This is a genomic window from Solidesulfovibrio fructosivorans JJ] (assembly GCF_000179555.1).
Classification (GTDB): domain Bacteria; phylum Desulfobacterota; class Desulfovibrionia; order Desulfovibrionales; family Desulfovibrionaceae; genus Solidesulfovibrio; species Solidesulfovibrio fructosivorans.
This window is the reverse complement of the sequence record NZ_AECZ01000005.1, coordinates 1-57671: the sequence shown is the minus strand read 5'-3', so window position 1 is coordinate 57671 and position 57671 is coordinate 1. Positions and strand designations below refer to the sequence as shown.

46 protein-coding genes and 1 pseudogene are annotated in these 57671 nt (G+C 64.6%); 30 read left to right on the top strand and 17 right to left on the bottom strand.

Annotated features, from left to right (window positions below; translation table 11 throughout):
- Positions 1 to 629: 629 nt before the first annotated feature.
- Positions 630 to 1811: an iron-containing alcohol dehydrogenase gene (locus DESFRDRAFT_RS04880; protein WP_005991726.1), complete on the top strand. Its 1182-nt coding sequence runs from the start codon at positions 630 to 632 to the stop codon at positions 1809 to 1811.
- A 283-nt stretch (positions 1812 to 2094) separates the two neighbouring features.
- On the opposite strand, the gene DESFRDRAFT_RS04875 is transcribed toward DESFRDRAFT_RS04880, so the two are convergent.
- The 7 genes from DESFRDRAFT_RS04875 to DESFRDRAFT_RS04845 form a co-directional block, all read right to left on the bottom strand.
- Positions 2095 to 5241 carry an efflux RND transporter permease subunit gene (locus tag DESFRDRAFT_RS04875; protein ID WP_005991723.1) on the bottom strand — a complete coding sequence of 1049 codons (3147 nt, stop codon included), beginning with the start codon at positions 5239 to 5241 and terminating at the stop codon, positions 2095 to 2097.
- Complete coding sequence (locus tag DESFRDRAFT_RS04870) at positions 5241 to 6365, bottom strand: efflux RND transporter periplasmic adaptor subunit (protein WP_272913119.1); 1125 nt, start codon at positions 6363 to 6365, stop codon at positions 5241 to 5243. The genes DESFRDRAFT_RS04875 and DESFRDRAFT_RS04870 overlap by 1 nt, the downstream gene beginning before the upstream one ends.
- A 279-nt stretch (positions 6366 to 6644) precedes the next feature.
- A complete protein-coding gene (locus DESFRDRAFT_RS04865) occupies positions 6645 to 7256 on the bottom strand; it encodes a TetR/AcrR family transcriptional regulator (protein ID WP_005991715.1) in 612 nt (203 codons plus the stop codon).
- Between the two features lie 210 nt (positions 7257 to 7466).
- On the bottom strand, positions 7467 to 7826 hold the full coding sequence (locus tag DESFRDRAFT_RS04860; protein ID WP_005991714.1) for a translation initiation factor Sui1: 360 nt from the start codon (positions 7824 to 7826) through the stop codon (positions 7467 to 7469).
- A gap of 73 nt (positions 7827 to 7899) precedes the next feature.
- Positions 7900 to 8205, bottom strand: coding sequence for a YjhX family toxin (locus tag DESFRDRAFT_RS04855; protein ID WP_005991713.1), 306 nt, complete (start codon positions 8203 to 8205; stop codon positions 7900 to 7902).
- A 99-nt stretch (positions 8206 to 8304) separates the two neighbouring features.
- Positions 8305 to 8700 (bottom strand): hypothetical protein, encoded by a 396-nt coding sequence (locus DESFRDRAFT_RS20635; RefSeq protein ID WP_005991712.1) that lies wholly within the window; start codon positions 8698 to 8700, stop codon positions 8305 to 8307.
- Between the two features lie 54 nt (positions 8701 to 8754).
- On the bottom strand, positions 8755 to 9342 hold the full coding sequence (locus DESFRDRAFT_RS04845; RefSeq protein WP_005991711.1) for a hypothetical protein: 588 nt from the start codon (positions 9340 to 9342) through the stop codon (positions 8755 to 8757).
- Between the two features lie 371 nt (positions 9343 to 9713).
- Here DESFRDRAFT_RS04845 and DESFRDRAFT_RS04840 point away from each other — a divergent pair, with 371 nt between their 5' ends.
- The 7 genes and pseudogenes from DESFRDRAFT_RS04840 (at position 9714) to DESFRDRAFT_RS04815 (ending at position 16014) form a co-directional block, all read left to right on the top strand.
- On the top strand, positions 9714 to 10301 hold the full coding sequence (locus tag DESFRDRAFT_RS04840) for a (2Fe-2S)-binding protein (RefSeq protein ID WP_005991710.1): 588 nt from the start codon (positions 9714 to 9716) through the stop codon (positions 10299 to 10301).
- A 3-nt stretch (positions 10302 to 10304) separates the two neighbouring features.
- The gene (locus DESFRDRAFT_RS04835; protein WP_005991709.1) at positions 10305 to 12797 is read left to right on the top strand and encodes a xanthine dehydrogenase family protein molybdopterin-binding subunit; all 2493 of its coding nucleotides are present in this window, start codon (positions 10305 to 10307) and stop codon (positions 12795 to 12797) included.
- Between the two features lie 17 nt (positions 12798 to 12814).
- Positions 12815 to 13819 carry an FAD binding domain-containing protein gene (locus DESFRDRAFT_RS04830; RefSeq protein ID WP_005991708.1) on the top strand — a complete coding sequence of 335 codons (1005 nt, stop codon included), beginning with the start codon at positions 12815 to 12817 and terminating at the stop codon, positions 13817 to 13819.
- Complete coding sequence (locus tag DESFRDRAFT_RS04825) at positions 13816 to 14622, top strand: cytochrome b/b6 domain-containing protein (protein WP_005991706.1); 807 nt, start codon at positions 13816 to 13818, stop codon at positions 14620 to 14622. Before DESFRDRAFT_RS04830 ends, DESFRDRAFT_RS04825 begins: the two co-directional genes overlap by 4 nt.
- A 21-nt stretch (positions 14623 to 14643) precedes the next feature.
- Positions 14644 to 15090, top strand: coding sequence for a hypothetical protein (locus DESFRDRAFT_RS04820; RefSeq protein WP_005991704.1), 447 nt, complete (start codon positions 14644 to 14646; stop codon positions 15088 to 15090).
- Positions 15091 to 15307: 217 nt separating this feature from the next.
- Positions 15308 to 15712, top strand: a pseudogene (locus DESFRDRAFT_RS23225) (ethanolamine ammonia-lyase light chain EutC); the annotation flags it as partial.
- A gap of 59 nt (positions 15713 to 15771) precedes the next feature.
- On the top strand, positions 15772 to 16014 hold the full coding sequence (locus DESFRDRAFT_RS04815) for an ethanolamine ammonia-lyase reactivating factor EutA (RefSeq protein ID WP_005991702.1): 243 nt from the start codon (positions 15772 to 15774) through the stop codon (positions 16012 to 16014).
- 125 nt (positions 16015 to 16139) lie between these two features.
- On the opposite strand, the gene DESFRDRAFT_RS04810 is transcribed toward DESFRDRAFT_RS04815, so the two are convergent.
- Entirely contained in the window at positions 16140 to 16967 is an 828-nt protein-coding gene (locus DESFRDRAFT_RS04810; protein ID WP_005991700.1) for a hypothetical protein, read from the bottom strand.
- Between the two features lie 211 nt (positions 16968 to 17178).
- Between DESFRDRAFT_RS04810 and DESFRDRAFT_RS04805 the strand changes: the two genes are divergently transcribed.
- The 5 genes from DESFRDRAFT_RS04805 to DESFRDRAFT_RS04785 all read left to right on the top strand — a co-directional run bounded on the left by DESFRDRAFT_RS04805 (position 17179) and on the right by DESFRDRAFT_RS04785 (position 22048).
- Positions 17179 to 19296 (top strand): sensor histidine kinase, encoded by a 2118-nt coding sequence (locus DESFRDRAFT_RS04805; protein ID WP_005991698.1) that lies wholly within the window; start codon positions 17179 to 17181, stop codon positions 19294 to 19296.
- The gene (locus DESFRDRAFT_RS04800) at positions 19268 to 19924 is read left to right on the top strand and encodes a response regulator (protein WP_005991696.1); all 657 of its coding nucleotides are present in this window, start codon (positions 19268 to 19270) and stop codon (positions 19922 to 19924) included. Before DESFRDRAFT_RS04805 ends, DESFRDRAFT_RS04800 begins: the two co-directional genes overlap by 29 nt.
- Before the next feature lie 130 nt (positions 19925 to 20054).
- Positions 20055 to 20483, top strand: coding sequence for a TadE/TadG family type IV pilus assembly protein (locus tag DESFRDRAFT_RS04795; RefSeq protein WP_005991694.1), 429 nt, complete (start codon positions 20055 to 20057; stop codon positions 20481 to 20483).
- Positions 20480 to 20881, top strand: coding sequence for a TadE/TadG family type IV pilus assembly protein (locus DESFRDRAFT_RS04790; protein ID WP_005991679.1), 402 nt, complete (start codon positions 20480 to 20482; stop codon positions 20879 to 20881). Before DESFRDRAFT_RS04795 ends, DESFRDRAFT_RS04790 begins: the two co-directional genes overlap by 4 nt.
- A gap of 18 nt (positions 20882 to 20899) precedes the next feature.
- Positions 20900 to 22048 carry a pilus assembly protein TadG-related protein gene (locus tag DESFRDRAFT_RS04785; RefSeq protein WP_005991677.1) on the top strand — a complete coding sequence of 383 codons (1149 nt, stop codon included), beginning with the start codon at positions 20900 to 20902 and terminating at the stop codon, positions 22046 to 22048.
- Between the two features lie 172 nt (positions 22049 to 22220).
- Here the strand turns inward: DESFRDRAFT_RS04785 and DESFRDRAFT_RS04780 are convergent, their stop codons facing one another.
- From DESFRDRAFT_RS04780 to DESFRDRAFT_RS04765, 4 genes are all read right to left on the bottom strand, one after another.
- Positions 22221 to 24491: a methyl-accepting chemotaxis protein gene (locus DESFRDRAFT_RS04780; protein WP_043793879.1), complete on the bottom strand. Its 2271-nt coding sequence runs from the start codon at positions 24489 to 24491 to the stop codon at positions 22221 to 22223.
- 339 nt (positions 24492 to 24830) lie between these two features.
- Complete coding sequence (locus DESFRDRAFT_RS04775) at positions 24831 to 25412, bottom strand: class I SAM-dependent methyltransferase (protein WP_005991673.1); 582 nt, start codon at positions 25410 to 25412, stop codon at positions 24831 to 24833.
- 7 nt (positions 25413 to 25419) lie between these two features.
- Positions 25420 to 25911 carry a YchJ family protein gene (locus DESFRDRAFT_RS04770; protein ID WP_005991671.1) on the bottom strand — a complete coding sequence of 164 codons (492 nt, stop codon included), beginning with the start codon at positions 25909 to 25911 and terminating at the stop codon, positions 25420 to 25422.
- Positions 25912 to 26077: 166 nt separating this feature from the next.
- A complete protein-coding gene (locus DESFRDRAFT_RS04765) occupies positions 26078 to 26386 on the bottom strand; it encodes a Dabb family protein (protein WP_005991668.1) in 309 nt (102 codons plus the stop codon).
- Positions 26387 to 26965: 579 nt separating this feature from the next.
- Here DESFRDRAFT_RS04765 and DESFRDRAFT_RS04760 point away from each other — a divergent pair.
- The 14 genes from DESFRDRAFT_RS04760 to DESFRDRAFT_RS04695 all read left to right on the top strand — a co-directional run bounded on the left by DESFRDRAFT_RS04760 (position 26966) and on the right by DESFRDRAFT_RS04695 (position 44394).
- On the top strand, positions 26966 to 27472 hold the full coding sequence (locus tag DESFRDRAFT_RS04760) for an NADH-quinone oxidoreductase subunit NuoE family protein (RefSeq protein WP_005991666.1): 507 nt from the start codon (positions 26966 to 26968) through the stop codon (positions 27470 to 27472).
- Positions 27472 to 29370, top strand: a complete 1899-nt coding sequence (locus DESFRDRAFT_RS04755; RefSeq protein WP_005991664.1) for an NADH-ubiquinone oxidoreductase-F iron-sulfur binding region domain-containing protein — start codon at positions 27472 to 27474, stop codon at positions 29368 to 29370. The genes DESFRDRAFT_RS04760 and DESFRDRAFT_RS04755 overlap by 1 nt, the downstream gene beginning before the upstream one ends.
- Positions 29371 to 29372: 2 nt before the next feature.
- A complete protein-coding gene (locus DESFRDRAFT_RS04750) occupies positions 29373 to 31439 on the top strand; it encodes a [FeFe] hydrogenase, group A (protein ID WP_005991663.1) in 2067 nt (688 codons plus the stop codon).
- Between the two features lie 236 nt (positions 31440 to 31675).
- Positions 31676 to 32218, top strand: a complete 543-nt coding sequence (locus DESFRDRAFT_RS04745; RefSeq protein WP_005991661.1) for a DUF6790 family protein — start codon at positions 31676 to 31678, stop codon at positions 32216 to 32218.
- A gap of 85 nt (positions 32219 to 32303) precedes the next feature.
- Positions 32304 to 32762, top strand: coding sequence for a CreA family protein (locus DESFRDRAFT_RS04740; protein ID WP_005991659.1), 459 nt, complete (start codon positions 32304 to 32306; stop codon positions 32760 to 32762).
- Between the two features lie 12 nt (positions 32763 to 32774).
- On the top strand, positions 32775 to 35552 hold the full coding sequence (locus DESFRDRAFT_RS04735; RefSeq protein WP_005991657.1) for a PAS domain S-box protein: 2778 nt from the start codon (positions 32775 to 32777) through the stop codon (positions 35550 to 35552).
- A gap of 415 nt (positions 35553 to 35967) precedes the next feature.
- A complete protein-coding gene (locus DESFRDRAFT_RS04730; RefSeq protein ID WP_005991656.1) occupies positions 35968 to 36627 on the top strand; it encodes a hypothetical protein in 660 nt (219 codons plus the stop codon).
- 11 nt (positions 36628 to 36638) lie between these two features.
- Positions 36639 to 38471 carry a fumarate reductase flavoprotein subunit gene (locus DESFRDRAFT_RS04725; protein ID WP_005991654.1) on the top strand — a complete coding sequence of 611 codons (1833 nt, stop codon included), beginning with the start codon at positions 36639 to 36641 and terminating at the stop codon, positions 38469 to 38471.
- A gap of 95 nt (positions 38472 to 38566) precedes the next feature.
- Complete coding sequence (locus DESFRDRAFT_RS04720) at positions 38567 to 39322, top strand: fumarate reductase iron-sulfur subunit (RefSeq protein WP_005991652.1); 756 nt, start codon at positions 38567 to 38569, stop codon at positions 39320 to 39322.
- 1 nt (position 39323) lies between these two features.
- The gene (locus DESFRDRAFT_RS04715) at positions 39324 to 40163 is read left to right on the top strand and encodes a fumarate hydratase (RefSeq protein WP_005991651.1); all 840 of its coding nucleotides are present in this window, start codon (positions 39324 to 39326) and stop codon (positions 40161 to 40163) included.
- A complete protein-coding gene (locus tag DESFRDRAFT_RS04710) occupies positions 40163 to 40705 on the top strand; it encodes a Fe-S-containing hydro-lyase (RefSeq protein ID WP_005991649.1) in 543 nt (180 codons plus the stop codon). The genes DESFRDRAFT_RS04715 and DESFRDRAFT_RS04710 overlap by 1 nt, the downstream gene beginning before the upstream one ends.
- Before the next feature lie 31 nt (positions 40706 to 40736).
- Positions 40737 to 41591: a sulfide/dihydroorotate dehydrogenase-like FAD/NAD-binding protein gene (locus DESFRDRAFT_RS04705; protein ID WP_005991646.1), complete on the top strand. Its 855-nt coding sequence runs from the start codon at positions 40737 to 40739 to the stop codon at positions 41589 to 41591.
- Positions 41569 to 43047, top strand: a complete 1479-nt coding sequence (gene gltA, locus DESFRDRAFT_RS04700; RefSeq protein WP_005991644.1) for an NADPH-dependent glutamate synthase — start codon at positions 41569 to 41571, stop codon at positions 43045 to 43047. Before DESFRDRAFT_RS04705 ends, gltA begins: the two co-directional genes overlap by 23 nt.
- A gap of 27 nt (positions 43048 to 43074) precedes the next feature.
- A complete protein-coding gene (locus DESFRDRAFT_RS04695; RefSeq protein ID WP_005991642.1) occupies positions 43075 to 44394 on the top strand; it encodes a malic enzyme-like NAD(P)-binding protein in 1320 nt (439 codons plus the stop codon).
- A 195-nt stretch (positions 44395 to 44589) separates the two neighbouring features.
- Here the strand turns inward: DESFRDRAFT_RS04695 and DESFRDRAFT_RS04690 are convergent, their stop codons facing one another.
- Positions 44590 to 47709: a glycosyltransferase family 39 protein gene (locus DESFRDRAFT_RS04690; RefSeq protein ID WP_005991640.1), complete on the bottom strand. Its 3120-nt coding sequence runs from the start codon at positions 47707 to 47709 to the stop codon at positions 44590 to 44592.
- A gap of 408 nt (positions 47710 to 48117) precedes the next feature.
- Here DESFRDRAFT_RS04690 and DESFRDRAFT_RS04685 point away from each other — a divergent pair, with 408 nt between their 5' ends.
- Entirely contained in the window at positions 48118 to 49020 is a 903-nt protein-coding gene (locus DESFRDRAFT_RS04685; RefSeq protein WP_005991637.1) for a diguanylate cyclase, read from the top strand.
- A 66-nt stretch (positions 49021 to 49086) separates the two neighbouring features.
- Positions 49087 to 51873, top strand: coding sequence for a PAS domain-containing hybrid sensor histidine kinase/response regulator (locus tag DESFRDRAFT_RS20630; RefSeq protein WP_005991635.1), 2787 nt, complete (start codon positions 49087 to 49089; stop codon positions 51871 to 51873).
- 197 nt (positions 51874 to 52070) lie between these two features.
- Here the strand turns inward: DESFRDRAFT_RS20630 and DESFRDRAFT_RS04675 are convergent, their stop codons facing one another.
- The 4 genes from DESFRDRAFT_RS04675 to DESFRDRAFT_RS04660 form a co-directional block, all read right to left on the bottom strand.
- The gene (locus DESFRDRAFT_RS04675) at positions 52071 to 52355 is read right to left on the bottom strand and encodes a hypothetical protein (protein WP_005991632.1); all 285 of its coding nucleotides are present in this window, start codon (positions 52353 to 52355) and stop codon (positions 52071 to 52073) included.
- A 24-nt stretch (positions 52356 to 52379) separates the two neighbouring features.
- On the bottom strand, positions 52380 to 53276 hold the full coding sequence (locus DESFRDRAFT_RS04670) for a universal stress protein (RefSeq protein ID WP_005991629.1): 897 nt from the start codon (positions 53274 to 53276) through the stop codon (positions 52380 to 52382).
- A 4-nt stretch (positions 53277 to 53280) separates the two neighbouring features.
- The gene (locus DESFRDRAFT_RS04665) at positions 53281 to 54324 is read right to left on the bottom strand and encodes a sulfite exporter TauE/SafE family protein (protein WP_005991627.1); all 1044 of its coding nucleotides are present in this window, start codon (positions 54322 to 54324) and stop codon (positions 53281 to 53283) included.
- 87 nt (positions 54325 to 54411) lie between these two features.
- Positions 54412 to 55218, bottom strand: a complete 807-nt coding sequence (locus DESFRDRAFT_RS04660; RefSeq protein ID WP_005991625.1) for a universal stress protein — start codon at positions 55216 to 55218, stop codon at positions 54412 to 54414.
- A 351-nt stretch (positions 55219 to 55569) separates the two neighbouring features.
- On the opposite strand from DESFRDRAFT_RS04660, the gene DESFRDRAFT_RS04655 reads away from it, so the two are divergent.
- A complete protein-coding gene (locus tag DESFRDRAFT_RS04655) occupies positions 55570 to 57597 on the top strand; it encodes a S16 family serine protease (RefSeq protein WP_005991624.1) in 2028 nt (675 codons plus the stop codon).
- The last annotated feature ends 74 nt before the right edge of the window (positions 57598 to 57671 follow it).

Here is a 57671-nt window from a genome sequence, read left to right as displayed (position 1 = left end):
ACGGGATTGCTCCCCAGGCAAGAAGCAAAGGTGGGGCGAGCCCGCACCACAAAGAGTGTTCCCGGGCATGAGGCGTATGACCTGGGCCGGCGGGGGGCGAAGCGGCCGCGTGCGGCGCATATTTGAAGAATACGCCTTCGCGCCCGCTTCGCCCCCCGCCGGCCTTTCTACCTCCTCCTCGCCGGATCAACTCCAACACCTCTCCAGGCATCCAATCCTTTGATCAGCCCGTCCGGTGTCCAGCGCAAAGACATGTCAAGCTGACATGTCCAGTTTTCGAACATGACGCTACGCTCCGGAGCTCTCCATGAAAAGAGATCTAAGTGAAATATAAAGAAAAACCTGGAGCGCAGTCTTGCGACCGAAGCTGGTCCGCCTTTTGCTGTCAAAGCGTGACTGGAAGGAAGGATGTCGCGCACGCGCCTGACGCGGCTTTTCGCTGCGATGCACTCTCCGTTGCGACGTAAGCGGATGGGTAAACGCGAGCATCACAACTGAAAAGCGCCGGTGCCGCCGGAACGTGACAGCCGTATACAAACGCTTCGTCTCTGGGGAAAGGGGTCATCACGACGGAGACGAACGCGGCCTTGCAGCAACGAAACTGATAACCACCAACTTCGGAGGACGTCATGGCAGTTCAGGAACAAGTCTACGGTTTCTTCATCCCCAGCGTGACGTTGATCGGCATTGGCGCAGCCAAGCAGATTCCCGACAAGATCAAGGCCCTCGGCGGCAGTAAGCCGCTTCTGGTCACGGACAAGGGCGTCGTGGCCGCCGGCATCTGCAAGCAGGTGACCGACCTTCTCGACGCCGCGTCCATGCCCTACGTCATTTATGACGAGACCGTGCCCAACCCCACGGATAAAAACGTCGCCGACGGCGTCGACATCTACAAGAAAAACGGCTGCGACAGCCTCATCACCCTGGGCGGCGGCTCGTCCCACGACTGCGGCAAGGGCATTGGGCTTCTCATCTCCAACGGCGGCAAGATCCACGACTACGAGGGCATCGACAAGGCCACCAAGCCGCTGATGCCCTACCTGGCCGTCAACACCACCGCCGGCACGGGGTCGGAAATGACCCGGTTCGCGGTCATCACCGACACGTCGCGCCACGTGAAGATGGCCATCGCCGATTGGCGCATCACCGCCGGCATCGCCATCGACGACCCGGTGCTCATGGTGGGCATGCCCCCGGCCCTGACAGCCGCCACGGGCATGGACGCCCTGACCCACTCGGTGGAAGCCTATGTCTCCACCATCGCCAATCCCATGACCGACGCCTGCGCCGTGGAGTCGATCAAGCTGGTCTTCAAGTACCTGCGCAAGGCCGTGGCCAACGGCCAGGACCTGGAAGCCCGCGAAGGCATGTGCTTCGCCCAGTACCTCGGCGGCATGGCGTTTAACAACGCGAGCCTCGGCTACGTCCACGCCATGGCCCACCAGCTCGGCGGCTTCTACAACCTGCCCCACGGCGAATGCAACGCGCTGCTCCTGCCCCATGTGGAGCAGTTCAACCTGATCGCCAAGGTCGAGAAGTTCGCCGAGATGGCGCGCATCATGGGCGAGAACACCGACGGCATGTCCCCGCGCGACGCGGCCGAACTGTGCCTCAAGGCCATCCGCCAGCTGTCGACCGACGTCGGCATCCCGGCCACCCTGGTCGATCTCGGCAAGCGCTACGGCAAGGACGTCAAGGCCAGCGACATCCCGACCATGACCGCCAATGCCCAGAAGGACATCTGCAAGTTCACCAATCCGCGTTGCGCCACGGACAAGGACGTGGCCGCCATTTACACCGGCGCGCTGTAAAAGCCTCCTTTCCGGCGGATTCCGGCGGCCCAACGCCCGGAATCCGCCGGCCACCGCAATGGCCGGCTTTCCGGCCATGCTTTCGACAAAGGGTCCGTCAAAGCGGCAGGCAGCGGACCGCCATGGCGCCAACCAAGGGGAGATTCTTGCCAGAACCCGGACGGGCCCTTTGTCCGGAGCATGCCCCTCCCTCCCCCGCATACGCCCCATCCCCCGCCAAAACAAAAGGCCGGGAGGACCATGTCCTCCCGGCCTTTTCGCGACAGCCCGGCGGGCCTCGCGCCTAACTGGTTATCGACGTGGATTTCCTGCCCGCGAAGAGGTTGGAGATGACCACAAAGAACAGCGGGATAAAAACGAGGTCGATGAACGTGGCGGAAATCATGCCGCCGCACACCGCGGTGCCGATGGCGTTCATGGCCCCGGCTCCGGCCCCGTTGGCCAGCGCCAGGGGCAACACGCCGAAGAAGAAGGCCAGGGAGGTCATCATCACCGGGCGAAACCGCACCTTGACCGCGCCGAGTGTCGCCCGGACGAGCCCTTCGCCGTGCCCCATGCGTTCCTTGATGAACTGGATGATGAGGATGGCGTTCTTGGTGGACAGGCCCAGGGTGGTGAGAAAGCCGATCTGGAAATACACGTCGTTGGGGAGGCCCCGCATCGACGTGGCCACGATGGCGCCGAGGACGCCGAGCGGCAGCATGAGCATGTTGACGATGGGGATGGTCCAGCTCTCGTAGAGGGCGGCCACGCACAGGAAGATCACGAAGATGGAAAAGGCGTAGAGAATGGGGCCCTGGGCCGTGGCCATGCGTTCCTGATAGGACAGCCCGGTCCAGTCGAAACCGATGCCCTGGGGCAGCTTGGAGGCGAAGGACTCCATGAGGGCCATGGCCTCGCCGGTGCTGTGCCCGGGGGCGGGCTCGCCCCAGAGGTTGATGGACGGGAAGGCGTTGTAGCGTTCGAGCTTGGGCGAACCGATGGCCCAGCGGCCCTTGGCGAAGGCCGAGACCGGGACCATCTTGCCGGCGGTGTTGCGCACGTAGAGCTTGTTGAGGTCCCTGGGCAGCATGCGAAACGGCGCGTCGGCCTGGACGTAGACCTGCTTGACCCGGCCGCCCTGGATGAAGTTGTTGACGTAGGAGCTGCCGAAAGCCGCGGCGATGGTCGTGTGGATGGAGTCGATGGGCACGCCGAGCGCCCCGGCCTTGTCCCAATCCACGTCCAGGTAGTATTCCGGCACATCCTCCATGCCGTTCGGGCGCACGCGCACCAGACGCGGATCATGCCGGGCCATGCCCAGGAGCTGGTTGCGCGCGGCCATGAGCTTGTCGTGGCCGAGCCCCCCGCGATCCTGCAATTCGAAGTCGAAGCCGGTGGCCATGCCGAGTTCCACCACCGGCGGCGGCGGAAACGCAAAGACCTGGGCTCCCTTGATCTGGGAGAACTCCCGCATGGCCCGGGCGGCGATGGCCTTGACCTTGAGATTGTCCCCCGGCCGCTTGTCCCAATCCTTGAGCTTGACGAACCCCAGGGCCATGTTCTGGCCCTGGCCGCCGAAACTGACGCCCGAGATGTCCATGAAGGATTCCACGGCGTCCTTTTCCTTTTCCAGGAAATAGTTCCTGACCTTCTGCATGACGGCCTGGGTCTGCTCCAGGGTGCTGGTGCCCGGGGGCAGCGTGGCCTGGACGGTCAAAATGCCCTGGTCCTCGTCCGGAATGTACGAGGTGGGCATGCGGTGGAACAAATAGCCGACCAGGACCACGATGGCGCAGTAAAGGACGAGGTAGCGTGTGGCCTTGGCGAAGGAATGGCCCACCAGGCTGACATAGGCGGCCCGGACCTTGAAGAACACCGCGTCGAACCAGCGGAAAAAGGGTCGCAGGAAAAAGACCACGGTCTCCGACGATTCATGTCCCTTGGCCACGGGTTTGAGAAAGGTCGCGCAAAGGACCGGCGTCAGGATCAAGGCCACCAGCACCGACAGCAGCATGGAGGCGATGATGGTGATGGAGAACTGGCGGTAGAGCACGCCCGTGGAGCCCTGGAAAAAGGCCATGGGGCCAAAGACCGCCGAGAGCACCAGGCCGATGCCGATAAGCGCGCTGGTGATCTCGTCCATGGACTTGGCCGTGGCCTCCCGAGGGGAAATCCCCTCCTCGGACATGATGCGCTCCACGTTTTCCACGACCACGATGGCGTCGTCCACGAGCAGGCCGATGGCCAGGACCATGGCGAACATGGTCAGCATGTTGATGGAGTAGCCGCAGAAGTTGAGCACCGCGAAGGTGCCCATGAGCACCACCGGTACGGCGATGGTCGGGATGAGCGTGGCCCGGATGTTGCCCATGAAAAGGAACATGATCAGAAACACCAGCACCACGGCCTCGAACAGCGTCTTGACCACCTCGTGGATGGCCACTTTCGTGAACGGCGTGGTGTCGTAGGGATAGACCACCTTCATGCCGTGGGGGAAATAGCGGCTCATTTCCTCCATCTTGTCCTTGATGGCCTGGGCCGTGGACAAGGCGTTGGCCCCGGACGCCTGCCGGATGGCCATGGCGGCCGCGGGCCTGCCGTTGTGATAGGCCACCACGTCGGAGCGCTCGGAGCCCAGTTCCGTGCGGCCCACGTCCTTGATGCGCACCATGGAGCCGTCCTGGTTGATCCGCAGCGGAATGTCGGCGAACTGCTGGGGCGTCTGGAGCAGGTGCTGCACGATGATGGGGGAATTGAGGTGCTGGCCCGGCACGGCCGGCGCCCCGCCGAACTGGCCGGCGGAGACCTCGACGTTGTAGGCTTTGAGCGCCGAGATGACGTCCCCCATGGTCAGGTTGAAGCTGTGGAGCTTGTCCGGGTCGAGCCAGACGCGCATGGCGTACTGGGTGCCGAAGTTTTCCACCTCGCCGACCCCGGGCACCCGGGACAGCACCTTTTCCAGGGTGGACTGGGCGTAGTCGCGCAGGTCCTCGCCGCCCATGCTGCCGTCCTCGGAGATGAGCCCGACGACGATGAGGTAGTTGCGGGTGGATTTGCTGACCTTGACGCCCGACTGCTGCACCGTCTCGGGCAGGCTGGCCATGGCGAGCTGCAGCTTGTTTTGCACCTTGGACCAGGCGATGTCCGGGTCGGTGCCCGGGGTGAAGGTCATCTCCACCCGGGCCTCGCCCGAGGATGAACTGGAACCGGACAGGTACAACATGCCGTCGAGGCCGGTCATCTTCTGCTCGATGATCTGGGTGACGGTATTTTCCACCGTCTCGGCCGACGCGCCGGGATAATAGGCCGTGATCGAAATCGACGGCGGCGCGATGGGCGGATACTGGGCGATGGGCATGCTGTAGATGGAAAGCCCGCCCAGAGAGAGCAAAATGATGGCGATGACCCAGGCGAAAACGGGTCTATCCAGAAAGAATTTCGAGAGCATTACTTGCCCCCCGCATCCTTTTTCGCAGGTTTGGCGGCGGCCTTGGCCGCCGGGGAGTCCCCCTTGGGCTTCTGGTCAAGCGCCGTGGCATTGACCACGGTTCCCGGGCGCAGCATCTGCGCGCCCTCGACGATCACCCTGTCGCCCGGAGCCAGGCCCTTGGCCACGAGCCAGTCGCCGCCGATGGCCCGATCCAGGGTCAGCATGCGCAGTTCGACCTTGTTCTCCTTGTCGACGATCAGGGCATAGGGCTGGCCCTTGGGGTTCCGGGACACCCCCTGCTGGGGCACGAGAATGGCCTGGGGATTGACGCCTTCGGTGATCACCGCCCGCACGAACATGCCCGGCAGGATTTCGCCCTTGGGGTTGGGGAAGATCAGGCGCAGGATGACCGAGCCGGTGGTGGGATCGACCGTCACGTCGCTGAATTGCAGTGTGCCGTCCAAAGGATAGGGCGTCCCGTCCTCCAGGATGAGACGCACCTTCTTGTGGTCCTTCTCCTTCGGGTTGACGACCCCCTCCTTGAACAGGGCCTTCATGCGCAACATCTCGGCCGTGGATTGCGGGACATCCACGTAGATGGGGTCCAACTGCTGGATGGTGGCCAGGGCCGTAGCCTGGTAGGCCGTGACGATGGCCCCGTCGGTCACGCTCGACTTGCCGATGCGGCCGGAAATGGGCGCGGTGACCTTGGTGTAGCCCAGGTTGATGCGGGCCGTCTGCACCCGGGCTTCCAGGGAGGTGATGCTGGCCCTCACCTGGTCGAGCTTGGAGGCCGCGTCGTCGTAGTCCTGTTGGCTGAGCGCGCTGTGGGAAACCAGGGATTTGTAGCGCTCGGCCCGCAGCCTCGTCGTGGGCAGCTTGGCCTTGGCCTCGGCCAGGGCGGCCTGGGCGTTGTCGAGCTCGGCCTGGAAGGGGGCGGGGTCGATCTGGTAGAGGACCTGCCCTTCCTTGACGTTGCTGCCCTCCGTAAACAGGCGCTTTTCGATGAGCCCGTTCACGCGCGGCCGGATCTCGGCCACCCGGAAGGCGGAGGTGCGCCCCGACAGTTCCGTGGAAAGCGTCACCGCCTGCGTTTTCATCGTCACGGTGGACACGGCGCGCATGGGACGCTGCTGCGGCATTGCCGCCTTATCGTTGCTGCATCCGAAAAGCAGAAAAAAAGAAAGACAAGCCACGAGCACCATTGGGCATGCGGAAAAACGATCAGGGCGCTGCATCAGGAACCTCCGACTGCTGCTCCATCTATTAAGCTATAACGAAAATACCACTACCCATGGCCAGACGATCCGACCATACAGTCGAATACGCGGGGCTATCGTCTGGTCATGGCTCGCGAACACATCAGAATTATTAAAATATTAACTATATTTTTAAATAAATATCGCTCTACTTTCAAACGGCTACGCTAAAACTTCTTTCGCCAAGCAAGGCGCCTTGGCAAATCGCCGCACCTGGTCCATAAGATGCCGCGCCACTGCCACCGGCTCGAAATATTCCGGCTTCGCCCCCTGCAAATACACGGCGACGGTGGAATACTGGCAATATCCGATAATAGTGCTGGCCAAATAAATCGCCGCCAGTGTCGGATCAGGCGTGTCTATACATGCATCAATTATTTCTATGATCGTATTGAATGATTCTTGAAATATATTCTGCGTCAGGAACTTCAAACGATCTTTGTCGCCCGTCAGCAACTCCCTAAAAAAGAGCTTCGATACAACCTCATCATCGAAAAGCAACGTCACGAACCATGAGATGGCCCGTTCCAGGCGCTCTTCCGGACTCTCGCCGCTTGCCAGGGCGGCGGCCAGGGAATGGCTCCTGCCGTTGAACACAGCGGCCAGGGCGGACCGGATAAGTTCCTCTTTATCTTTGAAATAGTAATATAAATTTGCCTGCGTCATGCCGACCGCCGTGGCGATGCGGCGCATGGATACCGCGCTGTACCCCTCGAAAGCAAACAGCCGGGATGCGGCCTCCAGGATTTTCTCACGCATATTCGGAGCAGGCATGGCACCTCATGATGTGAACATGTGATTACTGAACGATCGTTTAAGAACCCTTTCCGGGGCTTTGTCAAGGGAGATTCGTCATCCACCGTGCCACGACGCAAGCAACGCCGCTTGGCCGGCAGGCAATGCCGGCCGCCCCGCTCTGCAACAACGCATAAAGAGGCGGGACAAGCGCCCGCCCCGTTGCCGCGCGCAACAGGCGCGCAACGCCTATCCGCCGGCAAGCTTCACGGTATAGCCGAGCTTTCGAAGCTCCAGGGCCAAGGCGTCGCGGTGATCACCCTGGATTTCGATGACGCCGTCCTTGACGGTCCCACCGGCCCCGCAACGTTGCTTGAGCTTTTTGGCCAGGTCTTCGAGCGCCTCCGGCGGCAGGGGAACGCCGGTCACGCAGGACACGCCCTTGCCTTTGCGGCCCTTGGTCTGGCGGGAGACGCGCACGATGCCGTCGCCCCGGGGCGCGCCTTGTTTCTTGGAGCAGGCGCACCGCGCCACGGGCCGGCCGCAGTCGGGACACATCTTGCCCGCGTCGGTGGAATAGACGAGGCTCGAATTTTTGCTGTTTTGCATGGCGAAAGACGCCTTCCAGGACATCGCCGGCCCAAACGGCGCGAAAACGGGGCGTTTGGGCCGGCGATCCCGTTTAACGGTTATCCGGCTGGGAGCGGACGGCGCGCAGCCCCGTCGAGCTGATCCGGTATGGCTTTCCGCCCTGGGAGGCGATGAGCCGCTTGCTCTTGAGTTTGGTGAAAACTGCCAAAGTGCAGTCGGAAAGCACGAGGCCGTCGCGGGTGTAGCATTCGACCGCCTCGATGCGGCCGACCGCGTCGCGGTAATGTACGATACGGCCGCCCTTGGCCAAAACGTGAAGGGTCCTCTGCTCAAGCTTGGAAATGTTCATGTCGGAGAAGCTCACTGCGATAATCCAATGCACAAAACCGGCGGGCATCGTCGATGCCGCCGTCCTTTCGCACAAGCTGACAACCAAAGGCCCGGATCAAACGGGGTTCGGTTATCGGATTATCGCAATCTCCAACATACGCCCTCATCAAGCCATCAGGCTTCCAGGATGCAGATGGCACCGGCTATCAAACAGACGATATGGGGTCAAGGCCTGCCGCCCGGACGGCGCGGCCCGCAAAGCGTCTCGTCCGGTGGCGCGGGAACACGCCCCCGCGCCGGGCTTCTGGATGCGAAACAGCACAAGGTTTTGCTTGTTGGACACCTTCACCTGCATGGTCTGTCCGGCCTTGGCCGTTATGGGATATACGTCCCGGTCCATCCCCTGGATCTCGCCTTTGAGGCTCGCGCTGTCCGCCCCGGGCGCGAATTTGATCTGGGGTTTGTCCGTGGGGGGAGAGGCGGTCGCGAGGCACAGAACCATGACGGCCGGCAGGGCGCATATCGCCAGGAGGCGGAACAGGCGGGAACGCTTGAATGCCATCGCTCCTTTTGTGATGAACGCATTGCGCTGGCGGGAGGGGCCGAGGCCAGCGTGTTATCGGGCCATTGATTCCGGATTCGCCACGAACGATTTCGCGATATCGCCGACGATCGGGTTGAACACGCCGCTTCGCGACGTGGCGTAGGTCATGACGAATGTCGCGGTGATCTGGCCGCTTTTGATCGTCTTTTGGTAAACGATGACATCCCCCTTCGTTCCGGAAACAACGAAGAACTTTTTCCCCAGGCGCTTGTACGTCACGTGGAGCCCTTCCTCCCGTTGCGCCCGCTCGAAAAGCGTTTTCATGGAGTCCGGTTCCAGGCTGTTCCACCGCGCCCAGCAGCGCAGTTCCGCCTGTCCGTCCGGGGCGCGAAAGACCTGCCCGTCGCCGGCGTCCGCCTCTCCCTGGCCGGTCAAGAGCTTCTTGGGCCAAGCGATCACGTATCCATACTTCTGGTTCGTATAGCAGCCGTACGTATCGGTCCGGCCGCAAACGGAAGCGACGCCTGCGCCGTCGCCCTGGCGCGCCTGCCTTGCCGGGACGCTCCGCGCGGCGACAAGCAGGGAGAGGCCCAGGACGGAAACCGTCAGGATCGGATGCAAGGAAAACAGATATGCCGCTCCCCGCCTGCTCTTTTTCACGGATTCCCCCTGTAAATCCCACGAATGCTCTTCGCCGTGAGGCAATCAAAAAAAACACCCAGGCAACCCGGGGTGGCTCAAGGCACGGCGGGCCTACTCGACAAGAATGAAAGAGGCTTTGTCGTTCCAACCGTCGCCGAGAGCTGTCCCCGCTGTGCCCGGCCTTGCTTTGAAAGAATCGTGCAAGTTTCCTGCAGGATCAGGCTACCCTTTTTTCCCAAAAATCACGTAAAAAGAAAGTAGGGTGATTTTACCCTGCCCCGCCCCAGGCGGGCGGCCCGATCCCCGCCTTGAAACAGCGATGGAACGCATAAATATTGCGCGAGGTTGCCATGTGCGATTGTGAAACCGGAAAGAGCAGGCCAGGGGGTATGACCCGACGCCAGTTCATCAAGAGCGTGATCGCCACGGGCGTCGTCTCCTTTTCCGGCCCCCTGTTCGCCCGGCCGGCCGGAGCCGGGCCCAAGGCCACGCCCGGCTCCGTGGAGCGCCTCATCACGTTGCGCGTCAACGGCCAAAAACGCCCGGTGGACGTCATGCCCCAGGAGACGCTGGCCCAGACGCTTCGCGACAAGCTCGGCCTGACCGGACTCAAGATCGGCTGCGACCGCGCCGAATGCGGGGCCTGCACCGTCCTGATCGACGACGTGCCCCGCTACTCCTGCTCGATCCTGACCCACAGCGTCCGGGGCAAGAACATCCTGACCATCGAGGGGCTGGCCCGCCCGGACGGCGGCCTGCATCCCCTGCAACAAGGGGCGCTCGATTCGCAGGCCTTCCAGTGCGGCTACTGCGCGCCCGGATTCGTCATGGCCACGCTCGGCTATCTCAAAACCAACCCCGCGCCCACGCGGCAGGAGCTGGCCCACGGCATTTCCGGCAACCTCTGCCGCTGCCAGGATTACGACAAGATCCTCACGGGCCTTCTGCGCGGGGCCGAATACATGAGGAAGGGGTAGGAAATGGCGACAAACGAGACCCTTTTCACGCCCAAGCTGACCGGACGGAATTACACCACGCCCGACCTGCGCGCCAAGCTGACGGGAACGGCCCGTTACGCCGACGACTTCCGGGCCGAGGGCATGCTCGTGTGCAAGCTGCTCACAAGCCCCATGCCCCACGCCAAGGTCAAACGCCTGGACACCAAAGCCGCCCTGGCCATCCCCGGAGTGAGGGCCATCCTCACCGCCGACGATCTGCCGCCCCCGGCCGACAGCGTGACCGACCGGGGCGAGGTCATAAAAGCCAGCCCCTTTGCCGAGCGGGCGCTCACCATGGAGCCGCTCTACCAGGGCGAGCCCATCCTGGCCGTGGCGGCCACGGACGAGGCGGCGGCCGTCGCCGCCATCGAGGCCATCGACATCGAATACGAACCGCTGCCCTTCGTGATCAATCCCCTGGACAGCCTGCGCCCGGACGGCCCCAACGCCCGTGGCGCGGGCAACGTCTGGCTGCCGCCCGGCCAGGGCGAAACGCGGGCCAGGGTCGGCCTCTTCAAATGGACGCGGAGCGATTTCGCGGCCGCCGGGCCGGACCGGCTCCCCCTGGGCAAGGCGACCGGCGAGTGGTCCTTCGGCGACGTCGAGGCCGGGCTCCAAAAGGCCGACCTCGTGCTCGACGAAACCTTCGTCACCCCCAACGTCAGCCACCAGGCACTGGAAACCCGTTCGACCCTGGCCTGGTGGGAAAACGGCAAACTCCACCTCGCCGCCGGCACCCAGAGCACCATCCAGACCGTGCCGGCCCTCGCCCGCTGGATGAACATGGACCCGGCCGACATCGTCTTTGTCAGCCAGTACACGGGCGGCGGATTCGGCGGCAAGATCACGGCCTCGATCCCCGTGGTCATCCCGGCCCTTCTGGCCAGGAAAACCAATGCCCCGGTCATGATGCGCGTCACCCGCGAGGAAGAGCAATATATCGGCCGAGCCCGGCCGAGCCTGATCGGCCGCATGCGGGCGGGGTTTTCCAAGGAAGGACGCCTCACCGCCCTGGACATGTTCGTGGTCATGGACAACGGCCCTTACGAGGAGCAGTACGACGCCTTTATTTCCGGGCGCATGGCCTCGCTGCTCTACCAGCCCCGGGCCATGCGCTGGCGCGGGGTGACGGTGCTGACCAACACCCCGACCCGGGCCGCCCAGACCTCGCCCGGCGGTTTGCAGGCCCAGGCCTTCATGGGCCCGGTGCTGGCCAAGGCGGCCAAGCGCTTGAAGCTCGACCCGCTGGCCGTGTGCCGCATCAATTCCCCCGAAGGCCGGGCCCCGGTCGGCCCGCCCAAGCCCGACGGCACGCTCCACGCCGCGACAAGCGCCTTCGTCAAGGAGGCGCTGGACCAGGGGGCCGAGGCCTTCGGCTGGCAAAGGCGGCGCGACCGCCCCGCCCCGGACAACGGTCCCGTGCGGCGCGGCCTGGGCGTGGCCACGGGCTGTTTCGTGGCCGGCACCATCGGCTTCGACGGTCTGTTCGTCATCACCCCGGAAGGCCGGCTGCGCATCCATACCGGCGTGGGCAACCTGGGCACGGAGTCGTTTAGCGACGTGCAACGCGTGGTGGCCGACGCCATGGACGTGCCCTGGGAGGCCTGCGAAATCCTCTGGGGCGATACCGGCAAACATCTGGGCTGGAGCTGCGTTTCCGGCGGCAGCCAGACCGTCCACGCCATGTCCCGAGCCGGGCTCGCCGCCAGCCTCGACGCCAAGCGCAAACTGCGGGAAATCGCGGCCAGGACGCTGGGCGGCGGCCCCGAGGAGTACGCGGTCGGGGGCGGCCGGGTCTTTCGGGCCGCGACCGGCCAGGGCCTGTCCTTTGCCGAGGCGGCCAAGCGGGCCATCGCCCTGGGCGGGGCCTACGACGGCCACGAGTGTCCGGACGACGTGCACAAGCTGACCAAGGTGTCGGTGGCCGCCCTGGCCGGGCAAGGCCTCGTGGCCGTGGCCAAGGACGCCTTCGGACGCGACGGCCAGACCTATTCCTACGTGGCCGCCTTCGCCGAAGTGGCTGTGGATACAGAAACCGGCATGTACCGGATCACGGACTTCCACGCCCAGGCCGACGCCGGCCGGATCGTCCATCCCCAGGCCTTTGGCGGCCAGGTGTTCGGCCGGTCCATGCTCGGCATCGGCCACGCCACGAGCCAGAAATGGTTCTACGACACGCACTACGGCCTGCCCGTGGCCAAGCGCTTCTACCAGACCCGGCCGCCGACCATCCTGAGCGCGCCGGAAAAGTTCAGCTGGGGCGCGGTCGGCCGGCCCGACCCGCAAACGCCGGTCGGCGCGCGCGGCATCGGCGAACCGCCGACAGGCGCGGCCTGCGCGGCAGTGCTGTGCGCCCTGGCCGACGCCTTGGGCGAGGACGCGTTTGTGCGCGCCCCGATCATGGCCGACACGGTGCTTGCCGCCCTGGCCCCCGGAGCCGAACTCCCCGTCGGCGGCCTCGCGGCCAATGCCTGAACCCGCAGGAGAACACCATGGCGATCGTACGTGACGGCATGCCGCCCTTCGCGCTCTACCAGCCGACCGGGATCGAGGATGCCCTGGCCCTGGCCGACCGGCTTGGCCCCGGGGCCTGGCTGCTGGCCGGCGGCCTCGACAGCCTGGAGCGGTTCAAGGACCGCATCAAGCGGCCCAAGGCGGTCATCGACCTCGGCGGAATCGCGGCCCTGCGCGGCGTTTCCCGGACGGAGGGCGGGGACTGCGTCATCGGCCCCATGACCACGCTGACCGAGGTGGCCGGCCATCCGCTCCTGCGTGAGCGTTTCGGCCTGCTGGCCGCGGCCGCGGGCGAGGTGGCCTCGCCCCAGATCCGCAACCAGGGGACCATCGGCGGCAACGTCTCCCAGGACACCCGCTGCTGGTATTATCGCGGCGGCTTCGACTGCTACCGGGCCGGAGGCAACATCTGCTACGCCGCCGCCCCGGAGGGTATGAACCGGGAACACGCCATTTTCGGAGTCAGCCGCTGCGCCGCCGTTTCTCCCTCGGACACCGCCCCGGCCCTGGTCGCCCTGGAGGCGAAGCTCACCATCCAAAACGCCTCGGGCTCCCGCACGGTCGCGGCCGGGGACTACTTCATCGGCCCGGATGAGGACATCACCCGACTCAACGCCCTGGGCCCGGGCGATATCCTGACGGAGATCCGCCTGCCCCGGACATGGACAGGAAAGGCATTTTATTTCGAGAAGGTCCGGGACCGGCCGGTCTGGGATTTCCCGCTGGTGAACATCGCGGCGGTCATGGACAAGCGGGGGGAAAAAATCGAGCGGGCCCGGTTCGTGCTTGGCGCGGCGGCGGCCACACCCTGGCGCTTGCCGCGCGTGGAGGCGGCCGTGGCCGGCAAAACCGCGCGCGAAGCCGTCGTCGCGGCCCAGGCCCTCGCCGCCGATGGCGCCGTGCCCCTTACCCACAACGCCTACAAGGTGGCGCTTGTCCGCAACCTGGTCAAACGCGCCATCCTCGGCAAGGAGGCGTCATGAACCTCGTCACCTGGGGCGCGTCCCCGTGGGGACAGCCCATCATCCTGCATGCGGCCTGGTATCTGCTGTGGTACTCGCTTGCCGCCGGCGTCCTTTTCGTCCTGGCCCATGCCGTATGGGCCCACCTGCGTCCGCATGCCCCGGAGCCGGCCGCATCGCCCGGGGACGCGGCCCGGTATCCGGCGGGCATTGTGCGCCACACGCTCCCGGCGCGGCTTTTCCACTGGGTGATGGCCGCCTGCATGCTGACGCTTTTGGCAACGGCCTTTTTGCCAAAAATCGGCTGGTCCTTCGACTGGCTGGGCGCGCACGTCCTGGCCGGCAGCATCCTTGTCGCGGCCATCGTCTTTCATATCGTCCACGCCGTGTGCTGCCTGGACTTCCGGGCCATCTGGCCCGAGCCGGCCGACCTGGCCGAACTGCGCGACCTGTCGGGCATACGCGCCCCGGCGCGGCCGGGGAAATATCCGCTCGGCAACAAGCTCTACCACCTGGCCATCGTGGTCGTCGGACTGACCATGGCCATAACCGGCGCGTGCATGCTGACCCGGGTGCGCACGGACTTCATGACCCGCGATCCCTACCGCTATTTCAGCGACGGCGGCTGGGGCGTGGTCTACGCCCTGCACGGCCTGGCCGGGCTGTCGCTTATCGCCCTGGTCATCATCCACGTCTATTTCGCGGCGCGCCCTGAGAAACGGCCCATCACCCGGGCCATGATCACCGGACGCATGGACCGCGCCTTCTACCTTTCCCACCACGATCCCGCCCGGTGGAACGCCGGGCCCAAAGCCGCGAAATAAGACCTGACGGAGACTGAAACCATGACGCAGTTCGCCGACATCGCCGCCCGTTGCGACGCCATCGAAGCGTGTTACGAATTCATGCTGGCCTATGCCGCCCAGGGCATTGCCGACGACAGGGAGAGCCCTAGCGGCTCGCAGTTGCGCGAACTGCTCTCCCGGGCCGTGGATGCCGCCGCCGGGCTGTCGGCGGCCTATGCCGCCACGGTCGTGGCCCTGCATCTGACGCCGGAACAGCGCTACAAGGATTTTCTCGACGTCCTGGATGCGGATACGGGCAAGGCGCTGGCCGCCATGCGGCTCGTGCTCGCCCAGCCCCGCATCTCCTCCCAGCTCGTCGACAACCTCAACGCGTCCTTGCACGTGCGCACGCTTCTTACGGACGTCTTCCTGCTCGACGAGGTCCTGCCGCCGCACCGAACCGCGCAGCCGGCTCCGCCCAGGCCCGCGGATCGTTCCGTCGCCTAGTGTCGCGTTCTCGAAATTCGTGCATACGAATTTTGAGAATAATATATTTAAATAATTATTTTTTCTCTAAAAAATACTGTCATATTTTTTAGAGAACGCCACACTAGATTGTCGCCTGGGCAAATCCATAAAGGCGGCCTTGCTCGCTTGAAATCCGTCAGCGGCCGACGCGGCGCCCATCCCCGCGCGCATCCGGATGGGCGCATAAGCGGCAACGCTGCCGGGGGGTCTCTGCGGCCCGCGCCAGGAGGAAGTCTATCTCCTCGGGGCCGACCGGCCGCACAAGCCGGACGCCCTGGCCGAACTCAACGCCGCGACCGAAGCGCGCGTCTGTTGCGGCAAGGCTGGCCCCCGGCCGAAGACCGCCGCCCTGCTGCGCTTTTTAGCCGACCATGCCAGATCCAACGGATCGGTTTTCCGGGAAATTTCCGAAGAGTGGCTCCAAAGCAAGGGGTTGTGGAGCCTGCGGACGGCGGCCGCCGACAAGGATACCTACCTGACCCGGCCGGACCTTGGCCGGATCATTCCGTCCGAGGGGGTGGCGGCGCTCAAGAAGCGCTCCCCGACGCCCGCCCAAGTGCAGATTGTGGTCTCCAACGGCCTAAGCGGCGACGCCGTGCTCGGCAATTACGACGAGATCCTCCCGCCCCTGGCAAGGGACTGGCGGGTTGCGGCCACAGCGTGGGCCAGCCCTTTTTCCTGGCCACGGCCACGACGGTCCGGGCCACGGTCATCGTCTCCCTGGCCGAAGACATCGGCAAAGCCTTGGGCATGGGACTGCGCGCCCGTCTTCCCGGGCGGGAACTGATCGTGATCGACGAGGTCAGCCTGCGCGAGGGCGACTACCTGGACCTCGGCAAGCCGCTGGAGGGAGGAAAATTCGTTCCTCCCATTATAAAATCCCTCGCCTTTTCCACAAAATAAACGCCGCCGCGCGTTTCGTCGCCCGGTGCATGTATGCCGAAGCCATGCGACCTCCAAGGCGGCATGTGGCCTGTAAGGAGCCTGGCAGGGCACACAGGTCCATCACAGGCCCCGGACACTGCAATCTAACTTGAGGTATTCAACAGACTTCCCGTTGTCTGGGCAACCCAATCCAAAAGAAGAGATTCCAGCGACTGCGCGGGCTTCTGCCGTCTTGTTTCAGCGGCTTGCGTCAACAAACTTGACTGTGCGTCCAGCTGTGTCGCTTGGGTTGCATAACTTGTTTCTCTCTTGTCGTACATATCATGCATGGAATCGATACTGGACGACAGGCTATCAAGCAAGGCGTTTTGGGCATCTCGCCCAGATTGGTTTCCAAGAGCTGTTTCGTCGAGCGAAGCGAAATCAAGACTGCTTGCATCATAAAAATTAACATCGAACCCTCCATTTTTGAAGGCTTGGATATACACGTTGCCGCCAGAGTCAATTTGCTCCGTCCCCCATTTTGAACTATCAAGCATATAAATACCATTGTATTCAGTATTTGAAACATATCCTAGAATTTGATTTTTTAAATTCAAATAATTCTGTTGAACAATGGGATCCGACCCACTTAACAAGCCGCTATTGATATCATCAAGGATCTGCTTCATATCCGCCAAGGATGTCTGGATCCCCGCCACACCTTCCTTGGCCACGCCCATCATACTTGAAGCTTCCGATACATTGCGTGAATTTTGCTTGACCGCCGCCGCATCGGATCGCAAGGTGCCGGTAATGGCTTCATCATAAGGATTGGTGCGCTGATACGATGACGATTGCTCCACCATCATATTGCGCAGCATCTGCCCTACGATTCCGCCTTGAAAGAGCGTACGCGTCAATATATCTTGTTGCAATAATTGCAACGACATATCATAGATAAGGCTTCTATCGGTATCAGTAAGCGACATTTCCGCCCCTCCCGCAGTCTTATCCTTCTCTTTTCTTTTCGGACGGGCGGGAGGCAAAAATTAGGTCCATTGCGGGATTCCCTCCACGCGGCGACTTCGGTCCGGCCGACTCCACGAGAGCCCCGCGCGAACAACGCCTTGAGACCACCGGCGACGAATTTCGGCAGGCGCGCGCGGTTTACAGCCCGACCGGCCATGGGCATAAGAAGACATGAGCCTCCGCCGAACCGCCGCCCTCATCATCTGCCTCACCTTCTCCGGGCTTTTCGCCGTGCTCTACGCCATTTCCAGCAGCAACCTCCGGGCCGGCTTCAGCACCCTGGAGCGGGAAGAAGTCGAGGAGGAAATCACCCGGGCCGGCCGGGTGCTGCACGGCGAAACCGAAGCCCTCGAGGCGACCGTGGCCGACTGGGCCATGTGGGACGACACGTACCGGTTCGCCCGGGACCGCGATGCGGACTACCTGCGCGGGAACATCAACTTCCAGAGCCTGAGCACCATCCACGCGGACCTGATCCTGATCTACGACGCCGCGGGGAGCCTTGTGCTCGGACGAACGGTCCAGGCGGCGGACCAGAAGCTCCTGCCCGTTTCCCGGGCCTTGTCGGACAAGGTGGCCGCCACGCGGCTCGTCGCCCGGCCGGGGAAAAACGGCAACGTGGTTTCGGGCATGCTCATAGAAGGCGGCACCGTCTGGCTTTTGGCCGCCTGCCCCATCCTCACGAGCACGCGCGAGGGTCCGCCCCATGGCGTGCTGGTCATGGGGCGGCGGCTCGACGCCGACAACATCGCCGGATTGTCGGAGCTGATCATGCTGCGCCTTGGCGTGGTCGACCTGCAGCAACCGGGACTCTCGCCCCGGTTCGGCGACATCGCCGCCTCCATCGGCCGCACAGGGCGGCACGCCGTCGTTCCCGACGGCGAAAAAAGCATTCAGGGCTTCGCCCTGTTGCGCGATTTGGCCGGCCGGCCGGGCATCCTGCTCTCCGTCGCCATGCCGCGCCGCATCTTCGCCCAGGAACGCATCGTCCAGCGCAACAACGTCATGTTCCTGCTGACCATCGGGCTGGCCTTCGGACTGGCCATGATGTTGCTGGTGGAGCGGCGCATCCTGTCCCGCGTGTCGAGCCTGCGCGGCCAGATCAAGCACCTCGGCGAGGATACCGCCGGGGAGGGCCGGACCTTCGTTGCCGGAAACGACGAGATCGCCGATCTGTCCAAGGCCATAAACGCCATGCTGGCCGCCCTTGACCAGGCCCATGGCCGCTATGCGATGGCCACCCGGGCGGCCAAGGTCGGCGTGTGGGAATTGTGGAAGGAAAGCGGCGCGTTCTATATCGACCCGCACTTCCTGGCCCTGCTCGACTACAACGCGGAGGGCATGCGGCCGGAACTCGACGCCTGGCTGGCCCATGTCCATCCCGAGGACCGGGAACGGGTGCGCGAGGAGCTGGCGGCCTGGACCAAGGGGGATGTCGACGAATACGTCGGCGAACAGCGCATGTCGGCGCGCGACGGAACCGTGCACTGGATTCTGGTGCGCGGCCGGGCCGTTCGCGACGCGTCGGGCCGGGCCACCCGCTTCGTCGGCACCAACACCGACGTGACCGAACTCAAACAGGCCGAGGAGAATATCCGGAAACTGACGGGCGCGCTCTTGAAGGCCCAGGAAATCGAGCGGGCCCGCATCGCCCGGGACCTCCACGACAATGTGGCCCAGGACCTCTCCGCCGCCAAGATCGCCTGCCAGACCCTGCTCGACGGCACGGCCCTCCCCTCTCCCGCCGTGCGGGACCGGTTGACCGGATTCACGGCCCTGTTGTCGCGAGCCATCCGGTCGGTGCGGGAACTCTCCTACGGCCTGCGCCCGCCGGACCTGGAATACCTCGGGCTCGTCCAGGCGCTGGAACGGCTGTGCGACGATTTTTCCAGACAGGCGGCAATGGGGGTCGATTTCGTCAGCTCCGGCCTGGAAGGCGTCAGCGTCCCCCAGGACGTGGCCATCAACCTCTACCGGGTCGCCCAGGAGGCCCTGGCCAATGTCCGTCGCCATGCCGGGGCGCGGCACGTGTCGGTGCGGCTGGTGGAATCCTACCCCAGGCTCATTTTGCGCGTCAAAGACGACGGCAAGGGCTTCAATGTGGCCGAAGGCCTCGACCGGGCCGGCCGGGACCGGCGCATGGGGCTGGCCGGCATGCGGGAGCGGGTGGGGCTTTTCGGCGGCACGCTGCGCATCGCGTCGCAACCGGGACAGGGATGTCTCGTGGTTGCCGAGGTCGTCTATGTCGAGGAGCGACAGCATGGGAACGAAGCGGATACTGATCGTTGACGACCATCCCCTGTTTCGGGAAGGACTCAAGACCATTTTGCGCCGCGATGCCGGCATCGTGATCGCGGGCGAGGCGGGCAGCGCGACCGAGGCCGTGCGGCGGGCCCGCGCCTGCGCGCCCGATGTGGCCTTGCTCGACATTTCCCTGCCCGACCGCTCCGGCATGCAGCTCGTGCGGGAGCTGCGGGCCCTGCTCCCCGACCTCGGCATCCTCATGGTCAGCATGCACACCAAGGTTGACTACATCATCGAGGCGGTCAAAGCCGGGGCGAACGGCTACGTGACCAAGGACGCCGCGGCCGACCAACTGCTCGAGGCCTTGCGCCAGGTGGGACGGGGCGCGTTCTACCTCGACCCCACCATTTCCCAGGAGGTGTCCCGGGAACTGCTCGTCGGCTCCCCGAAGGCCCAGGCCGCCCCGGCCAACGCCTATGACAACCTGACCGCCCGCGAGCGCGAGGTCATGCGCATGGTGGTCGAGGGCCTCACCACCAAGGAAGTGGCCGAGGCCCTGGCCATAAGCGTCAAAACCGCCGAACACCACCGCTGCAACCTCATGCGGAAACTCGGTCTGCAAAATTCCGTGGAATTGGTGCGTTACGCCTCCCGGCTCGGCCTGATCGACTGATCCTCCCCGTGCCCGTATGGGGGTTTTCCCCGAGGGGCTGGGCAATCGTGTCCATCGACGCGGCGGCCCGTGGTGGCTATCTCACAATCGTAGCCCTGCAAAAGGGCGGACGAGACGTGAGGTGGCGAGCATGCGACACGGAAAAACACATCGGGACCAGCGTGGGGCCTCGGTCGTGGAAATGGCCCTGCTCTTGCCCGTGCTGCTTCTGGTCCTTTTCGCCATCATCGACTACGGCCGTTTCTTCTACCTCCAATCCATGGCGGCCTCGGTGGCCTCCGAGGTCGCCCGGACGGCCAGCCTGCCGGACGCCACGGACGCGGCCGTCACCGCCGAGCTGCTCGCCAAGCTCAACAACACCTCCGACGCGACGCCGCCCGGTTTCGGCCTCGGCGTCGCGCCCTCCGTCTCCATAACGCCCGCCGAGCGCGTCCCCGGACAGCCGGTCACCGTCTCCTTCAGCTACCCCTTCGAACCGCTTATCCTGCCGCGACTCGTCGGCAGCGCGCTTTTCCCGGCCAGCATCACCGCCGGGGCGAGCGCCGTGGTGGAACCATGAATACGCGCCACCGACACGACAAGGCCTCGCGCCAACAGGGTTCCCTGAGCGTGGAGCTGGCCCTGCTTTTGGCCTTTGTCCTCATGCCGCTTCTGGCCGGCGTGGTGGATTTCGGGCAGATGCTCCTGGCCCAGGCCGTGGTGACCCGCGCCGCCCGCGAAGGCGCCATGGCCGCCTCGCGCAACCAGGACGTGGACCAGATCGTGGCCTTGTACATGCAAAACGCCGGCTACGATCCCGCCCACACCACGGTGGCCACCCTCGGGGACAGGACGTCCGGCACGCCGGTGACGGTGCGGGTGGGCTACGACACCACGCGGATGGTGATCATCCCCTGGCAAAACATCAGCGCGAACCTGGCCCAGGTGGTGGGCTCGGCCACGGAACGACAAATGTGACCGCATGGGAGACGCAGCATGATCCGATTCACCGAAACAAGGCGGCCCCCGGCGCAAGCGGGATCGGTCGCCGTCATCGTGGCCCTGTCCATGATCGTTCTGGCCGGCTTCGCCACATTGGCCGTGGATTACGGCTTTCTGGAATACAAGCGCAGCCAGCTGCAAAACGCCGCCGACGCGGCCGCCCTGGCCGGCGCGAGCGTCCTCGTCCAATACGGCGCCAATCAGGAAGCGGTGACCGACACCGCGGTGCTCTACGGCCAGGCGAACCTCAACGACTCCGATTCGAAGGAAATGGCCATCCGCAATTCCGACGTGACCTATCCCGATGCCGTGTCGGTGCGGGCCACGGTCGGCCGCACCCAGGAGCGGGGCAATCCGGTGGAAATGTTTCTGGGCCGGATCCTCGGCTGGAACACCCAGGACATAGCGGCCACGGGCGTTGCCGCGCTTTTTTGTTCCAAAAGCAGCAAATGCCTCAAGCCCTGGTCGCCGCCGGCCAAGTTCACCTGGAAAGACGATTGCGACGCCGACAAGAAGTATTACAACAACAACCAGCTCGACGCCGGCAGCGTCTGCGAGATGAATTCGGTCGAGGTGCAGGGCTACGACAACAACGACGTCGGCACGCCGATCATCCTCAAATTCGGCGACCCGAGTGGCACCGTGACTCCGGGGCATTACCAGCCCGTGGACTACCCCCCCGCCAGCAGCGGCACCCCGATGACCGGCGGCGACGCCTATCGCGACAATATCGCCGGGTGCACGGGATCGAACGACGGCATCGTCAACACGGGCGACGAGTTGCAGGTCGAACCCGGCGACATGGTCGGCCCGACCAAGCAAGGCCTCAAGGAACTCCTGGACCAGGACCCGGGCGCGTCGTGGGACAGCGCCACGAATTCCATCGTCGACAGCGCCTACAGCGATCCGCTCAGCAGCCCGCGCGTCGCGCTCGTTCCCTTTTACGACCCGCGCTATCCGCAGACCAGCGGACGCAACACCCTGCGCGTCTACCAGCTCGGGGCCGTGTTCATCGAACAGATCGACGGCAACGGCAACGTGACCGGACGTTTCGTGAAGTCCATGGCCGTCGATCCCGTCCGCCAGACAGGCTGCGACCCGGCCGACACCTATGCGCTTTACGGCGCGTCCCTGACCCACTGACGCGCTTTCCCGGCGGCGAAAGACGCCGGAGAGACGGGAGCCGCAATCAAAACGGCCCGCCCCCAGACCGGGGACGGGCCGTTTTCCGTTGCCTAAGAGACTTCTATGGGACCGGAGGCGGCGGGAGGGGCGACCCTGGTTGCGGGTCCCCCTGCCGGTGTCGCCGAGCGCCCTACTCCGCCTTGAGCGTCTCCACGAGGCGGGTCAGGTTTTCGGCCTGGTTGGAGAGCTCTTCCACGGAAACGGCGGCCTTGGCCATGGCGTCGGCCGTATCCTCGGAGATCTTGTTGATGTCCTCCACGGCCCGGTTGATCTGCTCGCTGGCCGCCGACTGCTGTTCGGAGGCCGTGGCGATGGAACGTACCTGGTCGGCCGAGGCCTCGACGATGGACACGATCTCCTCGAGCATGCCGCCGGACCGGCCGGCCAGATCCGTGGCCTGATCCACGGCCCGGGCCGCGCCTTCCACGCCTTCGACGCTGGAGCGCGCCCCGATCTGAATGGCGCGGATGGCGTCGCCCACCTCGCTGGTCGCGGTCATGGTCTTTTCGGCCAGCTTGCGGACTTCGTCGGCCACCACGGCGAAACCGCGCCCGGCCTCGCCGGCCCGGGCCGCTTCGATGGCCGCGTTCAGGGCGAGCAGGTTGGTCTGGTCGGCGATGTCGGAAATCACGCTGATGATGTTGCCGATGCCCTCGGCCTGCTTGCCGAGTTCATCCATATTGGAGCGCAGGGAGGAAGCCTGCTCCTGGACGCCGTTTATGGCCGCGATCACCTGCTGCACCACATCGGCCCCGGCCTTGGCCTTGTCCCGGGCCTGCCCCGAGCCCTGGGCGGCCTCGGAGGCGTTTCTGGCCACCTCGAGCACGGTGGCGTTCATTTCCTCCATGGCCGTGGCGGTCTCGCCGGTATGGCGGCGTTGCAGGTCCGCCCCTTCCTTGGATTGCTCGATCTGGGCGGAGAGTTCCGCCGAGGCCTGGGCCACCGCGCCGGAGACCTCCTCGACCAGGGACGCGGCATTGAGCTTGCCCTGCCGTTCGGCCTGGGCGGCATGCTTTCTCGCCTCGTCGGCCTCGGCCACCGCCTGCCGGGCCCGTTCGGCTTCGGCCGCGGCCTCGCGGCTTTTCTCCTCGGCCTGGGCGATCATGCCCTTGAGGTTGTCGACCATGCGCGTCAGCGCCTTGGCCAAAACCCCCGTTTCGTCGGCCTGATTGATGGCCAGGGACTGGGAGAAATCCCCTTCGGCCACCTTGCCGGCAAAGGCCGCCGCCTGCCGCAGGGGCCGGACGAGCCCGGCGGCAAACGCCCACAGCACGCCCAGGGCCAGGACCGTGACGCCGAGGGCCACGCCCACCTGCCACAAGGCGCTGTCATGGTTCAAAGCGGCCATGGTGGCGTCGAGTTCCCGGCTTTGGGCCAGGACGATATCCGGATGGACGCGGATGAGCACGGCCCAGGGGTGGTCGGTGCGGCCCAGGCTGATGGGGGCCAGGGCCCGGTACATGCCCGAGTTCGGGCTCACGTCGAGCTGGGCTTTGCCGGCCTTGACCGCCTCGACGAGGCCTTTCCATTCCTTGAAAATGGTCTTGAGCGGCTTGCCGATGGCCCCGGGGTGATCACTGCTGGCGGCCACCAGCCCGGCATGGCTGACGATGGTCACGTCGCCCCGGCCCTCATAGAGGCTGGCGTCGACCTTTTCGACCAGGTCCTGCATGAAGTTGAGCCGCAGATCCGTGCCGGCCAGGCCGAGATACTTGCCGTTTTCCAGGATGGGCGCATTGACGGTGGCCAGCCAGTCCTTCTTGCCCTGGACGATATAGGGCAGCGGGTCGAGGACGATTTCCTTCTTCCTCTCGCGTGACTGCTGGTACCAGGCGCCCTTGCCCACGCCGTTGTCGTTGACTTCGCGGCTTTCGTAATCGGCCAGCGCCTGACGGGCGATCTTCCCGTCGACGCCGCGGTTCCAGTAGGGAATGAACCGGCCGGTCGCGTCGTAGCCTTCATCGGCCTTGCCGACGAATTCCTTGTCCCGACCGTCCAGTGCGTTCGGCTCCCAGGCCGAGTAGGCACCCAGAAAAGTGGGATTATTCTCGAGAACCCGGTGCAAAATGTCGTTGAGAATATTGCGCACCGGGTTTTGGATGCCGTCCCTGGCCGCCAGCTTGCCCACATCCTCCCGCAGCACCTCGAACACCTTGGCCATGGTCCTGGCGGTGACAAGGTTGTTCTCCAGGGTGCTTTGGATGACGGACGCCTGGTTGGCGGCCAACATGGTCAGATTGCGTTTCGCCTCCGATTCCAACAGATCGCTTACGCGTTTGGACACCAAGGCCTGTGTCTTTCCCGCGGAATACAGATTGTAGCCGACAAGCGCCGCGGCGGTCGCCAGCAAGCATCCCCCTGCCAGCAGCAATATTTTTGCTTGGATCGACTTCAGTTGCATACCATTCCTCTCTTGCCCGTAACCATCTCCATCAATTTCAAAAGAAATACGCCGCCAAAGCCGATTCCGACACGAGGGGGAAGCTTCCACCCACGGCAGAACTCTCGCCGCTTTTCCCCTCTTCGTGACAGTACAATCGTGAGACGATGAGACTGGATAATAAAACATACCACCGGCCAGCGCCTTTCGCAATACCAACCTCGCTGAGGGCCGGCGTTTACGTCAGATGCGACATAAAAGCCACACAAGTCGACTCGACGCATCGCGTCAAGCCGCAAGAAACCGCAATCCTGCAAGAAGGGGAATGCCGCGTCGGTTGCCCGCGGACGCGCAACGGGCCTACGTCTCCGAGCGACGCTCGACGAAAAAGGCGATAATGGGGCAGCCCGGCTTGTTGACCAGTTCGTAGCGGGCGGCGCGCCAGGCATGAAACGGAAGGTTCACGCACCAAGCGGCGACCGCCTCAGTCTCGTCCGCGCCGCCGGGATGTCCGGTGTAGCAGACCACGGCGATGCCACCGTCCGGAGCCAGGACGGCGCTTGCGGCGTCAAGGGCGGCCAGGGTCGTCTTTGGCCGCGTGATGACGGCTTCGTCGCCGCCGGGCAAAAAGCCGAGGTTGAAGACCGCCGCCGCCACCCGGCCGTGGTGCGCCCGGGGCAGACGCGAAAGCATGGCCTCGTGTCCGGCGGCGTGATAGCGGGCGAGGTGGCCGAGCCCGGCCGCTTCGAGACGCTTGCGGGTCTTTTCCAGGGCCTCGGCCTGGATGTCGAAGCAGTGCACCACCCCATCCGGGGCGACCAGCCCGGCCAGGGCCAGGGCGTCGTTGCCGTTGCCGGCCGTGGCGTCCACGGCCACGCGGCCCGGGCCAAGGGTCCGGGCCAGGAGCTTGTGGGCGAATGTCAGGGCGGCGGTGGTGCGCACAATCGCGTCAGCGGCCGCAGCAGCGCTTATACTTCTTGCCGCTGCCGCAGGGACAGGGATCGTTGCGTCCGGCCTTGGGCGCGGCCGGAGCGGGAGCCGGCTCCGTGCTTCCGGGGCGGCCGTCGACGTAGACCCAGCAGCCGTCCTTTTTCTTGAACCGGCTGCGTTCGTGCAGCGTCATGGGCTCGCCGGCCTTTTCGAAGGCGGCGCGAAATTCCACCACGCCGGTGTCGTCGTCCGGGCCGCCGTCCGTAACAGCGAGGACGGTCAGTCCGGTCCAGACCACATCGGCGCTCCAGGCCAGGGTCTCGGCCGGGCGAAAGGCCGCCCGCTGGCGCGGGGCCAGGGTGCGCTCGAGATGGGCCATGTCGTTTCGGGCATAGGCGGTGTAGCGCGAGCGCATGAGCGCCTCGGCCGTGGGCGCCGGCTTGCCGTCGAGATAGGGGCCGCAGCAGGCCTCGAAGGAGAGGCCGGACCCGCAGGGACAGGGATCGGTCATCGTTGTTTCCAGTGCGCTTGGGGTCCTGCCTTTCGCAGACTCCAACTATTCGTTATAAAAGAGAATCTTCCCCATTAAAAAAAGTTTAGGAAGGGGAGAGCGCGAGAGGGGAGAACCCTTTTTAAAGGGTTTCCCCTCTCGCATCCTCTTTCCCCTCTTCTCCTTCCTACACCTCGTAATCGACGACGCGGCGCTCGGACACGACCTTCTTGATGAACTCCACGACCTCGAGGTGCAGCGGGTGCACGGCGTAGGTTTGCAGATCCTCCTTGGTACGGAAGGAGGAAGAGAGCACCACGTCCGTCTCGGGCACGGCGGCGAAGATTTCCCCGCCGACGGCGACTTCCAGCTCCACGGCCTGGGGCAGTTTTCCTTTGAGGGCGAGCAGGCGGGACTGCATTTCGGCTGCGTTGGCGGCCTTGTCGCGGCCTTCGGCCTGGTCCTTGAGGGTCCACATGACGATGTGCTTGATCATGGCGGGCTCCTGAGAATTGGGTTGCGGCCTTGTAGCGCAAACGGGGCCGGGGAGCCAGGGACGTAAGGTGCGGGGACTTGATGCAAAATCGCAACGCACGATGCAATAACGCAACATTAGTGGCAAAATCGCCGCAGGCAGATTCATCCAGATCGTTTCATATTGCAACATAATAGTTGCAAATATGCAACTCGGTCACGCTTTCAACGCAGCGCCCCGTTCCGCCCTCCTCGCCGACTTCCTATTTTATCCAATATTATAAGAGTATTGTCAAATTCATCTGACGCTTTCGCCCCGCGTAGCATGCATCTTGCTCCGAAGCCGCATCCACCCGGCGACATGCACCGAAAAAGCGATCCCAGGATCGAGATCGATCGCACGATGCATCGCCGGCCAAGGGCCACCACGCCCCGGCCGGCATGGCGATACGGCGGGCGACGGCGCAGGTTCGGGGGTGCCGCCGACCGCCCCACCCGGCTCTCCCTCCCGGCCCGCGCGGTCGCCCGGACGCCGGCCGACGTGGCGAACCCCGGCACGAAACCTCCCATCCACGCTTGCAGTCGTAAAGGAGAGCATCAGATGGAGCCCAAGTTGGCCGCGTCACTGGCGGAAACCGCCAAATTCCAGAAGCTGTGCGGCATCCTCGACCATTACGGACGCCACCCGGCCCGACTCGTTCCCATTTTGCAGGCGCTGCAGGAAGAGTACCGCTACCTCCCCGAGGAAGTCCTCTCGTACGTCGCGACCTCGCTGCGCATTCCCGAGGCCAACGTCTTTGGCGTGGCCACCTTTTACGCCCACTTCGCGCTCACGCCCAAGGGCAAGTACATCGTGCGGCTGTGCGACGGAACGGCCTGCCACGTCAAGCATTCCATCCCCATCCTCGAGGCCCTGCGCGGGCGCCTTTCCCTTTCCGAGGAAAAGACCACCACGCCGGACATGCTTTTCACCGTGGAGACCGTGGCCTGTCTCGGCGCCTGCGGCCTGGCCCCGGTCATGGTCATAAACGAGGACGTCTACGGCCAGATGACCCCGCAACGGGCCGTTTCGCTCATCGATTCCATCCGCGCCAAGGAGTTGCAATAATGGAAGGCCCGAACCAGGAATCCACCAGCGTCGCGCCGGCCGCCCTCTCTCCCGCCGTCGCCGGTCAGCGCCGCGTCATCGTCTGCGCCGGCACCGGCTGCGTGGCCAACGGCTCCAAAAAGGTCCTCGCCGCCCTGGAAACCCAAATGGCCGAAGCCGGCCTCGACGTGGTGCTGGAATTTAAGCCCGAAGGCCACGGCGACGGCGTGCGCCTGTCCCACAGCGGCTGCCAGGGCTTTTGCCAGATGGGACCGCTGGTCACCATCCTGCCCGAGAACACCCTCTACACCAAGGTCGCCGTGGAGGACGTGCCGGACATCGTGGACCTGACGCTCAAAAAGGGCGAGCCCGTCGAGCGCCTGCTCTATGTCGAGCCCCGCACCAAAAAGCGTTGCCTCGGCCCGGAGCAGATTCCCTTCTACCAGCGCCAGTCCCGCTATGTGCTGAAAGAATGCGGCTTCATCGACCCCGACGAGATCCGCGAATACGTGGCCCACGGCGGCTACGACGCGGCCCGCAAAGCGTTTACCGAGATGGACGGCAAGGCCGTTTGCGACGTCATAAGCGCCTCCGGGCTTCGCGGCCGGGGCGGCGGCGGTTTCCCCACCGGCCGCAAGTGGGAGGCCGCCCGCATCCAGGACAACCCGAAAAAGTACGTCATCTGCAACGGCGACGAGGGCGACCCGGGCGCGTTCATGGACCGGTCCGTCATGGAGGGCAACCCCCACTGCATCATCGAGGGCATGATGATCGCCGCCCGGGGCATCGGGGCCGACGAGGGCTACATCTACGTGCGCGCCGAATATCCGCTGGCCGTCAAGCGCATGCGCCACGCCGTGGCCGAGGCCGAGGCCGCCGGGTACCTCGGCGACGACGTCTTCGGCTCGGGCCAGTCCTTCCGCCTGGAAGTCATGGAAGGGGCCGGCGCCTTCGTGTGCGGCGAGGAAACCGCGCTTATGGCCTCCATCGAGGGCCGGCGCGGCATGCCCGCCCCCAAACCGCCCTTCCCGGCCCAGAAGGGACTGTGGCGCAAGCCCACCATCATCAACAACGTCGAGACCCTGGCCCAGGTGCCCCGCATCATCGGCAAGGGGGCCGAGGCCTACCGGTCGCTCGGCACCGAGAAATCCCCGGGCACCAAGACCTTCGCCCTGACCGGCCACGTCTGCAACACCGGGCTCATCGAGGTCCCCTTCGGCGCGACCCTGCGCGAGGTCGTTATAAACATCGGCGGCGGCGTCACCGACGACCGGGGCAATATCGACAAGACCGGGTTCAAGGCCGTGCAGATCGGCGGCCCCTCGGGCGGCTGCCTGACCCCGGACCTGCTCGACCTGCCGCTTGATTTCGATTCCCTGCGCTCGGTCGGGGCCATGGTCGGCTCGGGCGGGCTGGTCGTCATGAACCAGAAGACCTGCATGGTCTCGGTCGCCCGCTTCTTCATGGAATTCACCCAGCGCGAGTCCTGCGGCAAGTGCGTGCTTTGCCGCGAGGGCACGAAGCAGCTGCTGGCCCTGCTCGACGACGTCATCGAGGGCCGGGGCACGGCCGAAACCCTGGAACTGCTCGAAACCCTCGGCCACGCCGTGCAGATCGGCTCCCTTTGCGGCCTGGGCAAGACCGCGCCGAACCCGGTGCTCTCCACCCTCAAGCACTTCCGCAAGGAATACGAGGAGCACGTCTTCGAGAAGCGCTGCCGGGCCGGGCGCTGCAAGGCCCTGGCCCGGCCGACCATCAACCCGGCCCTGTGCAAGGGCTGCCGGTTGTGCGTCAAGGCCTGCCCGGTCGGTGCCATCATGGGCGAGAAAAAACAGCCCCACCGCATCGACGAGGGGCTTTGCGTCAAGTGCGGCGCGTGCGCGGCGGCCTGCAAGTTCGGCGCGGTGGAGGGAATCTAGCCATGACCAAGTCTGTTGCACCAACTGTCACCATTGACGGCAAGGTCGTCCCCATCGAAGGGGAACGCAACCTGCTCGAGCTGATCCGCAAGGTGAGGATCGACCTGCCGACCTTTTGCTACCACTCCGAACTCTCGGTCTACGGCGCCTGCCGCCTGTGCCTGGTGGAGGTGAAAAACCGGGGCATCATGGGCGCCTGCTCCACCCCGCCGGAACCGGGCATGGAGATCCGCATCCACACCAAGGAGCTGCGCGAGATCCGCAAGATCGCCGTGGAGCTGCTTCTGGCCAACCACAACCAGAGTTGCCCCACCTGCTTTCGCAACGGGGCCTGCAAGCTCCAGGAAATCGCCCGCAAGCTCGGCGTGTCCCAGGTCCGCTTCAAGCCCGTGCAGGAGCCCGTGCCCGTGGACGTCTCCTCGCCGTCGCTGGTGCGCGACCCCAACAAGTGCGTGCTGTGCGGCGACTGCGTGCGCATGTGCTCGGAAATCCAGGGCATCGGCGCCATCGGCTTCGCCTTCCGAGGGCATAAGACCGCCGTGCTGCCGGCCTTCGGCAAGGGGCTGGCCAATGTGGAGTGCGTCAACTGCGGCCAGTGCTCGAGCGTGTGCCCGACCGGGGCGCTGACCCCCAAATCCGAGATCGAGGACGTCTGGAACCTACTGGCCAATCCCGAAGTTACGGTGGTGGCGCAAATCGCCCCGGCCGTGCGCGTGGGCCTCGGCGAGTGCTTCGGCGCCGCCCCCGGCGACCCGATCATGGGCCGGCTGGTCGCGGCCATGAAGACCATCGGCTTCGACCAGGTCTACGACACCACCTTCGCCGCCGACCTCACCGTCATCGAGGAGGCCGAGGAATTCCTGGCCAGAAAGGCCGCCGGCGAAAAGCTGCCCCAGTTCACCTCCTGCTGCCCCGGCTGGGTCCAGTTCGCCGAGCAGTACTACCCGGAACTGCTGCCGAACCTCTCCTCCTGCCGTTCGCCCCAGCAGATGTTCGGCTCCCTGGTCAAGGAAATGCTGCCCGAACAGCTCGGCATCCCGCGCAAGAAACTGGCCATCGTCTCGGTCATGCCCTGCACGGCCAAGAAGTTCGAGGCGCGCCGGCCGGAATTCGCCAAGGACGGCTCCCCGGACGTGGACAACGTGCTGACCACCCAGGAGATGGCCCGCATGATCGAGCAGGCCGGGCTGCGCTTCAACGACCTCGAGCCCCAGTCCCGCGACATGCCCTACGGCTTCGGCACGGGCGCGGGCGTGATCTTCGGCACCACCGGCGGCGTCACCGAGGCGGTGCTGCGCTATGCCGCCGAAAAGGTCACCGGCCAGACCCTCTACGACACCGACTTCAACGACGTGCGCGGCGAATCGGGCCTGCGCGAGGTCAATGTGGAAGTGGGCGGCAACACCCTGCATCTGGCCGTGGTCTACGGCCTGGCCAACGCCCGGGTGGTCTGCGAGAAAATCAAGGCCGGGACCTGCGACTACGACCTCATCGAGGTCATGGCCTGCCCCGGCGGCTGCGTCGGCGGCGCGGGCCAGCCGGTCAACCTGGACCTGGCCGCCCGCAAGCGCCGGGCCCAGGGGCTCTACAGATCCGACAAGGGCCGCCAGCTCCACAAGGCCCAGGACAACGTCTTCGTCAACCAGTGCTACGCCAAGTTCCTGGGCGATGTCGGCGGGCACAAGGCCCACGAGCTGCTGCACACCGGCTACCAGAGCCGGCGGCGCATCGCCGACGAGACCCTCGTGATCCTCGACGGCGCGGGCGAGCCGCGCCTGCGCGTCCAGGTGTGCCTCGGCACGAGCTGCCACCTGCGCGGGGCCCAGGACATCCTGACCGGCCTGCTCGGGCATATCGCCGAACAGGGCCTCACCAACGCCGTGGACGTGCGGGCGTCGTTTTGCCACGAGAAGTGCGCCGACGGCCCCACCGTCCAGATCAACGGCGACGTCATGACCCACTGTACTCTGGAGTCGGTCATCGCCGCCCTGGACGCGCACCTGCAAAATCCCCTGCCGCCCACGGCCGGCGCGAGCGCCGGCACGGGCTGCGCCTGCGGCAAGGGGTAAGGATAGGGAATACAAGAGAAGAGATGCGGGGGCGTTGCCCCCGCACCCCCACCGGGGGGCCGAGGGCCCCCCGGTCCCCCCACAAGGGGTACGGATGGAAGCGGGTTTCGCGTGGCAGCGCGGGACCCGTTTCTTGTTTTGGGGGATGAAGGGGGAGATTGCTTGCGCGCCGAAGCCTAATCAGGGCACAAGGGGAAGAGCGATCCAGGTCGCTAATCCCCGACAAGGAGCCCGCCATGGAACTGCTTGCCGCCTTTTTGACCGCGCTTGTCGCCTTTTTCGCCGCTTCGGCCCTGCCCGATTACGGCAGCGGCCTGTTGCTTGTCCTCGGACCGCTCTTCGGCCTGCTCGTGGCCGCGAGAAAAGGCCTGCGCGGCCATGAACGTCTGGCCTACGCGCTCAAGTATCTGGTCTTTTTCTTCGTCGGCGTGGGCGGCATCTGGGGCGGGGTCGGCCACGTCTTTTTCGCCGACAAGATCGCCGCCTCCATCGGCTGGGCCCCGAGCCCCTTCCAGTTCGAGGTGGGCATGGCCAATTTCGGCTTCGGCCTGGCCGGCATACTGGTCCCCTTCTTCCGGCCGGGCTACTGGTTCGGGGCGGCCGTTGGCCAGTGCGTCTTCATGCTCGGCGCGGCGGCCGGCCATATCGCCTCCATGCGGGCCGGCAATTTCGCGCCCAACAACGCCGGCGTGATCTTTTACACCGACATCCTGGGTCCCGTGGCCATGCTGGTCCTTTTTGCCATCCTGGCCCGCGCCAAGGAGAGCCGGCCCCGGTGAGACGCCCCCCGCCCGGCTAGCGCGCCGGGCGTTTTTGGCTTATGCCCGGCAAACGAATCCGTCTCACCGCAACAACGAGGATCGCATGCGCCGCACCTTAGTTTTCGCCTGTTTCGCCGTCCTGACCCTGGCCGCCGCCGTCCGGCCGGCCGTTGCCGAGGAAGTCGGCTGCGTCACCACCGAATGGAAACTGCTCGGAGCCAACCATAAAGTCTGCGTCAACGCCTTCGACGACCCGGACCTGCCCTGCGTCACCTGCTACATGAGCCAGGCCCGCACCGGCGGCATCTCCGGGGCCGTGGGGCTGGCCGAGGACCCGTCCGAATTCTCCCTGGACTGCCGGCAGACCTGCGCCATCGACCTGCCGCAAAAGTTCCCCAAAAAAAAGAAGGTGTTTTCCGAAGGCACCTCGGTCTTCTTCAAGGACACCCAGGTCACGCGCTTTTATGACGAAAAGCGCAAGGCGCTCATCTACCTGGCCGTCAGCCGCAAGATCGTCTCCGGCTCGCCGAAAAATTCCATCTCCACCGTCGTCATCCGCTAGGCCGCCCCGTCCATGCGTCCCTACGAATCCGTCGCCGTCGGCATGCTTCTTGTCGCCGGCGACGGGACCGTGATCGAGGCCGACGCCACGGCCGAAAACCTGCTGGGCGCCGATCCCGCCGCCGCTTCGCCGTTGCGCACGGCCGACCTCGGTCTGCCGGATGCGCTTTTGAGCCGCCCCCCGGGCCGGGGCGTCCTGCTCCACCGCGACAGGGGCGAGGGCGCGGCCCGCTGGTTGCTTGCCGCCGCGCGCCCCGTTCGCCTCGGTGGCGAAACCGTCTCCGCCCTGGTCCTGGCCGACGTCACGGCCGTCATAAACGATCTGGACAAGTACGAGGGCTTTTTCTCCAACGCCGTGGAAGGCATCTTCCAGTCGAGCCCGAGGGGACGCTTTCTCGACGTCAACCCGGCCCTGGCCCACATCCTCGGCTACGACGACCCCGAGGACATGATCGCGACGCTGACCGACCTGCGCTCGGAGCTCTACGTCGACCCGGCCGACCGCGACGCCTTCCTGGCCCAGTTGGCGGAGAAGGACGTGGTCACGGGCCTCGAAACCCGCTTCTACCGCAAGGACCGCTCGATCAAATGGATCTCGCAGGCCGCCCGGGTGGTGCGCGACGACCGGGGCGAGGTCCGCTACATCGAAGGCCTCAACATCGACATCACGGCCCGCAAGGAGGCCGAGGAGGCCTACAACGACATCCTGGAGCGCTATCGCACCATCGTCACCGGCAGCATCGACGGCGTGATGCTCTGCGGCGCGGGGGGCGAAATTCTGACCGCCAACCCCGAAACCGAGCGCATCTTCGGGCTGTCCGAATCCGATCTGGCCCTGGCCGGGCTCTCCGGCGTCATCGACGACGCCGAGGGCGGACTGGCCGAGGCGCTTGCCGCCCTGGGGCGCACCGGCAAATTTCGCGGCGAGCTGACCGGCATCCACTGCGCCGGGGCCGTGGTGCCGCTCGAGGTCTCGGCCAGCGGCTTCCCCCACAAGGACGGGGCGAGCCACGCCGTGTGGATCGTGCGCGACGTGACCGAGCGCAAGCGGGCCGAGTCCGTGCTGCGGGAAAACGAGGAGAAATTCCGCCGCACCTTCGACCAGTCGCCCATCGGGGCGAGCATCCTGTCGCTCGACTACCGCTTCCTGCGCGTCAACGACGCGCTGTGCCGCATCACGGGCTACGCCGCTTCCGAACTTCTGGAACGCTCCATGCTCGAGGTCACCCATCCCGACGACGTGCCCGAGACCATCCGCTGGGCCGAGCGCCTGCTTTCCGGCGAATTCGACCGCTACGAGATCGACAAGCGCTACGTGCGCCAGGACGGGGACACGGTCTGGGTGCACCTGTCCGTGCGGCTGATCCGCGACGTGGCCGGCCGGCCGCTGTATTTCATGCCCATGGTCCAGGACGTGACCGAGCGGATCAAGGCCGAAGCCGAGATGCGCGCGCTCCTGGGCGAGAAGGAATCCCTGCGCTTAAACCTCGAGGCCGTCTTCCGCGCCATCCCGGACGCCATCGTGGTGGTGGACACGTCCATGCGGGTGGTGCGCACCAACAGGGGGCTTACCGACGTCTGCTTCCTCACCGGCGGCGGCGAGGCCGGCGCGACGGGCCAGCAGGTGGTGTCCGGGGCCTGCCGGCGCGGCTGTTTCGCCGCCTTGCGCGAGACGCTCGCCACCCGCAAGCCGCTCATCGAATACCGGGTGGAATGCCAGGGCCAAAACCCCGGCCGGGTGGTGGTGGTCAACTCCATGCCGCTTTCCGGCGAATCCGGCGAATTCGTCGGCGCGGTGCTCATCATCCGCGACATCACCCGCCTGGCCAACCTGGAAAAGCGCCTGACCGACCTGCACAGCCACCGGGGGATCATCGGCAAGTCCAAGGCCATGCGCGACATCTATCCCGTTCTCGACCAGCTGGCCGAAGTGGACACCACGGTGCTCGTCACGGGCGAGTCCGGCACCGGCAAGGAGCTGGCCGCCGAGGCCATCCACTACGGCGGGCCCCGGGCCAAAAAACCCCTGGTCAAGGTCAACTGTTCGGCTCTGTCCGACGAACTCCTCGGCAGCGAGCTTTTCGGCCACGTGCGCGGGGCGTTTACCGGAGCCATCCGGGACAAGGTGGGCCGGTTCGAGGCGGCCCAGGGCGGGGCCATCTTTCTCGACGAGATCGGCGACATGTCCGCGCGGCTGCAGCTCGGGCTCTTGCGCGTGCTCGAAAGCAAGGAATTCGAGCGCGTGGGCGAGGCCAAAACGCGCAAGGCCGACGTCCGGGTCATCGCCGCCACCAACGTGGACCTGCCGGCGCGCATCAAGGCCGGGCTGTTCCGGGCCGACCTTTACTACCGGCTCAAGGTGGTGGAGGTGCGCCTGCCGCCCCTTCGCGACCGGGCCGAGGACATCCCGCTGCTCTCCGACCATTTCGTGCGCCAGTTCGCGGCCAACTTCGGCAAGGCCATCTCGCGCCTGTCCGCCGAGGCCATGGCCGTCATCATGGCCTATCCCTGGCCGGGCAACGTGCGCGAGCTCAAGTACGCCATGGAGCATGCCTGCGTGCTGTGCCTCGAGGGCGAGATCACCCCGGCCCACCTGCCGCGCGAACTTCTCGCCCCGCCGCTTTTGCCGTCCGGGACGGAGTCGCCGCCGCCGCGCCGGGGCGGGCTCACCCGGGAGATGGTGCTGGGGGCGCTTGCCGCCTGCGGCGACAACCGGTCCCGGGCGGCCCGGCATCTGGGCGTGGACCGCCGCACGCTCTATCGCAACATGGCGCGGCTCGGCATCGACTGAGCGCCCGGTCAAGAGTGTGGCAAACGCCTCACTTATGCCTCACATGGGGCGCAATGCCACATAATTACGCCCCACCCGCTTTGGCAATCCTTTCCCTCCTACAAAATAACATACCGTAATATTTTGCGTATTTTGAGAAATTTGAAATACGCATTCTGGCATGGACTTTGCCGGAAAGGAACACGGTGGAACTGCCATTCCATCGTGGAGCCGAAAAAACGCGCCCGCCCGCAAGCGCCGGTTCGGGCCGCCGGGACGGCGCGGGAACAAGCCGGCATCCGGCCAGGCGAATCCGGAATTCCCGCCGCCGCGCCACGCGCCGACGCGTGCAAGGACCGTACAGCCTTGAAGGCTCGGCCGAAAATGTTACTGCTGTCGCAACCACCAAATCCTTAACCTGGACGGAGGGGAAACGATGTCCGTACCCACTACGGCGACCCACGAGGGCCTGCCCGTCGGCAGGCTTTCGGCCTACCTCGACTGGCTGCAGATGCTCACGGGCGCGGCGCTCATCCTGTTCATGTGGGCGCACCTGATCCTCGTGTCGAGCATCCTGATCGGCCCCGGCACCATGAACGCCCTGGCCTGGTTTTTTGAGGCCACCTACATGGCCCAGGTCGGCGGCCCGCTGATCTTCCTGGCTTTTCTCCTGCATTTCGTCCTGGCCGCGCGCAAGATTCCCTTTGCCACCAGGGAACAGCGCATCATGCTGGCCAACGCCAAGCGCATGCGCCACACCGATACCTGGCTGTGGGTGGTCCAGGCCACGACGGCCATGGGCATCCTCATCATGGGCGGCATCCACATGTGGGTGGTGCTGACCAACCTGCCGATCACCGCCGAAAAGTCCGCCGCCCGCATCCAGACCGGATTCTGGTTCGTCTTCTATCTTTTCCTGCTCCCCATGGTGGAGTTGCACGTGGGCATCGGCTTCTACCGCATCCTGGTCAAATGGGGCTTCCTCGACCGTCAGGGACGCTGGTCGATCAAGAAGAAGGAGAACATGCTCACCGCCATCTTCATCGTCGTCGGCGTGCTCTCGCTTCTGCGCTACTACTTCCTGCCGCTCAAATAAGGACGCGACCCATGAATATCATACAGACCGATCTGTTGTGCATCGGCGCGGGGCTGGCCGGCGAGCGTGTGGCCATCGAGGCCGCCGAGGGCGGCTTCTCCGCCATCTGCCTGTCCATCGTCCCCGCCCGCCGTTCCCACTCCTCGGCCGCCCAGGGCGGCATGCAGGCGGCGCTCGGCAACTCGGCCATGGGCGAGGGCGACTCCCCGGACGTCCACTTCGCCGACACCGTCAAGGGCTCGGACTGGGGCTGCGACCAGGAAGTGGCGCGCCTTTTCGTCAACGCCGCGCCCATCGCCATGCGCCAGATGGCGTTTTGGGGCGTGCCCTGGAACCGCGTGGTGCCGGGCGAACAGACCTACTACAAGGGCGGCAAGCCCTTCACCGCCTTTGAAAAGCCGGAAAACGAGGGGCTCATCCACTCCCGCAACTTCGGCGGCACGGCCAAGTGGCGCACCTGCTACACCTCCGACGGCACCGGCCACTGCGTGCTCTACACCCTCGACAACCGCGCCGCCCAGATGGGCGTCAACGTCAAGGACAAGGTCGAGGCCATCGCGCTGATCCACGACGGCGCGACCTGCATGGGGGCCATCGCGAGATCGCTTAAGACCGGCGAGCTGACCGCCTATCTGGCCCGGGCGACCCTGATCGCCACCGGCGGATTCGGCCGCATCTACCGTGAGTCCACCAACGCCGTCATCTGCGACGGCGGCGGGCTCATCACCGCGCTCGATACCGGCGTGGTGCCGCTTGGCAACATGGAGGCCGTGCAGTTCCACCCGACCGGCATCGTTCCCACCGACATCCTGGTCACCGAAGGCTGCCGCGGCGACGGCGGCACCCTCCTCGACAAGAACGAATACCGCTTCATGCCGGACTACGAGCCGGAAAAGGCGGAGCTCGCCTCCCGCGACGTGGTCAGTCGCCGCATGACCGAGCACATGCGCAAGGGCCTCGGCGTCTCCTCCCCCTACGGCGACCACCTCTGGCTCGACATCCGCCACCTCGGCGAGCACCACATCCGCACCAAACTGCGCGAGGTCGACGAGATCTGCCAATCCTTCCTCGGCATCGACCCGGTGCACCAGCTCATCCCGGTGCGCCCCACCCAGCACTATTCCATGGGCGGCGTGCGCACCAACAAAGACGGCGCGGCCTATGGCCTGAAAGGCCTGTTCGCCGCCGGCGAGGCCTGCTGTTGGGACATGCACGGCTTCAACCGCCTCGGCGGCAACTCCCTGGCCGAGACCGTGGTCTCCGGCATGATCATCGGCGGCAAGATCGTCGAATACTTGCAAGGCACGGAGACCACCTTCTCCACCGCCGCCGTGCGCGACGCCATGGAGCGGCAGAAAGCCCGCATCGCCGATCTCGTCGACTGCAAGAACGGTCACGAGAACCCCTACACCGTGCGCAACGCCATGTACGACTCCATCATGAAGGGAGCCGGCATCTTTAGAAACGGCAAGGACCTGCAAACCTGCGTCAACGAGTTGCAGGAAATCCTCGGCCGGGCCCGCAAGGTCGGGCTGCGCAGCAACGGCAAGGGGGCCAACCCCGAACTGACCATGGCGCTCAAGATCGAAGGCATGGTCAAACTCGCCCTGTGCGTGGCCTACGGCGCCCTGGAACGCACCGAATCGCGCGGCGCCCACACCCGCGAGGACTACCCCGCGCGCAACGACCGCGACTGGCTCAAGCGCACCCTGGCCACCTGGGCCCCCGGCGCGGACCTGCCCACCCTCAACTACGAACCGGCCACCCAGGTCTTCGAGATGCCTCCGGGCGACCGCGGCTACGGCGGCGGCCAGATCATCCCCATGGATGCGCCCAAGGAGTAGGAAGCGTGGGAGCCTCCGGCGGCCGGGGGGAAACTTTTTAGGAAAAAGTTTCCCCCCGGGCCCCCCTTCAAAAACTTTCAATGGAGAAACACGAAATGGGCAGAACGCTGACCTTCAACATATTCCGCTACAACCCGACGGACGAGGCCTCCTCGCCCCACATGGACAAATTCCAGCTCGACGAAACCGAGCGCATGACCCTTTTCATCGCGCTCAATAGAATCCGCGAAGAACTCGACCCGACGCTCATGTTCGACTTCTGCTGCCGGGCCGGCATCTGCGGGGCCTGCGCCATGGTCATCAACGGCCGGCCGGGCCTGGCCTGCCACACCAAGACCAAGGACCTGCCCGACGAAATCACCCTCATGCCGCTGCCGGTCTTCAAGTTGGTCGGCGACCTCTCGGTCGACACCGGCACATGGTTTCGCGGCATGTACCAGAAGGTCGAATCCTGGGTGCACACGGACAAGGTCTTCGACCCCGCCGCCCAGGAAGAACGCATGGACAACGGGCTGGCCGAGCGGATCTACGAGCTCGACCGCTGCATCGAGTGCGGCTGCTGCGTGGCCGCCTGCGGCACGGCGCTCATGCGCGAGGACTTCCTCGGCGCGGTGGCCTTAAACCGCGTCGCCCGCTTCATCCTCGACCCCCGCGATAAGCGTACCGAGAAGCAGTACTTCGAAATCGTCGGCACCGACGAGGGCATCTTCGGCTGCATGGGTTTACTTGGCTGCGAGGACGTCTGCCCCAAGGAGATTCCGCTCCAGGAGCAGCTTGGGCACCTGCGCCGCAAGATGGCCCTGGCCGCCGTGAAAAACCTCCTGCCCAAGTTCCTCAAAAAGGACTTTTAGCATGAAGACGATCAAGGCATCCGACATCACCGAAGCCGTGGCCAAAATGTGCGCCACGGCCAACCACGCGCTTCCCGACGACGTCCAGGCCGCTTTCGAGGCCTGTCACGCCGCGGAGGAGGCCCCGGCGGCCAAGGAGATCTTCCGGCAACTGCTCGAAAATTCCGAGCTGTCCCGCACCACCAACCTGCCGCTTTGCCAGGACACCGGGCTCGGCGTCTTTTTCGTCGAGGTCGGCGAGGACGTCAAAATCGAGGGCGGCAGCCTGCGCGCGGCCATAAACGACGGCATGGTCAAGGGCTACAAGGACGGCTACCTGCGCAAGTCCTCCTGCGATCCCTTCAGCCGCAAGAATACCGGCGACAACGCCCCGGCCATCATCCACTTCGACATCGTGCCGGGCGATGCGCTCAAAATCTGCATGATGGCCAAGGGCGGCGGTTCGGAGAACATGTCGCGGGTCACCATGCTGGCCCCGGCCCAGGGCTGGAAGGGCATCAAGGAATTCGTGGTGAACCGCGTGGCCGAGGCCGGTCCCAACCCCTGCCCCCCGACCATCGTCGGCGTCGGCATCGGCGGCAACTTCGAGCTGGCGGCCATCAACTCCAAAAAGGCGCTGATGCGCGCCCTGGACGACCGCCATCCCGATCCCGAGATCGCGGGGCTCGAGGACGAGCTGCTCGAAGCGATAAACAACCTCGGCATCGGCCCCATGGGCCTTGGCGGCAAAACCACGAGCCTTGGCGTCAAGATCAAAGTCGCGCCGTGCCACCTGGCGAGCCTGCCCCTCGCCGTCAACATCCAGTGTCACAGCGCCCGCCACAAGGAGGTCGTTTTCTAATGGCCGAACACCATCTGACCACGCCGCTTTCCGACGCTGACGTGGAGAAACTGCAAACCGGCGATGTGGTTTTTATAAGCGGCCACATCTACACCGCGCGCGACGCCGCCCACAAGCGCCTCGTCGAGACACTTGACGCAGGAGAGCCGCTCCCCTTTGACCTGAAAGGCGCGCTCATCTACTATGTCGGTCCCTCCCCCGCGCCTCCGGGACGACCCATCGGCGCGGCCGGACCCACCACCAGCTACCGCATGGATTCCTTTGCCCCCAGGCTCCATTCCCTGGGGCTCAAGGGTTCCATCGGCAAGGGCAAGCGCAACGACGCCGTCAAGGACGCGTTGCGCAAGTACAAGGCGGTGTATCTGGGAGCCACCGGCGGCGCCGGCGCGCTTTTGTCGCAGCGCATCGAGGACGCCAAGGTCATCGCCTACGAGGACCTCGGTCCGGAGGCCATACGGGAGTTGACGGTCAAGGACTTCCCGCTCCTGGTCATAAACGATTGCCACGGCGGGGAGCTGTACGTGAAGCCGAACCTCGGCTAAGCCGCGCCTTTTGGCGCGTTGCGGAGCACCCATGCCAACCCGAATCCTGCGCAAGCGCAAGCTGATCCCGGGGCAGACCAGCGAACTGGTCCTCGAAGCCCCACACATCGCGGCCAAAGCCAGACCCGGGAACTTCGTGATCCTGCGGGTCTGGGAAGACGGCGAGCGTATTCCGCTCACCATCGCCGATGCCGACCCGACCGCCGGGACCATCACCCTGGTCTACCTCATCATGGGCAAGACCACAGCCCATCTGGACACCCTGGACGCCGGGGACTTCCTTCTCGACGTCTGCGGACCGCTCGGCAAGCCGACCGAGATCCACAAGCTCGGCGGACCGGTCATCTGCGTCGGCGGCGGCACCGGAATCGCCGCCATGCACCACATCGCCAAGGGCCATCACATGGCCGGCAACCACGTGGTCACCATCATCGGCGCGCGTTGCGAAGACTTGCTGCTCTTTCGGGACGAGCTGTGCTCCTTTTGCCCCGAGGTCCTTATCAGCACCAACGACGGCAGCTGCGGCCGGCAGGGGTTCGTCACGGACCTGCTGGTCGAGCGCCTTACCGAAGACAAGACCGTGGCCGAAGTGGTGGCCATCGGCCCCGTGCCCATGATGCGGGCCGTGGCCGAGGCCACCCGGCCCTTTGGGGTCAAGACCACGGTCAGCCTCAACTCGATCATGGTCGACGGCATCGGCATGTGCGGCGCGTGCCGGGTCAGCGTCGGCGGCGAGACCAAGTTCGCCTGCGTCGACGGCCCGGAATTCGACGGCCACAAGGTGGATTTCGACGGGCTCGCCGCCCGTCTGACGTCCTTCAAGGAACAAGAACGCATTTCTTACGAGGAGTTCAGGAAAAGCCATGAATGCCACTGCTCCAAGTAAGAAGGCCAAGGCCCCCCGCACCGCCATGCCCGAGCAGGACCCCAAGGTCCGGGCCCGCAACTTCGAGGAAGTCGCCCTCGGCTACACGCCCGAAATGGCCGCCGCCGAGGCCGCGCGTTGTCTCCAATGCAAGAAGCCGGCTTGCCGCAAAGGCTGTCCGGTGGAAATCGACATCCCGGCATTCATCAAACAGGTCGCGGCCGGCGACCTCGACGCCGCCTACGGCGTCATCCGCGAAACCAACTCCCTGCCGGCCGTGTGCGGCCGTGTCTGTCCCCAGGAAACCCAGTGCGAAGGTTCGTGCATCCTGGGCAAAAAGGGCGAACCCGTGGCCATCGGCCGCCTCGAGCGGTTCGTGGCCGATTCGTACCTGGCCAGGTCGGCCTGCGAAACGGTGACCGGCACCCCGGCCTGCTCCATGGCCCGCGACGATCTCAAGGTCGCCTGCATCGGGTCGGGGCCAAGTAGCCTCACCTGCGCCGGCTATCTGGCCGCCCGGGGCATTCCGGTCACGGTCTTCGAGGCCCTGCACGAGGTCGGCGGCGTGCTCGTCTACGGCATCCCGGAATTCCGGCTGCCAAAGGGCGTGGTGCGCCAGGAAGTCCAGGCCATGAAGGCCCTCGGGGTGGAGTTTCGCACCAACTGGGTCGGCGGCAAGACCATCACCGTGCCCGAGTTGCTCGAATCCGGCTACGATGCCGTCTTCATCGGCGTCGGGGCGGGACTGCCGCGCTTTCTCGGCATCCCGGGCGAAAACCTGATCGGCGTGTTCTCGGCCAACGAGTACCTGACCCGCGTCAACCTCGGCCGGGCCTACAAGTTCCCGGCCACGGACACCCCGACCTTCCCCGGCAAGCACGTCGTGGTCTTCGGCGGCGGCAACGTGGCCATGGACTCGGCCCGCACGGCCATGCGCCTCGGGGCCGAAAAGGTGTCACTGGCCTACCGCCGCACCGAGCACGAAATGCCCTGCCGGCGCGAGGAACTCCACCACGCCAAGGAAGAAGGGCTGGAAATCCTGTGCCTCAACGCCCCGCTGGAATTCATCGGGGACGACAAGGGACGGCTGACGGCCATCGCCATGCAGAAGATGATGCTCGGCGAGCCCGACGATTCGGGCCGCTGCGCGCCGGTCGCCTGCCAGGGCGACACCTGTACGCTGGAGGCCGACATGGCCATCGTGGCCGTCGGCACCGGAGCCAACCCGCTGATCAGCCAGTCCACGCCGGGCCTTTCCACGTACCGCCGGGGCTACATCACGGCGGACCCGGAAACCGGCGAAACCTCCATACGCAACGTCTTCGCCGGCGGCGACATCGTCACCGGCGCGGCCACGGTCATTTCGGCCATGGGCGCCGGCCGCCGGGCGGCCAAAGCCATTGCCGAACGCCTGCTCGGGGCGGCCGCGGCCGATCCGCCACAGGCCCGCGCGGCGGATGATCCCGCCGACGCTTAAGCACCAAACCATCCAAGGAGTCCACACATGGCCCTTTTCACCAAGGAAGAAGCGCTTCGTTACCATTCCGCTTGGCGTACCGGCAAACTCGAGTCCGTGCCGATCAAGCCCTTCCGCAACCAGAAGGACCTCTCCCTGGCCTATTCCCCGGGCGTGGCCCTGGCTTGCAAGGAAATCGAGGCCAATCCTGAAAACGTGTGGAAATACACCAACCGGGGCAACCTGGTGGCCGTGGTCTCCAACGGAACCGCCGTGCTGGGCCTTGGCAACATCGGCCCCATGGCCGGCAAGCCGGTCATGGAAGGCAAGGGCGTGCTGTTCAAGATCTTCGCCGACATCGACGTCTACGACATCAACCTGGATACCAAGGACCCGGAAAAGGTCATCGAGACGGTGAAACTGCTCGAACCCACCTTCGGGGCCATCAACCTGGAAGACATCAAAGCGCCGGAGTGCTTCGAGATCGAGCAGCGCCTCATCGACATGATGGACATCCCGGTCTTCCACGACGACCAGCACGGCACGGCCATCATCTCCGGCGCGGGCATCCTCAACGCCGTGGAGATCACCGGCAAGAAGATCGAGGACTTAAAGATCGTGGTCTCGGGCGCGGGCGCGGCCGCCATCGCCTGCTCCAAGTTCTACGTCGCCCTCGGCGTGGACCCGGCCAACATCGCCATGTTCGACTCCAGAGGCCACATCAACACCTCCCGCACCGGCCTGCATCCGACCAAGGCCCAGTTCGCCCAGAAGCACGCCTACGCCAACCTGGGCGAAGCCTTCAAGGGCGCCGACGTGTTCCTGGGCCTGTCCAAAAAGGGCCTGGTGTCCCAGGATATGGTCAAGAGCATGGCCAAGCATCCGATCATCTTCGCCATGGCCAACCCCGATCCGGAGATCGGCTACTACGAAGCCAAGGAAGCCCGTCCCGACGCCATCATGGGCACGGGCCGCTCGGACTTCCCCAACCAGATCAACAACGTCTCCGGCTTCCCGTTCATCTTCCGCGGCGCCCTGGATGTGGGCTCCAAAAAGATCAACGAGGCCATGAAGCTGGCCGCGGCCAAGTCCCTCGCCGCCCTGGCCAAGGAGCCGGTGCCGACCGAAGTCATGGACATGTATGGCGAAAAGGACGTGAAGTTCGGCATCGACTACATCATCCCCAAGGCGCTCGACTTCCGCATGCTGGAATGGGAAGCCCCGGCCGTGGCCAAGGCGGCCATGGATACCGGCGTGGCCAAAACGACCATCGACCTCGAACAGTACAAGAAAGACCTGCGCGCCCGCATCGACGCGTCCCACAAGCGCATCGACGCCTACGTCGCGACGTATAATTACGACTTCTAGAAAAGCCGAAAGGAACTGGGGGGAAACTTTTCTGAAGAAAAGTTTCCCCCCAGGCCCCCCTTCCAAAGACTTCTAACAGTTACAAATTGTTAGCAGTATCCCACCTGTAACCGTTAAACGTTTTGGGGAGGGGAGAGCGCGAGCGGGGAACCCTTTTTTCAAAAAGGGTTCCCCTCTCGCATTCTCTTCCCCCTCCTAAAACTCCGGCTGCGCCGTACGCGACGAGAACGGCCAGGGGCCGGGGCGCAGGAAGAGCGCGAAGTCGTTCCTTTCGGGATTGGTCAGCGACACGTGGAGGTCCGGGCCGGAGAGGTGCAGCGGCGGCAGCGCCCGCGCGTCGAGATCGGCCTCGATATACATGTCGTCCACGTTCCAGGACGGAGAGAGAAACCCGGCCTGTTCCCCCTGCTGCAACTTGAAGGCGACGATCACGGTTTTGGCCGGCGGATCGAGGCGCAGCCGCCGGTAGGAGTAGGCGCCGGCCGGCGTCCAGGTGCACTCCTCGCCGCCCGTCTCCTCGACCAGGGGCCGGTAGGTCTTACCGCCATCCGTGGACACGGCCACGGTGGCCCGGTTGGGTTCGCACTTGCGGCAGGGGTTGGCGTAGACGAGGGGAAAGGCGCGCAGGCGCAGTTCGGTTATGGGCAGAGCCGAGGCGAAGGTGTAGGCGAAGGCGCAGTTGCAACCCACCTTGCAGGTCAGCGCCCCCCGCTCCAGCTTCGAGGGCGTCACGTCGCGCGCGTAGCTCATGGGCGCGGTCAGGCGGGAGGCGGGACCGGTCCAATCCGGAACGAAGGTGATGCGTCCTTTGCCGCCCGGAGTCAGGGTCAGGGTGCTTCCGGCCGGGGCCAGAACCGGAATGGTCAGGCTGGTTGCGCCAAGACGCAGGGTCGGGATGGAAATGGTCCCGGTCAGGCGTAGCGAGGCCGGCTCCTTGCCGAAATCCGGCAGCCCGCGAATACGGCGCTCGGGCGTTTTGGCCGAAAGCCCGATGCCCGGGGAGGTCAGGGTCGAATCGTAGACGGAAAGGGCAATCGTCCCCGCCCGATCGTGCAGGACGGCCACCGGAGAGAGCCCGGGATGGGCCGCGCGAAAGGCTTCGCCCTCCTCCGAGGTGCCCACGGGCAGGCCGAGGCCGGCCAGCCCGTCGAATTCCGGCGCGGCAAAGGCGAACAGCCCGACATCCGTGCCGTCATCCACTTCGCGCCAGGGCACGGCCCGGACATTGCGCAACAAATGCCTGGCCTGGATGGCCAGGGGACTTTCCGCGCCCAGTGCGGCGGCTTTTCCCGACAGGTCGGCGGTCACCGCCAGGCCGGCGAGATTGAGAAATCCTTCCTTGTGCCCGGGCTGATAGGACACGCGCACATACACCCGGCCCGAGGCGGCAAGGTCCGCCGGCACGGCATAATCCACCGCCACCTTCCGGCATCGGCCATGGTAAAAGCCCATCTCATCGAAAAAGGGGCTCGACGTCGTGACCGGCCGGCCGTCCTTCACGGGAAATGCCTCCTGACCAATGACGCCGAGATCGGTCATGTGGTCCCGGTTCGCTCCGGCGGCGACGATCAATTCGGAATCGGACGCCACGGTCGGATGCTGCTTGAAAAGCGCGGCCGTGACCGTCAGACGCAGTTTGGAAAGCGTCGTGCCGGGCGGGACCTCGAAGGCCCAGGTGGCGGATGCGGGCCTGGAATATCGCGCCGGGCGCAGCATGCCGAGTTCGGTATCGAGGGTCGTGTTGGCGGCGCTTAGGGCGTCGGCGTAAAATCGCCTGTCCCGAAAATCGTCCTTATAGCACCAGATGCCGTCCGGCCCCGGGTCCATGACCAGGGGGGCGCGGCTGGCTGCCGGGACAAGGGCGACGCGAGTGGTGGTAAAAAGCGCGCCGAATTCTCCGAGCGGCACGCCGACGGGACGTGGCCGCCTGGCGGCGGCGTCGGTGTAGAAGGTGTCGCTGACGAGAATGCGGCGATAGCCCGGGGCGGCGAAGGTCCCGGCCTCGCCGAAGCGCCCGGGCAGATACCAGCCGGCGGCAAAGCGGCGGGTATTGCGCTTATAGCCCTGAAACTCCAAGGCGTCGGCATCGCCGCGCACATCGTCCAGCCAGTGGAAAAATTCCCGGTCGAGGCTCATGGAGCGGTGGTAGAAATCCCGATACCCGACCAGACTCGGCCACAAAAGGACCAGACAGGCCAAAGCCCCGGCGGTTATCCCGGCCTGACGACCAAAGCGAAAGCGGGACAAGGCCCGGATGGCGATTTGGCCGCAAACGACCACGCCGCAAGACGCCCAAAGGACCAGGGACGGAAAAACCGTGACGCCATGGCGGGCCTCGAGGATCTGGCGCAACAGCCCATGGGAGCTGACCAGGGCCAGACTTGTTGTCCCGGCCGTCAGGGCCAACAGCCCCGTTTCCGCCCATTGGCGTCGGCGCAGGCCGTCCCCGAGGCCAAGGATCAGGGCGATGCACCAGGCAACGACAAAGGCCGTCGGCACGTCCGTATCGGGGCCGATAAATCCGCGCAGGATTTTGCCGGCAAAGGTGAAATCAAGCCCGGCCCAGGGCCGGATGGCCGGATCGTACAAGAAATCCCTGACAAAAAAGACCGCCTGCAACCACGGCAGATAGGCCGCGGTGACCACCGCCCCCGTGACCAGAAGCGGCGACAACCGGCGCAAGAGGCCGGCATGTCCCTCGGCCGGCCGTCGTCGCCACAGCATCACCCCGGCCCAAAGGCTCTCGGCGGCGAAAACGGGTAGGCCCTGGTAGCCGGTATAAAGCAGCGCAAGCGCACAGCCACCGTAGGCGATCCATGATTTCCGATCCCCCACCGCCACGGCCCGGGCAATGAGCCACAGGGAATACACGGCCAGACAAAGCAGCAGCGCGTAAGTTTTGATGGCCTGGGCGTAATTGAGCGGATAGAGCAGGAAGGTGCACAGGACCGTGGCGACGAGCCCGACGGCCGGACCGAACAGGCGTCGGCCGAGCAGCCACAGCCCGAGCGGCGTCAGCAGCGAGGCCAAAAGGCTCGGCAAGCGCGCGGCCAGCGAGCTTTGATGGATGGCCAGGGCCAGATGCTGCGCGGCGTAGACAAGCGGTGGCTGGAAATCGAAAATGGTGTCCGCCGGGCCCTGCCACTTCTGGACGGCGGCCATGCCGGCCAGGGGCATAAGCGCCCGGTCCAGATTGAGGTAGTCGTCCTCCCATAGGGAAGCTGCGTCGATGCGCCAGAGCCGGGTGGCGAAAAGCCCGGCCAGCAAGGCCAGAACAACCAGGGCCGTGATAAGCCGACGCCGGTCAACCCGCATGACCGCAACCTTCCCCTGCCGCAACGTCAAGGCCCGGCTTCGGTCCGCGTCGACGGGACGCGTCCTGACACCGGGTATTCATGGCGCACGCCACCCATGTCCCCCCGTTCCCGCCCGGTCCACCGGGCGCGCATGTAATGCGCGTTCTTATCGTTTGGACGTCCGCCGCGCAACGCCCGGGCAAGAGGAGGAATACGGGGGAAGGGAAAAACGGAGGCCTCCGACTTTTGACGCTCCTCGGCTTTCGGACATATGAACACTATGGCCGCCAATCAGACGACTCACGCGCAAGCGATACTGGACTCCATGATATTTTCAAAATAACGACACGGGAATCCGAAGGAAGAAGGAGCAAAGGCATGTTTGCCGCACCTCGTATATTCCGGACCATCGCAAAGGAGTATCCCTGTGCTGCCTCCTAAGAAAATCCTGATCGTCGATGACATGAGGGCCAACACGCGTCTGCTTGCGAAGAAGTTGTCGGGTGAATACGAATGCCTGACCGCAACAAGCGGCATGGAGGCCTTGGAGGTCGTGCATGCACAGCAACCCGATCTGATTTTATTGGATATACTCATGCCGGGAATGGATGGTTTCGAAACCTGTCGCCAGCTCAAGGATGATGAACGCAGTCGCAAGATTCCAGTCATCTTCATTACCAGCCTGGACGAAGACGAGGACGAGGCCAAGGGACTGGACCTCGGCGCCGTGGATTATATCCGCAAACCATTCCGTATGCCCATCGTCAAAGCCCGCATTCGAAACCACATCGAATTAAAACGTGCCCGCGACCTTTTGGAGGAACAGGCTTTCATCGACAGTTTGACCGCCATTCCGAACCGCCGCAGATTCGATGCGGTCCTGGACAAGGAATGGCGTCGGGCGCAACGCAATGGAGCGCCTTTGTCCCTGATCCTCCTGGATATAGATTTCTTCAAGAAATACAATGACAACTACGGACATCAACAAGGCGACGACTGCCTGCGCCGGGTGGGTTGGTCTTTGAAGGAGAGCGTGCGGCGCGCCGCCGATTTCGTCGCCCGTTACGGCGGGGAAGAGTTCGCGGTCATACTCCCCGGCACCGATACCCAAGGCGCATTGGACGCGTCCGACACGATACGCTTGCGTATTTCCTCTTTGGCAATCCCCCACGAGCATTCCAGCGTGGCTCCCCATGTGACGGTCAGCCTGGGAGTCGCGACATCCTACCCCGAAAGGAATCACGGACCGGGCGAGATCATCGACGCGGCCGATCAGGCCTTGTACCGAGCCAAGGAAGAGGGACGAAATACCGTCAAAACCGCTGGGTAACTTTTTTGGGAAGACGTCCCGCTCCTGATCGAGACCATGCCCGCTGCAACAGACAAAGGCGGAGTGATGCCTGATATTCATTGTTCAGCCGAGTTCTTGAAAGCCCTTGTAGAGGCATTGGAAGACAGCATTCTTGCCGCGGACAAGTTCGGGCGGATAATGGTCTGCAACGACAGGTTTCGCGCCATGTGGAATCTGGACGATCCCGCCCTCCTTGGCAGTGACACGGCTGCATTTTTCGATAGCATCACCGCCCAGCTTGACGGTTGCGCATCGGGAAAGGTCTATCCCGAGGACTTCGCACCCAACACGGGTGACGGCGAAAAGGCCGCCCCCGTTGTGTTGTCGTTAAAGGACGGCAGGGTCATCGAGATCCGCACCGCCGCTCTTTTTCCGGGAGCCGGGCAAGACGGCCGCCTTTGGATTTTTCGCGATGTGACCGCAACACGGCAGCGGGAAAGGTATTTGCAGGACTCCATTCGACAATTGACCGACATCATTGAATTTTTACCAGAACCGACCATGATCGTGGACAAGGACGGCATCATCGTCGTTTGGAATAAAGCCATTGAAGACGTTACGGAGGTGAAAAAGGAAGCTATCGTTGGAAAAGGGAATTACGAATATGCGCTACCGTTCTACAATGAAAGAAGGCCAATTCTTATCGACTGGGTCTTGGACGACCGGGTCCCTATAGAGCAATATACGTTTGTGCAACGAAAGGGAGAAATGCTTTTTGGTGAAATTTATACACCAAATGCATTCGGCGGGAAAGGGGCCTACCTTTGGGGTGTGGCCGCGCCACTCAAAGACAGTTCCGGAAATATCGTCGGCGCCGTCGAGTGCATGCGCAATGTTACGGAACGCAAGATGGTCGAACAGGAGCTGCACAGGGCAAAGCTTGCCGCGGAAGCCGCAACGAGAGCAAAATCAGAATTTCTTGCCCGTATGAGCCACGAAATACGGACACCAATGAATTCCATACTCGGTATGAGCGAACTTCTCGAAGAGACATCGTTGGATTTCGACCAGAAAAACTATGTTCAAACATTGCATTCTTCCGGTGAAATGCTTCTTGCCATTATCAACGACATCCTCGATTTTTCCAAGATCGAAGCCGGGCAAGTGGATCTTGAGTGCGTTCCGTTCGACCTCATCGACCTTGTGGAGGGGATCGGCCGCATTCTTGGCCTCAAGGCCCAGGAAAAAGGACTGAAATTGACCTGCTGGGTGGCTCCTGAAGTACACCGACATGTCCTCGGCGATCCGACCCGGCTGCAACAAATTCTCATCAATTTGCTAAGCAATGCCATCAAATTCACCGAGCACGGCGAAGTCACACTCCATATTCTTCCCGGCCCGCTGCCCGCGGACAAGGAAACGATCCTGGTGACCGTCAGCGATACCGGAATAGGCATTCCAAAGGACAAGCAGGAGTCGGTGTTCGAGAGCTTTTCCCAGGCCGACACGTCGACGACGCGTAAATTCGGCGGCACCGGCCTTGGATTGGCCATATCCAAAAAGCTGATCGAACTTATGGACGGAGGAATCCGGATAGAATCCAACGAGGGTGCGGGCACCACCTTCCTCCTCACCGTCAGGCTCAAGCATACGAACGAGCCCCCGGCATACGACCCGTCCGACACCCATGTCGCCAACATGCTGTCCGGTGTGAAGGTATTGGTCGTGGATCACAACGAAACGAACCGGTTGTTGCTCCATGACCACCTGAACCGGTGGGGAGCTACCGTGGCCTGGGCGGAAGACGGACCCGCGGCCCTGGCCGCCGCATATGAGGCCGAGGGATCAGGAACGCCCTATGACGTCATCTTTCTGGATATGCTTATGCCCGGCATGGACGGCATGGAGGTGGCCGAGAAACTCAGGCGGCTGCATCCCCAGGCGCCGCCGCACATCATCCTCAACACCTCGAGCGATACCTTCGAAAACCGGCTCAAATCCAAAAAGCTGCATCTGGACGGCTTGTTGCCGAAGCCAATCAGACGATCGGATTTGCGGTCGCTCTTTTCAAAAATCCTGGGCCGGACCGAGCGGCATGCGGATTTGGCGGGCGCGCGGAATCCGACCGGAAACCTGGACGGCATGCGCCTGCTTCTTGTCGAGGACATCGCCGCCAACCGCATGATCATTCAGCATTATCTCAAAACAACCGGGATAGACATCGACGAGGCGGTCAACGGGAAAGTCGCCGTCGACACCTATGCCCGGGCGGGCGGGCAATTCGATATCGTGCTCATGGACAGGGAAATGCCGGTGATGGACGGACTCGCCGCCACCCGGGAGATCCGCGCCTTCGAGCGCGGCCGAGGGCTGCCCCGCACGCCTATCATCGCGCTGACGGCCCATGCCTTTGTCCAGCACAAGGAAGAAAGCCTACAGGCCGGTTGCGACGCCTTTTTGTCCAAGCCGGTCAGGAAAAGCGACTTGGTGCAGGCCATCGAACGGACCGTCCCGCCCAACCTCGCCCGGTCAGGGCCTGGGACACGCCAGAAGAACGCGCGGTGCGCGCCCCCGCCGCCCGCCGCCGTCATCGCGGAACGCATTGAAGTCGATGCGGACCTGCGGGAGCTGATGCCGGCATTCCTGGATGAGATCGACCAGGAAATGGACTCCATCGCCAGATCGATACGGCACGGGGACTTCGAGGAGCTGCGCCGTCTGGGCCACGGATTGAAGGGCGCGGCCGGCAACTATGAATTGCAGGCGCTTTCCGAACTGTATCGCGGGTTGGAGCATGCGGCCAAAAACCAGGATGCGGCGGAGGCACGGGCAATAACGGAGAGGATCAATACCCTTCGGGCCACAATGGAAATCAGGTTCGTCGCGAAATAACGTCGTGCGTATCCCGATTGGGTTTTGGGCGGGAGGAAGACGGCAAGAGGAGCCCCGTCCGGCCGTTCCTTGGCCAGGGGCGCTTTTCAAAAATTTCAGGCTCGCACGAAACGAGCGGATCACCTGGGAAGGCTTTGGAAGGGGGGGCTTGGGGGAACCCCTTTCGGCAGGCAAGGGTTCCCCCAAGGCAGCCTGCCTCAGGCGCGAAGCCTGGGGCGGGAGTCGCGGCGGGGCTGGCGGGCGGCGGCCGGGATCACGCGGGCGGCCGGGGCGGCGGGCCGGGCGGGCTCCTTTTCGCCGGTCAGGTCGCTGCGGTGGAAATACACGTACCAGTCGTTGGCGCTTGCGGCCCGCAACTGGGGTTTGTCCGTCTTGTGGGCGAAACGCCCCAAAAGACGGTCGGAGAACCCATAGACGCGATCGGCCAGCACCACAGCGCAAAACGCAAACAGGAATTCGGTAAACGCCAGTCGCAGTTCCATAGAGTCCTCCTTGGGGGAAAGGTTTTACGTTTCTTCGTCCAGAGGCACGGCGTCCGCATCTCCCGGCGCGGCTTTGACCACCAGGACCGGGCAGGAGGAAAGGGCCAGCACCCGCTCGGCCACGCTGCCGAGCAGCAACCGCCGCAATCCGCTCTTGCCGTACGATCCGAGCACCAGGCAGCCGGCCCCGACCTTGGCGGCATGGGCCGCGATGGCGCGGTCCGGGGAGCCCTCCAAGATGGTCACCTCGCAGGGCACATCGCGCTCCTTGGCCGCCTTGGCCACCGCTCCCGTGGCGACGAGCGCCCGGCGCTTGATGTCCTCGAAGATGCCGTAGATCAGATGCCTGTCCACGGGCACATCGAGGACCGCCACCACATCCAGGGAGCCGGCGTAGGCGGCGCACAGCCCGATGGCGCGCCCGGCGGCGGCCATGCTCTGCTTCGAGCCGTCGACCGCCGTGACCACCTTGGTGAAGTCCAGCTTGGTTCGTTCTGGAACAAGCAGCACGTCGCACGGACTGTAGCCGATGACCTTGGCCACGTTTCTCCCAAGCAATATCCGTTCCATATAGGCCCGGCGGGCGTCCCCCAAAACGACCAGGCTGGCCTCCTCGCCCTCGGCCGCGTCCACCAGCCGTTCGAAGGCCTCGCCGGCCTCGAGCACCTTTTTAAGCGGCAACCCGGCCTTGGACGCGGCCTCCCCCGCCGCTTCGAGGGCCTCCTCGAAGGGACGCAACAGTTCCCGGCGCTCCCGCTCCCGGCCGATGCGTTCGAGCCCGCCCAAAGCGGGAGCCACCGCAACGGCGACAAGCCGCCCCCGTAAGGAGGCGGCCAGGATCATGGCCTGCTCGAAGGCTCCCCGGGAGGCCGGGGAGCCGTCGAGCCCGACGACAATGGTCTTGGGTCGGTGCACGTGCATCGGGCTAGGCCCCGCTTTCGAGCCTTCTGGCCTTGAACATGGAGGCCAGGATGATGCCCGCGCCGATCAGCAGAGCCACCACCATGATGCCGAAGCTCGTCTGGGAGAGCAGCGACACGGTCGTGTCGGCGAAATTGGTCAGGGAAAGCTTGTTGAGGTACTTGGGCATGGCCAAAAAGCGGCTCACGGCCACGATCAGCATGATGATCGCCATGACCATCTTGATCATGTACTCCTTGACGTAAGTGGTGCCGATGGCGCCGAGCTGCACGCCGAAGAGCGAGCCGCCGAGGATGATCAGCGTAAGGCGGATATCGACCATGCCGTAGTAGGCCCAGATCAGCGTGCCGCCAAGGCCCATGACGAAGGCGATGACCAGTTCGGAAGCCGAGGCCACGATGCTCGTGACACCGATGACGTACATGAGGCCCGGCACGCCGATGAACCCGCCCACGGCGATAGTGGCGGCCAGCATGCCGGTGGCCAGGGCGACGGGGATCAGAAACCACATGGAGATGCGCACGCCGGCCCGCTTGAAGGTGATCATGGGCCACAGTTCGATGGCCTGCAGGCGCTGGGCCAGCCGGTTGGACGATCCCCCCGCGCCGCCGTTGCGGGCCAGGCGCATGGCGTCGCGCATGACGAAGCTGCCGACGGTCAAGAGCACCACGACGAAGGCCAGGCTGACGTAGAGGTTGGAGCCGGCCTGCCCCCAGCGCTCCAGGATGGTGGTCTGGACCTTGATGCCGAGCTGGACGCCGATCTCGGCGAAAAGCCCCATGATGACGCCCAGTTTGATGTCCACTTGCCCGTAGCGGTAACGCTTGATGGACCCGACCAGGGCCTTGGGGAACTTGTGGCACATGTTGCTGGCCACGGCCACCGGGCCGGGCACGCCGAGGCTCATCATGCCCGGGGTGAGCACGAACGCGCCGCCGGAGCCGATAAAGCCGCTGACCAGCCCGCCGATGAAGCCGACCAGGAAAAGAAATATGACCGAATAGACATTGAGGTCGATGAAGGTAATCATTTCGCCAGCGCCGTGCATGTCCTCTCCTCCCGTACCCTTGCGGTGCTCGTAACCCTTGAAACCCTTAAGATGCGGCCGCGACTGTCCCGGGCCGCCATAAAATGCCTACGCGTTGATCTGGGCGGCAGCGCGGCCGTCCTTGCGCTTCTCGGTCGAAACGGCGGGCTGCTTCTTGGCCGCCGCGCCCTTGGAGGCCTCGATGCCGAGCGCCGACCAGAAGGCGCCGGTGAAGCTGCCGTGAATATAGGAGAACAAAAAGACGGTGATGACCGGCACCACGGCGTACAGGCCGCCCTTGGCCGACAGGTTGGCGACCCAATCGCTGTGGGTGAAAACCGCGGCATACAGAGCCACCGAAGCGATGCCGAAGATGACGGAACGAACCCCGTTGCGCTTGCGCGTTCTCTCGGACATGGACAACCTCCCAGGATTTCGGTGTTGCAGCATCTTGCGGCCGCGATCGCGCCCCTTGCCGTCCGCTTCGGCCACATCCAGGCCGAAGACCGGCACGGGCGAACGCCGGGCCACATCCTCAAGTCGAATCGCCGGATCGAGCACCACGAAATCAATGCGCCGGCCACCGTGCACCAGGGCCAGCACCGCCTCGGACGCCTTGCCCGAAGCCGTGACATGCTCGAAGCCAATGTTTGATTGTTGCGCCTTTTCCGCGAACACGGCCGCGTCGTGGGCGGCGCCGGCGGCGAAGCGCTCCCGCCGTAAAAGCCTGTCGCCGAACCGGGGCAGGGTATCGACGTAGGCCGCCAGGATCCCGAGCCCCAGCCGCTCGGCCACGCCCAGGGCGTATTCGGTCAAGGCGGCGGCCGCCTGGCCGCCCCGGACCACCACCAGCACCTGGTGGGGCCGTCCGGCCGGCATCTGGGTTTCCTGCGTCATGGTCGCGGCGTCGTGCATCCTGTCCTCTCGTTGTGGGCTTCGCGCCCGGATTGCGCTTTTAAGAACAAGATGCGTGCCATTTTGAAACATTCTTCTAATAATTTGTTTTTATTTGATAAAACTTGATTTCTTAAAAACTGACTGACCACTCAGTCAGTGTTGCCATCTGCAACGCAAAAAGGCCTTGCGAACAAAAAACCCCATAACCGCGCCCTCTCCGGCCGTTCTTCGTTTCGCGTTGCAATCTGCAACACCACCTCCCAGTCGTAACAATGCGCAACAGGCAACCCGCTTGCGGCCAAACCGGGATATTTGCCCGGCCGCCCGGTTTGACGCTAGATTGCCCCATCCGTCCGCAAGGAGAACGCCATGTTTTTCCGCAACAAGCCCCGCCAGGCCGAGCCCGCCGCCCCGAACGCCGCGGAAGCCGATACCGGCGTGCTCGAAACCCTCCGCCGCTCCGTGGAAGACGCCAATTTGCCGGCTCAGGCCGCCGATGCCGCCGGTCGCGAATTGGAACGCCTGGAAAAGACCGACCCGTCCGTGGCCGAATACGCTGTCGGCATCAACTACCTTGAATTTTTATTGAAACTTCCCTGGAACAACTGCACCCGCGACACCCTCGACCTCACCCGGGCCAGGGAAGTGCTGGACGCGCGGCACCACGGGCTCACGGCGGTCAAGGAGCGCATCCTGGAATTCCTGGCCGCCCGGGCGCTTCGCGGCGCGGCCAAGCCGAAGCTCCTCGTGGTGGACGACGAGGAGATCGCACGCATGAACATGGCCCATGTTCTGGGGAAGGAAGGCTACGAGGTGCGCACGGCCGGGGACGGCCTGGAGGCGCTCGATGTCCTGACGGCCGGATTCGCGGCCGATGTGGTGGTGACGGATCTCAAAATGGAACGCCTGGACGGCATGGAGCTTTTGCGGCGGCTGCGGCGCACCGCTCCGGACGCCGCGGTCGTCATGGTCACCGGGTTCGCCACCGTGGGCACGGCCGTGGAGGCGCTTCGCGCCGGGGCCGCCCACTACCTCGGCAAGCCGGTCAATCTCGACGAGCTCAAAAAGACCGTGCGCGAGGTCCTCGACGCCAAGCTGGCCGCCTCGCCGGGGCGCGGGCCGGTGCTGTGCTTTTCCGGCCCTCCCGGAGTCGGCAAGACGTCCGTGGGCCAGGCCGTGGCCGAGGCGCTCGGGCGCGAATTCGTGCGGTTGTCTCTGGCCGGACTTCGCGACGAGGCCGAACTGCGCGGCCACCGGCGCACCTACGTCGGGGCCATGCCCGGGCGCATCCTCAAGGAACTGGCCCGGATCGGCGTGTCCAACCCGGTCTTCATGCTCGACGAGATCGACAAGATCGGCGCGGACTTTCGCGGCGACGCCGCCTCGGCCCTGCTCGAAATCCTCGACCCCGAACAAAACGCCCGCTTTTCCGACAACTACCTGGAAATCCCCTTCGACCTCTCGCGCATCATGTTCATCGCCACGGCCAACGACGTCTCGCGCCTGCCCGGCCCCCTGCTCGACCGCCTGGAAAACCTGGCCTTCCCCGGCTACACCGACCGGGAAAAGCTCGGCATCGCCAAGGATTTCCTCCTGCCCCGGCACCTGCGCGAAAACGGCCTGTCCCCGGATTCCATCACCTTCACCGATCAGGCCCTTGGCCGCATCGTCGACGACTACACCCGCGAATCCGGCCTGCGCGGACTCTCCCGCGAAGTCGGCGCGGCCTGCCGCCGCTTGGCCCGGCTCACCTTCGAGGACAAGGGCACGGCCCCGACCGCCATCGACGCCCCGGACATCCCCAAGCTCCTCGGGCCGCGCCGCTTCACCCGCGAGGCGGCCGAAGCCGGCGACCGCGTGGGCGTGGTGACGGGTCTGGTCGTCGGCGAGCACGGCGGCGAAATCGTGTTCGTCGAGACCGCCCGCATGCCGGGCTCCGGGCAGCTTCTCCTCACCGGCTCCCTCGGCGACGTGCTGCGCGAATCGGCCCAGGCGGCGCTCAGCAACATCCGCAGTCGTGCCGTCGAACTCGGCGTCGATCCGGACTTTTTCGAAAAAACCGACATCCACGTCCACTTCCCGGCCGCGGCCATCACCAAGGACGGCCCCTCGGCCGGGGTCACCATCTTCTGCGCCCTGCTCTCCCTGCTGACCGGCCGCCCCGCCCGCTGCGACGCGGCCGCGACCGGCGAGATGACCCTGGCCGGACGCCTGCTCCCCGTGGCCGGCATCCGGGAAAAATGCCTGGCCGCCAAACGCGCCGGCATCACCACCGTTGTCCTGCCCCAGGCCAACGCCCCCGTGGTCGAGACCCTGCCCGCCGACGTGCTCGAAGGCCTCGACATCGTCCTGGCCGCCGACGCCACCGCCGCTGCCGAGGTGTTGCTCCGCAAATAAAAAGGCCTAGGGGGAAACTTTTCTGTAGAAAAGTTTCCCCCTAGGCCCCCTTCCAAAGACTTTCCTGGTTACCC

What these genes read in the sequence shown, in the direction of transcription:
- DESFRDRAFT_RS04880 (WP_005991726.1), top strand. Translation starts at nt 630, where the DNA reads ATGGCAGTTCAGGAACAAGTCTACGGTTTCTTCATCCCCAGCGTGACG.
- DESFRDRAFT_RS04875 (WP_005991723.1), bottom strand. Translation starts at nt 5,241, where the DNA reads ATGCTCTCGAAATTCTTTCTGGATAGACCCGTTTTCGCCTGGGTCATC.
- DESFRDRAFT_RS04870 (WP_272913119.1), bottom strand. Translation starts at nt 6,365, where the DNA reads ATGCCGCAGCAGCGTCCCATGCGCGCCGTGTCCACCGTGACGATGAAA.
- DESFRDRAFT_RS04865 (WP_005991715.1), bottom strand. Translation starts at nt 7,256, where the DNA reads ATGCCTGCTCCGAATATGCGTGAGAAAATCCTGGAGGCCGCATCCCGG.
- DESFRDRAFT_RS04860 (WP_005991714.1), bottom strand. Translation starts at nt 7,826, where the DNA reads ATGCAAAACAGCAAAAATTCGAGCCTCGTCTATTCCACCGACGCGGGC.
- DESFRDRAFT_RS04855 (WP_005991713.1), bottom strand. Translation starts at nt 8,205, where the DNA reads ATGCCCGCCGGTTTTGTGCATTGGATTATCGCAGTGAGCTTCTCCGAC.
- DESFRDRAFT_RS20635 (WP_005991712.1), bottom strand. Translation starts at nt 8,700, where the DNA reads ATGGCATTCAAGCGTTCCCGCCTGTTCCGCCTCCTGGCGATATGCGCC.
- DESFRDRAFT_RS04840 (WP_005991710.1), top strand. Translation starts at nt 9,714, where the DNA reads ATGACCCGACGCCAGTTCATCAAGAGCGTGATCGCCACGGGCGTCGTC.
- DESFRDRAFT_RS04835 (WP_005991709.1), top strand. Translation starts at nt 10,305, where the DNA reads ATGGCGACAAACGAGACCCTTTTCACGCCCAAGCTGACCGGACGGAAT.
- DESFRDRAFT_RS04830 (WP_005991708.1), top strand. Translation starts at nt 12,815, where the DNA reads ATGGCGATCGTACGTGACGGCATGCCGCCCTTCGCGCTCTACCAGCCG.
- DESFRDRAFT_RS04825 (WP_005991706.1), top strand. Translation starts at nt 13,816, where the DNA reads ATGAACCTCGTCACCTGGGGCGCGTCCCCGTGGGGACAGCCCATCATC.
- DESFRDRAFT_RS04820 (WP_005991704.1), top strand. Translation starts at nt 14,644, where the DNA reads ATGACGCAGTTCGCCGACATCGCCGCCCGTTGCGACGCCATCGAAGCG.
- DESFRDRAFT_RS04810 (WP_005991700.1), bottom strand. Translation starts at nt 16,967, where the DNA reads ATGTCGCTTACTGATACCGATAGAAGCCTTATCTATGATATGTCGTTG.
- DESFRDRAFT_RS04805 (WP_005991698.1), top strand. Translation starts at nt 17,179, where the DNA reads ATGAGCCTCCGCCGAACCGCCGCCCTCATCATCTGCCTCACCTTCTCC.
- DESFRDRAFT_RS04800 (WP_005991696.1), top strand. Translation starts at nt 19,268, where the DNA reads ATGGGAACGAAGCGGATACTGATCGTTGACGACCATCCCCTGTTTCGG.
- DESFRDRAFT_RS04795 (WP_005991694.1), top strand. Translation starts at nt 20,055, where the DNA reads ATGCGACACGGAAAAACACATCGGGACCAGCGTGGGGCCTCGGTCGTG.
- DESFRDRAFT_RS04790 (WP_005991679.1), top strand. Translation starts at nt 20,480, where the DNA reads ATGAATACGCGCCACCGACACGACAAGGCCTCGCGCCAACAGGGTTCC.
- DESFRDRAFT_RS04785 (WP_005991677.1), top strand. Translation starts at nt 20,900, where the DNA reads ATGATCCGATTCACCGAAACAAGGCGGCCCCCGGCGCAAGCGGGATCG.
- DESFRDRAFT_RS04780 (WP_043793879.1), bottom strand. Translation starts at nt 24,491, where the DNA reads ATGCAACTGAAGTCGATCCAAGCAAAAATATTGCTGCTGGCAGGGGGA.
- DESFRDRAFT_RS04770 (WP_005991671.1), bottom strand. Translation starts at nt 25,911, where the DNA reads ATGACCGATCCCTGTCCCTGCGGGTCCGGCCTCTCCTTCGAGGCCTGC.
- DESFRDRAFT_RS04765 (WP_005991668.1), bottom strand. Translation starts at nt 26,386, where the DNA reads ATGATCAAGCACATCGTCATGTGGACCCTCAAGGACCAGGCCGAAGGC.
- DESFRDRAFT_RS04760 (WP_005991666.1), top strand. Translation starts at nt 26,966, where the DNA reads ATGGAGCCCAAGTTGGCCGCGTCACTGGCGGAAACCGCCAAATTCCAG.
- DESFRDRAFT_RS04755 (WP_005991664.1), top strand. Translation starts at nt 27,472, where the DNA reads ATGGAAGGCCCGAACCAGGAATCCACCAGCGTCGCGCCGGCCGCCCTC.
- DESFRDRAFT_RS04750 (WP_005991663.1), top strand. Translation starts at nt 29,373, where the DNA reads ATGACCAAGTCTGTTGCACCAACTGTCACCATTGACGGCAAGGTCGTC.
- DESFRDRAFT_RS04745 (WP_005991661.1), top strand. Translation starts at nt 31,676, where the DNA reads ATGGAACTGCTTGCCGCCTTTTTGACCGCGCTTGTCGCCTTTTTCGCC.
- DESFRDRAFT_RS04740 (WP_005991659.1), top strand. Translation starts at nt 32,304, where the DNA reads ATGCGCCGCACCTTAGTTTTCGCCTGTTTCGCCGTCCTGACCCTGGCC.
- DESFRDRAFT_RS04735 (WP_005991657.1), top strand. Translation starts at nt 32,775, where the DNA reads ATGCGTCCCTACGAATCCGTCGCCGTCGGCATGCTTCTTGTCGCCGGC.
- DESFRDRAFT_RS04730 (WP_005991656.1), top strand. Translation starts at nt 35,968, where the DNA reads ATGTCCGTACCCACTACGGCGACCCACGAGGGCCTGCCCGTCGGCAGG.
- DESFRDRAFT_RS04725 (WP_005991654.1), top strand. Translation starts at nt 36,639, where the DNA reads ATGAATATCATACAGACCGATCTGTTGTGCATCGGCGCGGGGCTGGCC.
- DESFRDRAFT_RS04720 (WP_005991652.1), top strand. Translation starts at nt 38,567, where the DNA reads ATGGGCAGAACGCTGACCTTCAACATATTCCGCTACAACCCGACGGAC.
- DESFRDRAFT_RS04715 (WP_005991651.1), top strand. Translation starts at nt 39,324, where the DNA reads ATGAAGACGATCAAGGCATCCGACATCACCGAAGCCGTGGCCAAAATG.
- DESFRDRAFT_RS04710 (WP_005991649.1), top strand. Translation starts at nt 40,163, where the DNA reads ATGGCCGAACACCATCTGACCACGCCGCTTTCCGACGCTGACGTGGAG.
- DESFRDRAFT_RS04705 (WP_005991646.1), top strand. Translation starts at nt 40,737, where the DNA reads ATGCCAACCCGAATCCTGCGCAAGCGCAAGCTGATCCCGGGGCAGACC.
- gltA (WP_005991644.1), top strand. Translation starts at nt 41,569, where the DNA reads ATGAATGCCACTGCTCCAAGTAAGAAGGCCAAGGCCCCCCGCACCGCC.
- DESFRDRAFT_RS04695 (WP_005991642.1), top strand. Translation starts at nt 43,075, where the DNA reads ATGGCCCTTTTCACCAAGGAAGAAGCGCTTCGTTACCATTCCGCTTGG.
- DESFRDRAFT_RS04690 (WP_005991640.1), bottom strand. Translation starts at nt 47,709, where the DNA reads ATGCGGGTTGACCGGCGTCGGCTTATCACGGCCCTGGTTGTTCTGGCC.
- DESFRDRAFT_RS20630 (WP_005991635.1), top strand. Translation starts at nt 49,087, where the DNA reads ATGCCTGATATTCATTGTTCAGCCGAGTTCTTGAAAGCCCTTGTAGAG.
- DESFRDRAFT_RS04675 (WP_005991632.1), bottom strand. Translation starts at nt 52,355, where the DNA reads ATGGAACTGCGACTGGCGTTTACCGAATTCCTGTTTGCGTTTTGCGCT.
- DESFRDRAFT_RS04670 (WP_005991629.1), bottom strand. Translation starts at nt 53,276, where the DNA reads ATGCACGTGCACCGACCCAAGACCATTGTCGTCGGGCTCGACGGCTCC.
- DESFRDRAFT_RS04665 (WP_005991627.1), bottom strand. Translation starts at nt 54,324, where the DNA reads ATGCACGGCGCTGGCGAAATGATTACCTTCATCGACCTCAATGTCTAT.
- DESFRDRAFT_RS04660 (WP_005991625.1), bottom strand. Translation starts at nt 55,218, where the DNA reads ATGCACGACGCCGCGACCATGACGCAGGAAACCCAGATGCCGGCCGGA.
- DESFRDRAFT_RS04655 (WP_005991624.1), top strand. Translation starts at nt 55,570, where the DNA reads ATGTTTTTCCGCAACAAGCCCCGCCAGGCCGAGCCCGCCGCCCCGAAC.